A 56,218-nucleotide genomic window follows, 5' to 3' on the forward strand; every position below is an offset into this window, starting at 1 on the left:
TTCTCGGTGAGCGCGGCGAGGGCCGCGCTGGTGCGGCTGCTGCCCCGGCACGCGAGCCAGTTCGAACTGGTCCTGACCAGCCGGTCCGAGTCCGGCGACCGGTTCACGGTCTCGGGGTCGACGGGGCGGATCGTCGTCACCGGCAGCACGCCCGCGGTACTGCTGCGCGGGGTGCACTGGTACCTGAGCTACACGGTGGGCGTGGACCTCGGCGCGCCCGGGGACAGCGTCTCGGCGCTGCCGGCCCGGCTGCCCGGTCCCTCCGGCACGATCGCCAAGTCGGCGTCGGTGCCGCACCGCTTCGCGCTCAACGACACGGACGACGGCTACTCGGGCGCGTACCGGGACTGGGACTCCTACGAGCGGCAGATCGACCTCCTCGCCCTGCACGGGGTGAACGAGGTGTTCGTCCAGATGGGTGCCGAGGCGGCGTACCACGCGGCCTTCCAGGAGTTCGGCTACACGAGCGCCGAGCTGCGCGAGTGGATCCCGGGTCCCGCGCACCAGCCGTGGTGGCTGATGCAGAACATGGCGTCGTTCGGCGGCCCGGTCACCGAACAGCTGATCGCACGGCGGGCGGCGCTCGGCAAGCGGGTCGTGAACCGGCTGCGGGAGCTGGGCATGACACCGGTGCTGCCGGGGTACTTCGGCACGGTGCCGCCCGGCTTCACCGAGCGCAACCCGACGGGGCGGGTGGTGTCGCAGGGCCGGTGGATCGGCTTCGCGCGGCCCGACTGGCTCGATCCGCGCGGGCCGCTCTTCCCGCGCGTCGCCTCGGCGTTCTACCGGCATCAGGCGCGGCTGCTCGGCACCACCACCATGTACAAGATGGACCTGCTGCACGAGGGCGGCAACGCCGGTGACGTGCCGGTCGGCGAGGCCGCCGAGCGGGTCATGGAGACCCTGGACGACGCCCGGCAGGGCGCGACCTGGGTGCTGCTCGGCTGGCAGCGCAACCCCAAGGCCGAGCTGCTCGCGGGCGTCGACACCTCGCGGCTGCTCGTGGTGGACGGCCTCTCCGACCGGTACGACGGCCTGGACCGGGAGACGGCCTGGTCCGGAGCGCCGTACGCCTTCGGCACCATCCCCAACTTCGGCGGGCACACCACGATCGGCGCCAACACCTCGGTGTGGACGGACCGCTTCGAGGCGTGGCGCACGAAGCCGGGCAGCGCGCTGAAGGGGATCGCCTTCCTCCCCGAGGCCACCTCCGCCAACCCGGTGGCCTTCTCGCTCTTCACCGAACTGGCCTGGCGGGACGCCCCGGTGGACCACGCCGACTGGTTCGCGCAGTACGCGGCCCGCCGCTACGGCTCCCCCGACCCGCACGCGGCCAAGGCGTGGGAGTGGCTGCGGAAGGGCCCGTACGGCACCAAGTCGAACGGCTGGAGCGAGTCGCAGGACAGCCTGTTCACGGCCCGGCCGAGCCTGACCGTGCGGACCTCGGCGTCCTGGGGCCCGAAGTCGATGCGGTACGACGCGGCGACCGTGGAACGGGCGCTGACCGAGCTGTTGCAGGTGGCGCCGGCGCTGCGGACCACCGACGCGTACCGCTTCGACCTGGTCGACACCGCCCGGCAGGCGCTCACCAACCGCAGCCGGGTGCTGCTGCCGCAGATCAAGGCCGCGTACGAGGCGAAGGACCTGACCGCGTTCCGCGCGCGGGCGGCGGAGTGGCGGGGGTCCCTGACGCTGCTCGACGCGATCCTCGCCACCGACCGGCGGTTCCTGCTCGGGCCGTGGCTGGAGAACGCCCGCTCGTGGGCGCGTTCGGACCAGGAGCGGGCCACCCTGGAGTTCGACGCCCGCTCGCTGATCACGACCTGGGGACACCGGGAGGGCAGCGAGGCGGGGCTGCACGACTACGCCAACCGCGAGTGGTCGGGCCTCGTGTCGGGCTTCTACGCGCCCCGCTGGTCGGCCTATCTGGACACGCTGGAGACCTCGCTGCTCACCGGGCGGGCGCCGGCCGCGATCGACTGGTTCTCCTGGGAGAACGCCTGGAACCTGCGGCGGGACTCCTACCCGGTGACCCCGACGGGCGATCCGGTGGCGCTGGCGACCCGGGTGCGGGACAGCCTGCGCGCCTGACCGGACCGGGCGGCCGAGCCGACGGGTCAGCCGGCCGGCGGTTCGGCGCCCACCAGCCACATGGCGAAGAACTGGGCGCCGCCGCCGTAGGCGTGGCCGAGGGCCCGGCGGGCGCCGTCCACCTGGTGCTCGCCGGCCTCCCCCCGCACCTGGAGGGCGGCCTCGGCGAAACGGATCATCCCGGAGGCGCCGATCGGGTTGGTGGAGAGGACGCCTCCGGAGGGGTTCACGGGCAGGTCGCCGTCGAGTTCGGTGACGCCGGCCTCGGTGAGCTTCCACCCCTCGCCCTCGGCGGCGAAGCCGAGGTTCTCCAGCCACATCGGCTCGTACCAGGAGAACGGCACGTACATCTCGACGGCGTCGATCTGCCGGCGCGGGTCGGTGATCCCGGCCTGCCGGTAGACGTCGGCGGCGCAGTCGACGCCCGCCCTCGGCGAGACGAAGTCCTTGCCGGCGAAGAGGGTCGGCTCGCTGCGCATGGCGCCGCCGTGGACCCACGCGGCGGGGCGGGGCGCCCGGTCCGCGCCCGCCCGGTCGGTGAGGATCATCGCGCAGGCCCCGTCGGAGGACGGGCAGGTCTCCGAGTAGCGGATCGGGTCCCACAGCATGGGGGACGCCTGCACCTTCTCCAGGGTGAGGTCGTGCTCGTGGAGATGGGCGTAGGGGTTCTTCAGGGCGTTGCGGCGGTCCTTGTACGCGACGAGGGAGCCGATCGTGTCGGGGGCGCCGGTGCGCCGCATGTAGGCGCGGACGTGCGGGGCGAAGAAGCCGCCCGCGCCGGCCAGCAGCGGCTGCTGGAAGGGGACCGGGAGGGACAGGCCCCACATGGCGTTCGATTCGGACTGCTTCTCGAAGGCGAGGGTGAGGACGGTCCGGTGGACCCGGGCGGCGACCAGGTTGGCGGCGACCAGCGCGGTGGAGCCGCCGACGGAGCCGGCGGTGTGGACGCGGAGCATGGGCTTGCCGACGGCGCCGAGGGCGTCGGCGAGGTACAGCTCCGGCATCATGACGCCCTCGAAGAAGTCGGGCGCCTTCCCGATGACGACGGCGTCGACGTCCGCCCAGGTCAGCTCGGCGTCGGCGAGGGCCCGCACGGCGGCCTCGCGGACGAGTCCCGCGAGGGAGACGTCGTGGCGGGCGGCGACGTGCTTGGTCTGGCCGATGCCGACGATCGCGACGGGCTCTCTGCTCATCGGGGGTCCCCTTCCAGGACGGCGACCAGGTTCTGCTGGAGGCAGGGCCCGGAGGTGGCGTGGGCGAGAGCGCGGTCGGAGTCGCCCCGGTGGACGGCGGCGGCGGCCTCACCGAGCCGGATGAGCCCGGCGGCCATGACGGGGTTGGCGGCGAGCGGGCCGCCGGAGGGGTTGATCCGGACGTCGTCGCCGAGGCCGAGGGCCTTCGCGAGGACGACCTCCTGGGAGGTGAAGGGGGCGTGCAGCTCGGCGGTGTCCACGGGCCGTTCGAAGAGGCCGGCGCGCTCGGCGGCGAGCCGGGTGGACGGCGAGTCGGTGAGGTCGCGGACGCCCAGGGAGTGGGCCTCGATGCGGTGGTCCATGCCGCGGATCCAGGCGGGCCGCTCGCACAGCTCGCGGGCGCGGTCGCCGGCGGCGAGGATCACGGCGGCGACGCCGTCGCCGATCGGCGGGCAGTCGCCGGCGCGGAGGGGCCGGACGACGTAGTCGCCCTGCGGCCGGGCGCCGGTGACCTGGGCGTACGGGTTGGCGGCGGCGTCCGCGCGGCGGCGGGCCGCGAGCGCGGCGAGGGCCGCCTCGTCGGTGTCGCCGGCGTCGACGAGGGCCTGGGCCTGGAGGGCGGCGAGGGCGACGGAGTCGGGCCAGAGCGGGGCCAGGTAGTACGGGTCGAGCTGGCGGGTCAGCACGTCGCGGACGGAGCCGGGCGAGGACTTGCCGTAGGAGTAGACGAGGGCGGTGTCGGCCTCTCCGGTGAGGAGCTTCACCCAGGCCTCGTAGAGGGCCCAGGCGCCGTCCATCTCCACGTGGGACTCGGAGATCGGCGGCCAGGCGCCGACGCCGTCGAGCGCCATGGTGAAGGAGAAGGCGCGGCCGGCGAGGTAGTCGGAGGAGCCGGAGCAGGTGAAACCGATGTCGGAGGTCTTCAGGCCGGTCCGCCGGAGGACCTCGTGCAGGACGGGCATCACCATCTCGACCTCGGAGAGGTCGTCGGTGCGGCGGCGGTGGTCGCTCTGCGCGAAGGCGACGATGGCGACGTCCCGGGCGGGGGCGCTCATAGCAGCTCCTTGTACGTGTCGTAGTCCGCGTCCGGTTCGCCGGTGGGCCGGTAGTGGTCGGGGTATCGGCCGTCCTCGCTCCACACGGGTTCGACGCGCAGGCCCATGCGGACCCGGTCGTAGGGGATGCCGCCGATCCGGCCGTGCAGGGCGAGGCCGGCGCCGTCGAGGGCGATGTGGGCGTAGACGTAGGGGACTTCGATGTCCAGGTTCTTCGCCTTGATGTTGACGATGCAGAAGGTGGTGACGGTGCCGCGGGGCCCGACCTCCACCTGGTCCGTGGTGGCGACGCCGCAGGTGGGGCAGGCGCCGCGGGGCGGGACGTACACCTTGGCGCAGGAGGGGCAGCGCTCGCCGACCGTCCGGCGCTCGGAGAGCCCGTGGAGGTAGCGGGTCTGGGCGCGGCCGGGGCTGTAGGTGTAGTCGAGGCGGGCGGGAGCGGTGATGCCGGTGACCGGGGCGTCGAACGCGCCGGTGTGGGGGGCGGGTCCGGTGTCCGCGGGTTCGCCCTCGTACGGCTCGAAGCAGGCGATGTCCGTGATGGCGCCGACGCGTTCGGCGGCCCAGCGGATCCGGACGCGCATGCCGGTGCGGACGGCGTCGGGGCCGGGGGCGTCGAGGGCGTGCAGGAGGGCGGTGTCGGCGCCGTCGAGGCGGACGAGGGCCCAGGCGAAGGGGGTGGCGAGGGGCTGGCCGGGGCGGGGCCCGGGGTTCCAGGCCCAGGTGGTGACGGTGCCGGTGGGGGCGACCCGGACGAGTTCGGTGAGCTCGGCGGCGGTCTCGGGGTCGTACTCGACGGGCGGGACCAGTGTCCGGCCGTCCTCGGTACGCACGCCGAGGACCGTGCGCTCGCGCAGTCCGGTGAGGAAGGCGGACTGGACGGGGCCGAGGGAGCGGGTGAAGGGGAACTCGACGACGAGGGGGGCGCTGAGGCGTTCGGGGGGCGAGGGGGGTGAGGGGGTGAGGGTCATGGGCGGTGCCTTCCTGTGGGCGGGGTGGGTGGGGCCGTACGGAGCGGGACGGGGGACCGTACGGAGCGGGGCCGCCGCGCGGGGCTTCCCCGCCCGGTCCTTGCCGTGACCAGGGGCTCGGCCCCCCGGTCACGGGAAGGGCCGGGGCGGGAGAGGTCACTCCCGGCGGTAGACCGCCGGCCGCTTCTCCGCGAACGCCCTGGCCCCCTCCTTGGCGTCGGCCGTGTCGAAGATCGGCCACCCCCGCTTCAGCTCCGCGGCGAGCCCCTCCGTCTCCGTCAGTTCGGCCGTCTCGTAGACGGAGGCCTTCACCGCCTCGACGGCCAGCGGCCCGCACGCGTTGACGCGTTCGGCGAGGTCGAGCGCGGTGTCCAGGGCCCGGCCGTCGGGGACGACCCGGCCGATCAGGCCGATGCGGGCGGCCTCCTCGGCGGTGTACGGGCGGCCGGTGAGGAGCATTTCGAGGGCGTGGGTGCGCGGGATCTGGCGGGGCAGGCGGACGGTGGAGCCGCCGATGGGGAAGAGGCCCCGGCGGACCTCGAAGAGGCCGAACAGGGCGGAGGCGCCGGCGACCCGGATGTCGGTGCCCTGGAGGATCTCCGTGCCGCCGGCCACGCAGGCGCCCTCGACGGCGGCGATGACGGGCTTGCGGGGGCGGTGGTGGCGGAGCATCGCCTTCCAGTGCAGGTCGGGGTCGGCCTTGAGCCGGTCCCGGTAGGCGTCCCCGGCCATGCCCTTGCCGGCGAGGGCCTTGAGGTCCATGCCGGCGCAGAAGGCGCCGCCCGCGCCGGTGAGGACGATCGAGCGGACGGAGTCGTCGGCGTCGGCCTCGATCCAGCCGTCGTGGAGGCCGACGAGCATCGGCAGCGACAGGGCGTTCTTCGCCTCGGGGCGGTTCAGGGTGAGGACGAGCGTGGCGCCTTCGCGCCGCACGGTGAGGTGTTCGGTGCCGGCCATGGGCATCTCCCGTCTCCAGTTCTGGAACAGGTTGCAGGAGTGTCGGGGGCAGTTCAATAGTTTTCTGACACTCAGTCAGATTCTTTGACGCGCCCCCTTCCCACCTCGTCCCCACGGCGCTCTAATGACCGCCCGAGTCCGAACGCGCCGGGGTCAGGAGGAACGGTGGAGTACAACCTTGCCGACCTGTTCGAATCGGTCGTGGACGTGGTGCCGGAGCGCGAGGCGCTGGTCTACGTCGACCACCCGGGGACCGGCGCCGAGCGCCGGCTCACCTACGCCGAACTCGACGAGGCGGCCAACCGGCTGGCCCACCACCTGCTCGACGCGGGCATCCGCCCCGGCGAGCACCTGGGACTCCACCTGTACAACGGCGTCGAGTACCTCCAGACCGTCCTCGCCTGCCTGAAGGCCAGGATCGTGCCGGTGAACGTCAACTACCGTTACGTGGAAGAGGAGTTGGTCTACCTCTACCGGGACGCCGACCTCACCGCCCTCGTGTACGACGCCGAGTTCACGGACCGCGTGGCGGCGGCCCTGCCGCGGAGCGGGAAGCTGCGGCACCTCGTGCGGGTGGGGACCCCGCCCGAGGGGGCCGCCGCCCTGGACTCCGTACCCCTCGAAGAGGCGGAGGCCGCGGCGGCGCCCGGGCGCGGCTTCGCCCCCCGGTCGGGGGACGACCTCTTCGTCATCTACACCGGTGGCACCACCGGCATGCCCAAGGGCGTCCTCTGGCGCCAGGAGGACCTCTTCTTCGCCGGACTCTTCGGCGGCGACCCGTCCGGCGAGCCGGTGAAGCGCCCCGAGGAGCTGGCCGAGCGGGTGGCCGCCGGAGGCGCCGGCATCACCTTCTTCCCCGCGCCGCCGCTCATGCACGGCACCTCCACCCTCACCACCTTCATCGCCTTCAACTACGGCCAGCGGGTGGTGCTGCACCGCAAGTACGTGCCCGAGGAGGTGCTGCGGACCATCGAGAAGGAGAAGGTCTCCAGCATCTCCCTCGTCGGGGACGCGATGCTGCGCCCGCTGATCGACGCGCTCGCCGGACCGCTCCGCGCCACCGACCTGTCCGCGCTGTTCAGCCTCTCCTCCTCCGGCGCGATCATGTCGGAGACCGTACGGGCACAGCTGCGCGAGCTGATGCCGAACGTCATCCTGCTGAACAACTTCGGTTCCACGGAGTCCGGTTCGAACGGCCGGGCCACCGACGACTCGGGCCCGGAGAAGGGCTTCCGGCTGCACGTCAACGCACGCACGCAGGTCGTCGACCAGGCCACGCTCGAACCGGTCGCCGTCGGCGCGATCGGCCGCCTCGCCCAGCGCGGACACGTGCCGCTCGGCTACTACAACGACCCGGTGAAGACTGCGGAGACCTTCTTCGAGCGGGACGGGGTGCGCTGGGTCCTCCTCGGCGACATGGCCACGGTCGACGCGGACGGCGTGGTGACCGTCCTCGGCCGCGGCTCCCAGTGCATCAACACCGGCGGCGAGAAGGTCTACCCGGAGGAGGTCGAACAGGCCCTCAAGTCGCACCCCGACGTGTACGACGCGCTGGTCGCGGGCGTCCCGGACGCGAAGTGGGGCAACCACGTGGCCGCCGTCGTCCAGCAGCGCGAGGGCACGACGCCCCTGGACCTGACGGCCGTCCAGGAGCACTGCCGCCGCCACCTCGCCGGCTACAAGGTCCCCCGCCAACTGGTCCTCGCCGACCGCATCCAGCGTTCGCCGAGCGGCAAGGCGGACTACCGCTGGGCGAAGACGGTGGCGACGGAGGCGGACGCGGCGGGACGCGCGCGCTAGACGGTGCCGAACTCCCTGAGCGCGGCGAGGAATTCGGTGGGGCGGGTGCGGTGGATGAGGTGGCCCGCCTCGATGGTGACCAGACGGGCGCCCGGGATGGCGTCGGCGAGGCCGGTCAGCTGCTCCTGCGGGACGTGGCTGGACGGGCCGCCGGCCAGGATCAGGGTGGGGACCCCGATGGCCGGCAGTCCGGCCCGCCAGGCCGGGTCGGGGGCGTTCAGCTGGGCGTCGGTGGCGGCGACGATCCCCCAGTCGAAGGAGAGGAGGCCCTCGGGGCGCTCGGCCACCGGGCGCGGCGGGTCGAGCGGGAGGAAGGCCGGCGGCTCCTCCAGGACGAGACGGCCGACGAGGGCGGGCGCGCGCTGGGCGAGGAGGTACGCGGCGCCGGCGCCCATCGAGTGGGCGACGACGGTGGCACCGGTGAGACCGAGCGCCTCGATGAAGCCGCCGAGTTCGTCGCGGAAGGCGTCGAAGCCGTACCCGCCCGGCCGGTCGCTCAGTCCGTGGCCGCGCAGGTCCACGGCGTACACCCGGTGGTCGGCGGCCAGGTCCCCGGTGATCCCCTTCCAGGCCCCGGAGGACTCGCCGCGCCCGTGGACCAGGACGAGGGGCGGGGCGCCCTCGGGTCCCGCGACCCGGTAGGCGAGGCGTACCCCGTCGACGGTGACCGTGCGGACGTCGGGGTCGAGGAAGGCGGCGACCGCGCGGACGAAGGCGTCCGGGTCGTCGATCCACGGGTAGTGCCCGGCCCCCGGCTGCACGAACCGTTCGCCCGCCGGGAAGTGCGCCGCGGTCTCGGCGGCCATGGCGGGCGTCGGGCCCGCGTCGTACTCGCCCCCCACCACCAGGACCGGCGCGGTCAGCGCGCCGACCGCCCGGCGGGTGGCCGCCGGGTCGTAGGCGCCGTCGCCGTGGAAGGCCACGGCCGCCTCCCAGCGGGTCGCCCGGGCGCCGTCCGCCGCGTGCGCGCGGGCGGCCGCGTCCCAGCGGCCGTACGAGAAGGGCACGGCGATGTCGTACACCTGAGGCAGCGGCGTTTCCGGGCCGATCCCGTCGAGCGCGGCCCTGGCCTCCGGGTACCAGTCGCGGTCCGCGAAGACCCGGACCGCCCGGTCCCACTCCTCGTCCGTGATCGCGGCACCGAGGGCGCGGGTGACGGAGGCGACGAGGACGAGGGAGCGGATCCGCTCCGGATGCGCGGCGGCGTAGAGGACGGCGAGGTTCCCGGCCGCCGAGTGGCCCAGGAGGTCGACGCGCTCCAGGCCGAGATGGGCACGGAGGGCCTCGACGTCGCCGACCTGCCGGTCGCAGCGGTAGGTGCCGGGGTCGGCCGGGACGGCGCTCGCCCCGGTGCCCCGGGCGTCGAGGAGGACGAGCGCGCGGTGCGCGGCGAGCCCGCCGAGGTTCCCGAGGTAGGCGGCGTCCCGCATCGGCCCGCCCGCCAGGCAGACCAGCGGTTCCCCCTCCCCGTACACCCGGTAGGAGAGTTCGGTCCCGTCATACGTCGTGAACGTCGGCATGATCATGATCCTCTGATGCCGGGGCGCGTCGCGCAATGCGTTTGGCCGGAGACCGGGGCCGTGGCCGGGGGCGCGATACGGTGGGAAGCACCGTCTCCGAGCTGCGAAGGAACCGTTCCACCGTGCCCGACACCCGGGAATCCGCCCTGCGCGGCGACTGCGCGCAGTGCTTCGGTCTGTGCTGTGTGGCGCTGCCGTTCGCCAAGTCGGCCGACTTCGCCGTGACCAAGTCCGCCGGCGACCCCTGCCGCAACCTCCGGGACGACTTCCGGTGCGGGATCCACACCCGGCTGCGGCCGAGCGGCTTCCAGGGCTGCACGGTCTACGACTGCTTCGGCGCCGGTCAGCGGGTGTCCCAGGTGACCTTCGGCGGCGTGTCCTGGCGGGAGGCGCCGGAGACCGCCCGGCAGATGTACGAGGTCTTCCCGGTGATGCGGCACCTCCACGAGCTGCTGCGCTACCTCACGGAGGCCCTGGAGCGGCCCGCCGCCCGCCCTGTCCACGGAGAACTGCGCGCGGCCCTCGGCCGGGTCGAGTCGCTGACCGCGCTGCCGGCCGCCGACCTGGAGAAGCTGGACGTCGGCCCCGTGCGGGCCGAGGTCGGTCCGCTGCTGCTGCGGACCAGCGAGCTCGTCCGGGCCACGGCCGGGGGCAGGCCGCGCGGCCGGCGGGGCGCGGACCTCATCGGCAAGCGGCTGCGCGGAGCGAAGCTGCGGGGCACGGACCTGCGCGGCGCGCTGCTGATCGCCGCCGACCTGACGGGCGCGGACCTCACCCTGGCGGACCTGATCGGCGCCGACCTGCGTGACGCGGACCTCTCCGGGGCCGTCCTGACGGACGCCCTCTTCCTCACCCAGCCCCAGCTGAACTCGGCGCGCGGCGACGCGAGCACCGTCCTCCCCGAGGGCTTCGAGCGGCCCGCGCACTGGACGGCCTGAGCCACCGGACGCCGGCCGACCGGGGAGCGGTCCGGCCTCGACACGCAGGCCGCCCTGGGAGCGGCCCTGGGCATCGCGGTCCTCGGCAGTCTGGGCACGGCCGTCCACCGGGGGACGGTGTCGGTCCCCGAGGGGGTGCCGCCGCGGCCGTCGGAGGCGGTCCTGAGCGGCGCGGACACCGCGGTCGTCGCCGCGCGGGCGCTCCCGGAGGGGGCGGCGGAGCAGGGCGCCCGGGTGCCGGGCGCGGCCCGCGCGGCCTACACGAACGGTCTGCACACCGTCGGTGCCGGCTGCGCGGTGATCGCCGTCGCCTGCGCCGCCCTGGCCGTCACGACCCTCCGCAAGGCCTCCGCGTGACGTCCGGCCGGCCGTCCCCGGGCCTCAGGAGTGGACGTACGGGGTCGTCGTGGTGAGCGGGAGGAAGCCGAGGCGCTGGAGGATGGGGCGGCTGGTGGGAGCCGCGTCGACCTGGACCCAGCGATGACCCCGGGCGGCGGCGACGCGGGCGCGGTGCGCGACGAGGGCACGGTAGAGGCCCCGGCCGCGCCACTCTTCCACGGTGCCGCCACCCCACAGGCCGGCGAAGTCGGTGCCCGGGTAGAGCTCCATGCGGGCGGCGCTCACGGGGGCCTTGTCGGCGAGGGCGAGGACGGCGGTGACGGTGCCGGGGTCGGCGGCCAGCCGGTCCAGGAGGCGGCGGCCGAGGTCGGAACTGTCGGTGCCGAAGGCCCGCTCGTGGACCTCGACCACCTGGCGTACGCCCGCCTCGTCGGTGACCTCGCGGAGTTCGACGCCGTCCGGCAGCGCCACGGGGCCGCCCTGGGCGGACGCCTCCGCGACGAGCAGGGTCTCCGGCTCCTCGGCCTCGAAGCCGGCCGCCACCAGCCGGGCGCCGAGGTCGGCGGGGCCGTCGTGGCCGTACAGCTTCCACTCGAAGGGGACGCCCGCCGCGCGGTAGTGGGCGAGCTGTGCGGCGATGGCGGCGTCGGCGGTCCGCGCGTCGAGCCCGGACCAGAGGACGCCGTTCCAGGCGTGGGCGGGTCCGGTCTGGCGGACGACGGCGCCGGCGCGTTCGACGCGGCAGCCGGGCCCGTCGGGACGGGCCGCCCGCCGCAGCTGCTCGTCGTACAGGTCGAGGAGGTGGTGTGCGAGGTTCATCGGGGCCATTGAAGGCCGCCGTCCGGGCGCGGGCAACGCGTTTTCGCCGGTGGCGGGCAGGGCCCGCCGCTCCGGCGGCCCTCCCCCGCCTCCGCGAGAACCTCCCTCGGGTCCTCGAAGCACCGCCCGTGGTCCGGCGGCGGCTCCGCCGGTCCGGGCGCGGACCGCGGGGCTGCGGGGCTGCGGGGCTGCGAAACTGCGGGGCCCTGGGGGTACGGGGGCCCCGGGGGTGCGGAGGCCCCGGACGGCCCCACGGGTCCCCGGACCCTCGCCCGTGTGCGTACGCCTCCGGAAGCCACCCCTTGGGACGGCGGCGGCGCGCCCACGCGCCGAAGGGCGCCCGGCGGGGAAAAGTGGGGCCCGGCCCTTGCCAAGACCCTCCCCGGGAACGTTTTACTGTCCCCCACACGTATCTACCGAATGATCGGTCGTCCGTTTTCGCGAGGCGTTCGCGCGGCGGCGGCCGGGCGAACGCGGAGGAGTGGCGGAGCATGACGGAACTGCCGGACGGCGGCGAACGGCTCGGGCGCGAGGAGCTGGCGGCGCTCCAGCTGGAGCGGCTGCGGAGCACGCTGCGGCACGCGTACGCGCACGTGGACTTCCACCGGCGCGCCTTCGACGCGGCCGGGGTGCACCCGGACGACTGCCGCTCGCTCGCCGACCTGGCCCGCTTCCCCCTCACCACCAAGGCGGACCTGCGCGACCACTACCCCTTCGGGATGTTCGCGGTCGACCGGTCCCGGATCCGCCGGATCCACGCCTCCAGCGGCACCACCGGCCGGCCGACGGTCGTCGGCTACACGGAGGGCGACCTGGAGGTCTGGGCCGACGTGGTGGCGCGCTCGCTGCGCGCGGCCGGCGCCCGTCCGGGTCACCGGGTCCACGTGGCCTACGGCTACGGCCTGTTCACCGGCGGCCTCGGGGCGCACTACGGCGCCGAGCGGCTCGGCTGCACGGTGATCCCGGCCTCCGGCGGCATGACGGCCCGCCAGGTACAGCTGATCCAGGACTTCGAGCCCGAGATCATCATGGTGACGCCCAGTTACATGCTGACGCTGCTCGACGAGTTCGAACGCCAGGGCGTGGACCCGCGGTCGACCTCGCTCAAGGTGGGCGTCTTCGGGGCGGAGCCGTGGACGGAGGCGATGCGCCAGGAGATCGAGGAGCGGTTCGCCATCGACGCGGTCGACATATACGGCCTGTCGGAGGTGATGGGGCCGGGGGTGGCGCAGGAGTGCGTGGAGACCAAGGACGGCCTGCACATCTGGGAGGACCACTTCTACCCCGAGATCGTGGACCCGGTCACGGGCGAGGTCCTGCCGGACGGCGAGGAGGGGGAACTGGTCTTCACCTCGCTCACCAAGGAGGCCATGCCGGTGATCCGTTACCGCACCCGGGACCTGACCCGGCTGCTCCCCGGTACCGCGCGGCCCGCCTTCCGGCGGATGGAGAAGGTGACCGGCCGCAGCGACGACATGGTCATCCTGCGCGGCGTGAACCTCTTCCCGACCCAGGTCGAGGAGATCGTGCTGCGGACGCCCGCCGTGGCCCCGCACTTCCAGCTGCGCCTGACCCGTGAGGGCCGGCTCGACGCGCTCACGGTGCGGGCGGAGGCGCGCGCCGACGCCACGCCCGAGGAGCGGGCGGAGGCGGCGCGGGCGATCGGGCGGGCGGTCAAGGACGGCATCGGCGTCTCGGTCGCGGTCGAGGTGGTGGACCCGGAGACCCTGGAGCGGTCGGTGGGCAAGATCAAGCGGATCGTCGACCTGCGGAAGGACTGACCGTCCACCGCCCCGGACGGTGCCGAGTACCCACTTTTTTGTGGGTACTTGTCGCCGTCCGGGGCCCGGGAGAGAGTGAGGACGTCCACAGGAACGGCGCCTCACGGATCCGGAGGGAGTGAGTCAGGAGGCAGCGCGTCGCGCCTCGGCCAGACGGTCGAGGTGTCCGTGGCCCCAGTCGGAGAGCGGGGCCAGCACGAGCGAGAGCGCGAGACCCTGCTCGGTCAGCGAGTAGACGGTCTTGGGCGGCACGACGTCGTGCGTCTCACGGTGCACGAGTCCGTCCTCCTCCATCTCGCGCAGGGCCTGGGTCAGCACCTTCTCGCTGATCCCCGGCACCTTCCGGCGCAGTGCGCCGGGCCGGTGCGGCCCCGATTCGAGCAGCCACAGCAGCGTGGTCTTCCACTTGCCGTCGATCACCGAGACCGCGGCGGCCACGCCGCAGGTCCCGCCTTCGCCCTCGTCGAGGCGGATGCGTGCCATCTCGTCCCTCCCCCATCCGTGTGCGGCCGGTGTGCCGCGTCACGTCGCCGTACCCACCCTATTCCGCGTTCTCTGCACAGGAGTTCCCGCATGTCCGTCACCCCTTCGTCCGCCCAGGAACCCGCCCTCCGGCAGCCCGCCGTCACCGTCCTCGGGCTCGGCCCGATGGGCCGCGCCCTGGCCGGCGCCTTCCTCGCGGCCGGTGTCCGCACCACGGTGTGGAACCGTACGCCCGGCCGGGAGGGCGACCTGGCCGAGCGCGGCGCGTCCGTCGCGGCGAGCGCCGCCGAGGCGGTCGCGGCGAGCCCGCTGACCGTGATCTGCCTGGTCAACTACGACGCCACGGACGCGGTGCTGCGCCAGGCCGCGGTCGAGACCGCGCTCAAGGGCCGCGCCCTCGTCAACCTCTCCGCCGACACGCCCGAGCGGGCGCGGGACACCGGGCGGTGGGCCGGGGAGCACGGCGTCCGCTACGTCGACGGCGCCATCATGACGCCGGCCGGCACGATCGGCTCGCCGGACGGTGTCTTCCTCTACAGCGGCCCCGCCGCGACGTACGAGGAGCACCGGGCGGTACTCGACGCGCTCGGCGGCGTCCACACCCACCTCGGCGAGGACGTGGGCCGGGCGGCGGCCTTCGACATCGCGCTGCTCGACGTCTTCTGGACGTCGATGGCCGGCTTCGTGCACGCGCTGGCACTGGCCGGGGCCGAGGGCGTGTCGCCGCGTGAACTGGCGCCGTTCGCGGCCGGGATCGCGCGGATCCTGCCGCCGCTCTTCGACGAGTTCGCCGGGGACGTGGAGGACGGCACCTACTCCGGCGCGATCAACCCGCTGACGTCCGGGGTGTCGACGATGGCGCACGTGGTGCACGCCGCGGAGGCGCACGCCATCGACTCGGGCGTGATGCGGGCGATCGAGGGGCTGGCCCGCCGCACCGTGGCGCTCGGCCACGGCGCGGACGGGTTCTCCCGGGTCGCGGAGGTGCTGCGGCGGCGCTGAGCCGGCGGGTCAGGCGCCCGCGTACCGGTCCCGCAGCTCCCGCTTGAGGATCTTGCCGCTGGCGTTGCGGGGCAGGGCGTCGGCGAAGACGATCCGCTTCGGGGCCTTGAAGGAGGAGAGCGACTGCCGCGCGTGGGCGAGGAGTTCGTCCTCGGTGACCTCGCCGCGCGGGACGACGACCGCGGTGACCGCCTCGATCCAGTGGTCGTCGGGAAGGCCGATGACGGCCGTCTCGGCGACCGCGGGGTGGGTGTAGAGGGCGTCCTCGACCTGGCGGGAGGCGACCAGCACCCCGCCGGAGTTGATGACGTCCTTCACCCGGTCGACGATGGTCAGGTAGCCGTCGGCGTCGCGGACGGCGAGGTCGCCGGAGCGGAACCAGCCGTCGCGGAAGGCCGCGGCGGTCTCCTCCGGCTTGGCCCAGTACCCCTCGCAGAGCTGCGGGGAGCGGTAGACGATCTCGCCGGGGGTGCCGTCGGGGACGTCCGCGCCGTCCTCGTCGACGACCCGGGCCTCGACGTGCCGGACGGGCCGGCCGCAGGAGTCCATCCGGCCCTCGTGCTCGTCGGGGCCGAGGACGGTGGCGAGCGGACCGATCTCGGACTGGCCGAAGCAGTTGAAGAAGGCGAGCCCGGGAAGGTGTCCGCGCAGCCGCTCCAGGACGGGCACGGGCATGATCGAGGCGCCGTAGTACGCCTTGCGCAGCGCGGACAGGTCCCGCTTCTCGAAGCCCGGGTGGTTGGCGAGGGCGATCCACACGGTCGGCGGGGCGAAGAGGCTGTCCGCGCACCCCTCCTCGACGAGCCCGAACAGGGCCTCCGGGTCGGGCCCTTCGAGGAGGGTGCTCTCCGCGCCGACCGCCAGGTAGGGCAGCAGGAAGACGTGCGTCTGGGCGGAGTGGTAGAGCGGCAGCGCGTGCACGGGCAGGTCGTCCTCGGCGAGCCCGAGCGCCTCGATCGCGCTGGCGTACTCGTGGACGAGCGCCCGGTGGGTCATCATCGCGCCCTTGGGGAGGGCGGTGGTGCCCGAGGTGTACAGCAGCTGCACGAGATCGCGGGGATCGCTGTCGGAGTCGTACGGCTCCGGGTCCGCGAGCGCGTCGAGGAGCGAGCCGGGCGCGTCCCGCAGGGCCCGGACCCGTACGCCGGCGGGGATCCGGTCGGCCAGCCCGGGATCGGCGAGGACGAGGGAACTCCCCGACTGGTCCAGGAGGTAGGCGAGGTCGTCGCCGGTCAGGTGGTGGTTGACGGGGACGTGGACGAGCCCGGCGCGGGCGCAGGCCAGGAAGGCGATCAGATAGGCGTCGGAGTTGTGCCCGTAGGTGGCCACGCGGGCGCCGGGCACGAGTCCCGGCTCGCGGCGCAGCACGGCCGCGGCGGTGGAGACGGCGGCGTCCAGCTCGGCGTAGGTCCAGGCGCGGTCCGCGTACCGCAGCGCGGTCCGGCCGGGGACGCGGTCGGCGCTGGCGCGCAGCACGCCGTCGACGGTGCGGGTGAGGAGTCCTCGTTCCATGGCTGGATCCTCTGCGCGGTGGTGCGGCGGGTCAAGTACCGCGGCCCTGCGGCGAGCTGACCGGATCCCTCCCGGCCTCGGATACCGAACGGCATGTTGACAGAGCGAGCGCTTGCTGACTGGATGGCCCAACCGGCTCCGCCCGCAGGCTCGTTGGGAGGCACCTTGCGCATCCGCACCCTCATCCCCCGCCGTTCCCCGGGACGCCTGGCGCTGGCGGGCGCCGCGCTCGCCGCCGTCACCGCGGGCCTGCTGCCCGGATCGGCGGCGGCCGGGACCGGCGGCCCGGACCGGGCGCACCGGCCGTCCGACCGGGGGCTGAGCGCCGTCATCCGGTACACCGAGTACGGCGTGCCGCACATCCTCGCCCAGGACTACGCCGGCCTGGGCTTCGGCACGGGCTGGGCGCAGGCCGCCGACCAGGTGTGCGTGCTCGCCGACGGCTTCGTCACCGTGAACGGCGAGCGCTCGCGCCACTTCGGCGCCTCCGCGGCGCCGGACGGCTCGCTCTCCTCGGCGACCTCCAACCTCTCCAGCGACCTGTACTTCCGGGGCGTGAAGGAGGCGGGCACCGTCGAGGAGCTCCTGCGCGCCCCGGCCCCGGCGGGTCCGAGCCGTGACCTGAAGGAGCTGATGCGCGGGTGGGCGGCCGGGTACAACGCCTGGCTGCGGAGGAACGAGGTCACCGATCCGGCCTGCGCGGGCGCCGCGTGGGTCCGCCCGGTGACGACCCTGGACGTGGCCCGGCGCGGCTTCGCCGTCTCGGTGCTGGGCGGACAGGGCCGCGCGGTCGACGGCATCGCGGCCGCCCGCCCGCCGGCCGCGCCCGCCTCGCAGACCGGGGACGCCTCGCAGACCGGGGACATCGATCCGGAGCGTACGGCGGAGGCGGCGCGGGCGCTGTTCGCGGCGGAGAACGCCACCATGGGCTCCAACGCGGTCGCGTTCTCGGGCGCGACGACGGCGAACGGGCGGGGGCTGCTGCTCGGCAACCCGCACTACCCGTGGCAGGGCGGCCGCCGGTTCTGGCAGTCGCAGCAGACGATCCCCGGCGAGCTGAACGTCTCCGGCGCCTCGCTGCTGGGCACCACCGTCGTCAACATCGGCTTCAACGACAAGGTCGCCTGGAGCCACACGGTGGCCACCGGCGTGCCGATGAACCTGCACCAGCTCACGCTGGTCCCGGGCGACCCGACCGCGTACCTGGTGGACGGGAAGCCGGAGCGGATGACGGCGCGGACGGTCACGGTGGCGGACCGGGACGGCACGCCGGTGACCCGTACCCAGTGGTGGACGCGGTACGGCCCGGTCACCGGCGGGCTCGGCGCGAGCCTGCCGCTGCCGTGGACGGCGACCACCGCGTACGCGCTGAACGACCCGAACGCGGCCAACCTGCGCGGCTCCGACACGGCGCTCGGATTCGCCAAGGCCCGCTCCACCCGGGACGTCGCCGAGACGCTGCGCCGCACCCAGGGCCTTCCGTGGGTGAACACGGTCGCCGCGGACTCCGCCGGGCACACCTTCTTCGGCCAGTCCCAGGTGCTGCCCCGGATCACCGACGAGCTGGCGGAGCGCTGCTCCACCCCGCTCGGCCGGGTCGTCTACCCGGCCTCGGGCGTCGCCGTCCTCGACGGCTCACGGGCGGAGTGCGCGCTCGGCTCGGACCCGGACGCGGTGCAGCCCGGGGTCTTCGGGCCGTCGCGGATGCCGGTGCTCCAGGACGCGCCGTACGCCGTGAACTCCAACGACAGCGCCTGGCTGACCAACGCGGAACGGCCGCTGACCGGGTACGAGCGGGTCTTCGGGACCCTCGCGACCCCGCGTTCGCTGCGGACCCGGGGCGGGATCGAGGACGTGGCCGGGATGGCCGCGCGGGGCCGCCTGACGGTGGCCGACCTCCAGCGGCAGCAGTTCGCCAACCGGGTGCCGGCGGCGGACATGGCGGCGGCGGACGTGGCCGGGGCCTGCCCGGCGGCCCTGCCCGCCGACCCCGAGGCCTGCCGGGTGCTCGCGGGCTGGGACCGCACGATGGACTCGGACAGCCGGGGCGCGCTGCTCTTCGACCGGTTCTGGCGGAAGTTCACGGCCTCGGTGCCGGCGACGCAGCAGTGGAAGGTGCCGTTCTCGGCGGCGGACCCGGTCCGGACCCCGCGCGGGCTCGACACGGGCTCGGCCGGCTTCGCCAAGGCGCTGGCGGACGCGGTGGCGGAGCTGCGTACGGCGGGGATCGCGCTGGACGCGCCGCTGCGCGACCACCAGTTCGTGGTGCGCGGCGGGGAGCGGATCCCGGTGAGCGGAGGGACGGAGTCGCTGGGCGTCTGGAACAAGACGGAGGCGGTGTGGAACGCGGCGGGCGGCGGTTACGTCGAGGTCGCGCACGGCACGAGCCACGTCCAGGCGGTCGGCTGGGACGGCGGGCGCTGCCCGGTGGCGCGCACCCTGCTCACGTACTCCCAGTCCTCGAACCCGGCCTCGCCGCACTACGGCGACCAGACGAAGCTGTACGCGGGCGAGCGCTGGGTGACCTCCCGGTTCTGCGAGAGGGACATCCTGCGCTCGCCCGCGCTGAAGGTGGTGCGGATCAGGGACTGAGGGTCCCCGTCGTCCCGGTCAGGGACCGAACGATCAGGGACTGAACGAGAGGAAGACGAAGGCGGCGAAGATCGCGAGGTGGACGCCGCCCTGGAGGAGCGTAGCCCGTCCGGGCACCACGGTCAGGGCGCTCACCACACCGGTGAGGGCGAGCAGGACCATGTGGAGGGGGCCCAGGCCGAGCACCAGGGGTCCGGACAGCCAGACGGAGGCGAGCGCGATCGCCGGGATGGTGAGGCCGATGCTGGCGATCGCGGAGCCGTAGGCGAGGTTGAGGCTGGTCTGCACGCGGTTGCGGCGGGCTGCCCGCACGGCGGCGAGCGTCTCGGGCAGCAGGACCATCAGGGCGATGACGACACCGACGACGGCCTTGGGCAGACCGGCGGACTGCACGCCGTCCTCGATGGTCGGGGAGATCACCTTGGCGTTGCCGACGACGGCGACGAGCGCGACGAGGAGCAGGCCGAGGCTGGTCCACATGGCGGCCTTGGTCGGCGGGTCGGCGTGGTCGTCCTCCGAGCACTCCTGGCCCTCGGGGGTGACGGGGAGGAAGTAGTCGCGGTGGCGGACCGTCTGCACGGCGACGAAGACGCCGTACAGGCAGAGCGAGGCGACGGCGGCGAAGGCGAGCTGGGCGGTGGAGAACTCCGGGCCGGGGTGGCTGGTGGTGAAGGTGGGGAGCACCAGCGTCATGGTGGCGAGGGTGCAGACCGTGGCGAGCGCGCCGCCGGAGCCCTCGGCGTTGAAGACCGCGACCCGGTTGCGGAGCGCGGCGACGAGGAGCGAGAGGCCGACGATGCCGTTGCAGGTGATCATGACGGCGGCGAAGACGGTGTCGCGGGCGTAGGTCGCCGTCTTCTCGCCGCCTCCCGCCATGAGGCTGACGATGAGTCCGACCTCGATGACGGTGACGGCGACGGCCAGGACGAGCGAGCCGAAGGGTTCGCCGACCCGGTGGGCGATCACCTCCGCGTGGTGGACGGCGGCGAGCACCGCGGCGACGAGGCAGAGCGCGACGAGGACCACGGCGAGGCCCGGTAGGTCACGCCCCCAGGCGAAGACCAGCGCAAGCAGAGCCACCACCGGCCCCCACGTGGTCCACTCCCGGGTCAACGCCTTGGTGCTCGAACTCATCATCTTCTTCCTGCCCTGAGGGGCCTCGGCTCCCGCCGTGGGAGGCCGCGGCCCGTTTCCGTCATTCTTCTGCGTCGGCCAGACCGTGCTCGTACGCGGCGAGGGTGTCGATGAACATCCGCCGTTCGGCCGGTCCCAGGGGGGCCAGGGCCGCTCGCCAGGCGCCGGCGCTGCGGCCGAGCCAGCCGTCGATGGCGCTCCGGCGCTCCTCCGCGATCGACACGATCTTCCGCCGGCGGTCGGCGGGGTCCTCGTGCCGTTCCAGGACCCCCTTCTTCGCGAGGTCCCCCACCATCAGGCTGACGGTGGTGGGCGCGACCCCCAGCAGCGCGGCCAGTTCGTTGACGCTCTGGGGGCCGTCGAAGAGGAGATAGGCGAGCAGGGAGAGGTGACGGGGCGCCAGCGTCAGCGACGCCAGCTCCTCCGGCACCTTGATGCGCTTGACCCGCCCCACCATCCGGGGCATGAGCAGCAGCAGCGTACGGACGGCGTCGTCGACGTCCGGTCCGGCGGCCCCGCTCCCCTCGCGCTCGGTTGACACCCTGAACCCTCCGATTTAGCTTTGCTTTCAAAGCAAATAGATCTGTCGTGATCGATGCTACCGGAGGGCACAGCCATGTCCGCGTTCAATCAGCAGGTCATCGAGGAGTTCCGGGGCAACGGCGGCCGGGTCGGCGGCATGTTCGAGGGCGCCGACCTCCTCCTGCTCACCACCCGGGGAGCCCGCAGCGGCCGGGAGCACACCACCCCGGTGGTGTACGTACGGGACGGGGCGCGGCTGCTGGTCTTCGCGTCGAACGGCGGGGCACCCCGGCACCCCGCCTGGTTCCACAACGTGCGCGCCGAACCGCGCGTGACCGTCGAGCTCGGCACGCCGGACGGGACGGTCGACCGCTTCGAGGCGGAGGCGGTGGCCGCCGAGGGCGTGGAACGCGACCGCCTCTACGCCGAACAGGCCCGCCGCGACCCGGCGTTCGCCGCCTACCAGGCCGGCACCACGCGACCGATCCCGGTCGTCGCCCTGCGCCGCACCACCGGCATCGCCGACCCGTCACGGCACGCCGCGATAGCCGCCCACCTGGTGAAGGTCCACGACGAACTGCGCGCCGAACTGGCCGCGCTCCGCCGGCACGCGCGCACCGGCACCCCCCGGCTCGAAGGGGAACTCGCCCGCCACTGCCTCGCCTTCTGCGGCGCCCTGCACACCCACCACACCGGCGAGGACGGCGTCTTCGACCTCCTCCAGGAGCAGTTCCCGCACCTGGCCGAGGAGCTGGAGCGGATGCGGGAGGAGCACCGGACGGTCGCCCGCACGCTGACCACGCTGGAGGCCCTGCTCACCTCGGACACGCCCTCGGACACACCCCCGGACCGCCTGCGCGCCGAGCTCGACCGGCTGGCGGACGACCTGGAGGCCCACTTCGCGCGCGAGGAGGCCGCCCTGCTGCCCGCCCTCACGGGCGCGCGGGCGACCCGTGCGTGACCGGCCGGATCCGGGGTAGACGCAGTAATCGCGGAGTACCGGCGCGACCCGAACACAGGTTCCGAGGTGAGCGGACATGGCCGGCGGCAAGAAAGCCAAGAACATGGCGAAGAACGCCAAGGGCAAGGCCAAGGAGGCCACGGGCAAGGCCGTGGGCAACACGTCCATGGAGATGAAGGGCAAGGCCGAGCAGGCTGCGGCCGACGCGAGGCAGGCCGGTGAGAAGGGGAAGGACGCCATGAAGCACTGACCCCCTCATCGGGACCGGGCCGGCGGCGAAACCGCCGGCCCGGAGGTGTGACGGGGGCGCGCCTGGGGAGGGGGCGGGGTGCTCCAGGGGTGGATGGCGGCGAGAAGCGGGCGGCGCCGGTCGGTCGTCCAGGGAGCCGGGGGGACGGGCCCTGGAGAACCGTGCCGTCAGCCTCGGCGTAGTCGGCGGCCACTTCCAGGCCGTCGGCACGGACACGGCGGACCGCCCGGGCCCTCCCCCGGCTGCGCCGCGCCGTCGCACGCGACCTGACCCTGTGCGGACCATGCCGGGACCGGGTGCTCGGCCGGGCGACACGCTTCATCGACCTCGGCTTCTTCCACGCGGGCGGCGACCGCCACGCACGGGAGAACGCCGCCGGGCCGGGAAGCCACCCGGGGCACGGTCGAAGGCGGTGCGGCGGGCGGTGCGCGAGGTCGGCGACCGTCTCCCCGGCGCTGAAGCGGCTCGGCGAGGAGGCGGGCGGGGCCATCCGGGGCACGGTGGAGCGGCTGCCGGAGCCCTGAGGCGGGCGTCAGTCGTCCGGCCCGTCCTCGGCGCCGTCCACCGCCGTGTCGACGTGCATCGCCGCCTCCTCGGCCGGGGCGGCGCCGTCGTCGGGCCCGACGTCGCGGGCCACCGCCCTGTCGATGTGGCCCGGTCCCGCGGCGTACGGGGCCAGCCGGCCCGCCCGGGTGGCCCCGGCCTCGTCGTCTACGGGCTCTCCGGCTCCTTCCGGCAGGTCTCCGATGCCGTCGCCCGCGGGCGGCCGGCCCTCCGGCTCCTCCTGGCGCAGCCGGGCGTCGAGCGGTTCGCCCTCCTGCTGCTCCCGCTGCGTGGTGCCATGGCGGGTGACGCCCAGGGGGCGTTCGGGCGGGGAGTATCCGGGGGCGCTCATGTCGTCCAGGGGGTCGGTCGCGAGCGCGTTCTCCGGATCGAACTCGCCGGAGGGGCGGTCGGCCACGTCGGAGTGGGCGGGCTGGTAGACGTCGTCGGCGCGGCTTCCGTCCTGGTCGCCGGGCGTGGTCGGCTGGTCGGCGCGGGCCATGGCGGGGCTCCCTTGGTCAGTCAGTCGGTCGCGAGGATGATCGCGTACGCGAGGAAGAACAGGGCGCAGAGGACGACCACCACCCACATCACCAGGAGGGGGCCCTTCGTCCAGCCACGGCTGAGCGGCCGGTACGGTCCGGTCGCCGTTCCCGTACCGGACTCCGCCGGGGGCGTCTCGCCCGGGTGGACGCCTCCGGCGGCACCGTCGCCGGTGGCGTGCCAGGGGCTCTGGCGGGGGTTCGGGTCGGGGTTGCTCGGGCCGGGATTGCTCGGTGTGCTGGTCATGACGTCCGCCTCCCTGTGACGCGGGGTCCGTGGGGGCTCGGGGTGCGGGTGGGGCACGGCCGGGAACGCCGTCAACGGGCCGCACGGGCCTTGATGAAGGTCATGTCCCGCGACTTGCCGCCACCGTCGCACCCGAAACGCGGCTCGGCCGACGAGCCGGGTGCCGGCCGTCGGGCCGGTCGCGCGCGGCGTCGGCCCCGGCCGCGGATCATGGATCCAGAATCATGGATCCGGGATCCGGGATCCGGGATCCGGGATCCGGGATCCGGGATCCGGGATCACTCGTCGGCGCTCGGGACATCCAGTGGGCTCTCCGGCGCGCTCGAACTCCTCGAAGAGCTTCTCCACGGCTTGTGGTCCTCGCGCAGCAGCACGATCCCGTCCATCACGGGCCCCTTCCGTCGCGGTCGGCCGCCTGCCGGTCACCCGGGCGGTCCGCCTCCGCGTCTGCCCCGCCCGGGACCCTCCAACCGGCCTCGCGTCCGTACCGCCCGGGGGCGCGCCGTCACAGGGGCCGCTCGTGCCCCTCCCAGTACGGGTCGCGCAGCCGGCGCTTGTAGAGCTTGCCGTTGGGGTCGCGGGGCATCACGGCGATGAAGTCGAGCGACTTCGGGCGCTTGAAGCCCGCCAGGTGGTCGGCGCAGCGGGCCAGGATCTCCTCGGCGAGCGCCGGGCCCTCCTCGTACCCCTCGGCGGTCTCGACGACCGCCTTCACCTCCTCGCCCCAGTCGGCGTGCGGGACGCCGAAGGCGGCGGCGTCGGCGACGGCGGGGTGGGCGAGGAGCGCGGCCTCGATCTCGGCGGGGTAGATGTTCACGCCGCCGGAGATGATCATGTCGATCTTGCGGTCGCGGAGGTAGAGGTAGCCGTCCTCGTCGAGATGGCCGAGGTCGCCGACGGTGAAGAAGTCGCCGACGCGGCTCTTCGCCGTCTTGGCCTCGTCCTTGTGGTACTGGAAGCCGCCGGTGTTCATCTTCAGGTAGACGGTGCCGAGTTCGCCGGGCGGGAGCGGGGCGCCGTCGTCGTCGAGGATCGCGAGCTCGCTGATCGGCCAGGCGCGGCCGACCGTGCCGGGCCGTTTCAGCCACTCCTCGGCGGTGGCGAAGGCTCCGCCGCCCTCGCTGGCCGCGTAGTACTCCTCCACGCACCCGCCCCACCAGGCGATCATCGCCCGCTTGACGTGTTCGGGGCAGGGCGCGGCGCCGTGGATGGCGTGCCGCATCGAGCTCACGTCGTACCGCTCGCGGGTCTCCTCGGGGAGGGCGAGGAGCCGGTGGAACTGGGTGGGGACCATGTGGGTGTGGGTGCAGGCGTACGCGTCGATCAGCCGCAGCATCTCCTCCGGGGCCCACTTGTCCATGAGGACCAGCGGGTGCCCGATGTGGAGCGAGGCGGCCGCGAACTGGAGGACGGCCGTGTGGTAGAGCGGCGAGCAGACGAGGTGCACGTTCGCGTCGAAGGGCCGGATGCCGAAGATGCCGAGGAAGCCGCCGAGATGGGACTCCTCGGGGAGCCGGCCGGACAGCGGGCGCCGGATGCCGCGGGGGCGTCCCGTGGTGCCCGAGGTGTAGTTCATGACCCAGCCGAGCGTCCGGTCGCCGGGTGCCGACTCCGGCCGGCCGTCGAGGAGTTCGGCGTACGGGCGGAAGCCGGGGACCGTACCGACGGCGTACCGGTGGCTCGTCGCGAGCCCGGCCTCGTCGGCGGCGGTGCCGGCCGCCTCGGCGAAGCGCTCGTGGGCGATGAGGACCTTGGCGCCGGAGTCGGCGACGATCCAGGCGATCTCCGCGCCGACGAAGTGGTGGTTGACCGGGACGAGGTAGAACCCGGCCTGGGTGGCGGCGAGATGGGCGGTGAAGAACTCGACGCCGTTGGGCAGGACGACGGCGAAGGAGTCACCGCGTTCGAGACCGGCCGCGCGCAGCCCGTGCACCATGCGGTTGGCGGCGGCCAGCAGCCGGCCCGCGGACCACTCCTCGCCGTCCGGCGCCACCAGCGCCGTACGGTCCGGGTCGGCGGCCGCCTGGGCCCAGAAGCCGTTGGGGGCACCCGTGTCGCTCACGACTCGCTCCTTCCGGCGATCCGGTTGATCCGGTCGACTGCCTTCTCGAACCCCCGGGTCAGCTCGTCGACGACCTGCTGGACGCTGCGCTCGGAGTTCATCCGGCCGACGATCTGCCCGACGGGGGTGCCGAGCAGCGGATCGACCTCGTACTTCTGGATCCTGGACACGGCCTCCGCGACCAGCAGGCCCTGGAGCGGCATCGGCAGCGGGCCCGGCCCGGCCGGATCCTCCCAGGCGTCGGTCCACTCGGTGCGGAGCTGCCGGGCCGGCTTGCCGGTGAGCGCCCGGGAGCGGACGGTGTCGCCGGAACCGGCGGCGAGCAGCTTCGCGGTGAGGGCGCGCGAGTGGAGCTCGGCCTCGGTGGTGGTGAGCCAGATCGAGCCCAGCCACACGCCCTGGGCGCCGAGCGCGAGTCCGGCGGCGATCTGCTCGCCGCCGCCGATGCCGCCGGCGGCGAGCACGGGGAGCGGCGAGACGGCGTCCACGACCTCCGGGGTGAGCACCATGGAGGCGATCTCTCCGGTGTGGCCGCCGGCCTCGTACCCCTGGGCGACGACGATGTCGATGCCCGCCTCGGCGTGCCGGCGGGCGTGCCGGGCGCTGCCGGCGAGCGCGGCGACGAGCACGCCGTGCTCGTGCGCGCGGGCGACGACGTCCGGCGGCGGGGAGCCGAGGGCGTTGGCGAGCAGCTTGACGGGGTAGTCGAAGGCCACGTCGAGCTGGCCGCGGGCGACCTCCTCCATCCAGCCGGTGATCCGCCAGCCCGAGGCCTCGCCCTCGGCGAGTTCGGGCACGCCGTGCTTGGCGAGGACCGACCGGACGTACTCCCGGTGCCCCGCGGGGATCATGGCCTCGACGTCGGCCTCGCTGACGCCCTCGACCTTCTTGGCGGGCATCACGACGTCGAGCCCGTAGGGCCGCCCGTCGGTGTGCTCCTGCATCCAGTCGAGGTCGCGGGCGAGGTCGTCGGGGGCGGTGTAGCGGACCGCGCCCAGGACTCCGAAACAGCCGGCCCGACTGAGGGCGGCGGCGACCGCGGGGAAGGGCGTGAAGCCGAAGATGGCGTGCTCGATCCCCAGTGTGCGACTCAGCTCCGTCTCCATGGGCGGCAGGATGCCGCAGCGGGGCGGTGGAGGGAAGAGGTTTTCTGATGGATCGTCAGATTCTTTGACGAGGGGACGGCGAGGAGACGACGGGGGGACGACGGGGGACGACGGAGGACGACGGGGGTTCGGTGCGGGCGCGGAGGGGCCGGGTCGGGGAGGGTGGGGGTGTACGTGCGGGCCGTGCGTGGGCGGCGGTGTGCGTGCGGCGTGTGCGGGTGCGTGTGCGGGTGCGTGTGCGTGTGCGTGTGCGGGCGGGACCGAGTACCGGGAGGCGGACGGATGGGCGGGGCGGGACGTGGGGCCACCGAGAGGGCCGGAGCGCTGCGGTGGGGCACGGCGGAGGAGGCCGGGCTGCTGGGCCGGGAGCTGGACGCGATGACCGGGGAGCTGGGCCGCTTCCTCGGCCCGTCCCCCGTGCATCCGTGGTGCGCGGGGGCCGTCCTGCTCGCCGGGCGGGGCGGGACGGTGGCGCTGCACCGGGCGGTCGGGTGGGCGGCGCGCTGGGCCGCGTACGACGAGGAGAACGACACGGCCGTCGGGCTCGCCCCGCGGGCGCGGATCCCGATGACCCCGGACACGGTCTTCGACGTGGCGTCGCTGACCAAGCTCTTCACCGCGATCCTCGCCGTGCGCCAGGTGGAGCGGGGCGCGCTGGAGCTCGGGGAGCGGGTCGCCGCGTACCTGCCGGAGTTCGGCCGGGCGGGGAAGGCGGGGATCACGGTCCGGCAGCTGCTCGGCCACACCTCGGGGCTGCGGGCGGAGCTGCCGCTGTACGACGCGCCGGACCGGGAGGGGCGGCTGCGGATGCTGTGGGAGGAGGCGCCGGTCGCGCCACCGGGGACGGCGTACCGCTACTCGGACCTCAACCTCGTCGCGCTGCACCTGCTCCTGGAACGGATCACCGGTCACGGCCTGGAGACACTGCTCCACGACGAGATCACCGCTCCACTCGGGATGCACCGCACGCGTTTCGTCCCCCCGCTCTCCTGGCGGGCGGAGACCGCCGCCACCGAGGACGCCCGCCGGCCGTGGGCGCGCCTCGACCGGGGCATGGTGTGGGGCGAGGTCCACGACGAGAACGCGTACGCCATGGGTGGCGTCGCCGGTCACGCCGGCGTCTTCTCCCGCGCCCGCGACCTCGCCGTCCTGGCCCGCACCCTCCTCGACGGCGGCGCGTACGGCTCCGCCCGCATCCTCTCCCCCGCCTCCGTGGACCTCCTCCTCACCGACGTCAACCAGGACTTCCCCGGCCACGCGCACGGCCTCGGCTTCGAACTGGACCAGCGCTGGTACATGGGCGCCCTCTCCGGTCCGCGCACCGCCGGACACACCGGCTTCACCGGCACCAGCCTCGTCCTCGACCCGGAGACCGACGCGTTCCTCGTCCTCCTCGCCAACTCGGTGCACCCCGTCCGCACCTGGCGCGCCGGCTCGGCGCCCCGGGTGGCCGCCGCCAACCGCCTCGCCCGGGCGATCCCCGTACGCCCCCCGGCCGGCACGGGCCCCACGGCCTGGTTCTCCGGCATGGACGCGCCCGCCGACGCGACCCTCACCCTCCCCGCGACGGGACCGGGCACGGCCCGCCTCACCTGCCTCCTCTGGTGGGACACCGCGCCGGCCACCGACCCCCTGGTCCTGGAGGCGGCGCCCGACGGCCTCGCGGACTGGCGCCCCGTCCCCTTCCGCACCGCCCCGCTCGACCGGCCGGCGGAGGAACGCGACCACCCGGACGGCACGGCGTCCGGCTGGTCCGGCCGCCGCTGGCACCGGCTCACCGCCGTCCTCCCGCCCTCCGCGCCGCCCCTCCTCCGTCTCCGCTTCCGTTACGCCACCGCCGCCCGCCCCGTCGGACGCGGGGTGTACGCGACCCGCATCCGGGTCCTGGACGACGAGGGCCGGACCCTCTTCGACGAGGCCGTCCCCCCGGACGCCTCCCGCGTCACCCCCGTCGGCTGGCACCGCTCGGCGGACTGAGGCGGCCCGGGCCGCCTGGACGGGCCCACGGCCCGGGCGGGCGGCCCGCGACGCCGCGACGCGCACCTCGCCGCCCTCGGGAGCGGCGAGGACCACGTTCGAGGGGGCGGCGGCGCCGCTCACGATCCGGCCGCCGGCGGCGAGGGCCGCCGCAGGTAGAGTCGACGGCTCGGTCGGGGCGGAGAGGGCGGGCGGGACGAGGATGGCGGCGCGGAGGGCACTGGGGCGGCGGTTCGGACGCCTGTGGGCCGCGTACGCGGTGAGCACGTACGGCACCTGGCTCGGCTTCGGTGCCTTTCCACTGCTCGCGGTGGTCGTGCTGGACTCGGGCCCGGCCCAGGTGGCCGCGCTGGCGGCGACGGGACGGGCGGTCGGGGCGGTGCTCGCGGTGCCGCTCGGGCCGTGGGTGGAGTTCCGGCGGAAACGGCCCGTCATGATGGCGATGGACCTGGTGCGGTTCGGGGCGCTGGCCAGCGTTCCCGTCGCGTACCTCCTCGGGTGGCTGGGCTTCGCCCAGCTGATGGTGGTCTCGGTGGTCGTCGCGACGGCGGACATCGCGTTCCGGGCGGCGAGCGGCGCCTTCCTCAAGGGACTCCTGCCGCCGGAGGACCTCCTCGTCGCCAACAGCCGCTTCGAGGCGACGAACTGGACGGCCTCGATGGCCGGGCCGCCGCTCGGCGGCGCCGCGATCGGACTCCTCGGACCGGTGACGACGATCTTCGCCGACGCCTGCAGCTACCTCCTCTCCGCCCTGGGCATCCGCTCCGTCGGCGGCACGGAACCGGAACCCGCCCGGCGCCCGGAGGGACGGCTGCGCGCCGGAGACCTGCTGGAGGGCTGGCGCCACATCCTGCGCCACCCGGTGCTGCGGCCGCTCTTCCTCAACGCGATCGCGGTCAACGGCCTGATCATGGCCTCGGAGCCGCTCCTCGCCGTCCTCCTCCTGCGCGACCTCGGCCTCTCCCCCTGGCAGTACGGGCTCGTCTTCGCGGCCCCGTGCGTCGGCGGGCTCGTCGGCGCACGCCTGGCGCCCCGGCTGGCGGCCCGGTACGGCGACGCCCGCGTGCTCCGTACCGCCGGAGTACTGCGCTCCTGCTGGTCGCTGGGGCTCGCGTTCGTACCGTCCGGCGCCGCCGGCATGGTGGTGGTGATGGTCGTGCAGCTCGGCCTGGTGGCGTCCTGCGGCGTCTTCAACCCCCTGCTCGCCACCCGTCGTCTCCGCCACACGGACCCCACCCGCCTCGCCCGCACCCTCGCCGCCTGGTCGGTCAGCGCGAGCCTCTCCATCGCCGCCATCACGGCCCTGGGCGGCCTTCTCGGCGCCGTCGCCGGCCCCCGCACCGCCCTCGCCGTCGCGGGCGCCCTCCTGCTGGCCACCCCCCTGCTGCTCCGGGGCACCGGGACCCGCGTGGCGGCGACCGTCTAGGCCGACGAGGGCGCGGAGCTCGGCGGTCAGCTCCCCCACGACGGCGCGAAGCGCCGGTCGGGGGCGGCACCGCCCTTCCGGATGCCGATGTCGTGGTCCCCGTCCCGGTCGACCACGTCACCGTGACAAGCCGTGTGACGCGTCGACTCGGTCACGGCTTCTTCCCCATGGTGAACTTGCCGTGCTGGTGGATGACGTCCCCGTTGTGGTTGTTCAACTGGTGGACGTCCGCCGTGAACTCGGCCTCCGGATGGTCGATCGCGTGGACGATCTGCCCGGCGACGACCCGCAGCTCGTCCAGGGTGGGCAGGGTCACGACCACCAGGGAACCGCCGGCCGTCTCCACGGCCAGCACCGGCCTCTTCGGTCGGAACAGTTCGGTGAGGAGGAAGACGGCCAGCCCGATCGCGGCGGCGAGGATGACCGGACTGCCGCTCTCCCCGATCCGCGCGTCTCCGACGTCCGCCTCGTCGAGCAGCACGTAGGCGAGGACCGTGATCGCCAGCCACTTCAGGAAGCGGACGAAGAACGTGCCCCGGAAGGGCTTGAGCCTCAGTGCCTCGACCCGGGTGATGTTCCGCAGCGGCAGGGCCGCCGCGCCCACCCAGAGCATCCGGCCCCTGACCCCGATCTTCAGGACCTCCTTCGGACGCGGCGGCGACGGGAACAGCGGCGGTGCCGAGCTTGCCGGCGGCGTCGGCGGAAGGATGAGCGACGGCGTCGGCGGAGGAGCCGGCGGCATCTGCGGAGGGGCCGGCGGCGTCGGCGGCGGTACGGCCTGCGGCCCTGCCGGCGGCGTGGGCGGATTGCCGGGCGGCGGCGCCCCGGGGCTCCCGGCGGTGGTCATGCGCTCCCCCTGCACTCGTCCCTCACCCCGCGCCTCGCGGGAGCCCCATTAAGCGCCGCCCCCGCCCCACACGGCAGAGGAGAACCGGCCAATCCCCGGCCGTACGGCTCTCGGAGACGCTGCCGCGCCGGCGGGCCGGTACCGGGCCCCTCACGGCTCTCCGGCGCCGAGGGCGGCGGCCGTGTGAAGGGCGGTCAGGACGGGTGCGATGAGGGGGTGTTCCTCCGCGCCCCGGCGCACGGCCGCGAAGACGCGGCGCGTGGGGGCGACACCGTCGACGGGACGGATGGCGACGTCCCTGAGGTCCATGCCGCGCAGTGCCGAACGGGGCACGAGCGCCACGCCCGCGCCGACGGCGGCGAGCGCGACGACGGCGCGGAAGTCGTCCGAGACGTGCTCGAAACGGGGGGCGAACCCGGCGTACTCGCAGGCCAGGACGGTCACGTCATGGCAGGGGTTGCCCGTGGACTGGCCGACCCAGGCGTCCTTGGCGAGGTCGCCGAGCGCGATGCGTTCGGTGCCGACGAAGGAGTGGCCGGGCGGCAGGACCACGTCGAAGGGCTCCGCGTAGAGCGGGACCCGGGTGAGCCGGTCGTCGTCCTCGCCCGGCGCTCCCCGGTACTCGACGGCCACGGCCACGTCGACCTGCCGGTCCAGCACCATCAGGAGGCTCGCGTCCCCCTCCGCGTCCCGCACCCTGACCCGGATGCCGGGTGCCGTGGTGGCGAGGTCCGCGATGGCGGGGGCGACGACGAGGCCGATGCCGGTGGCGAACGCGGCCACCGTGACGGTGCCCGCCTCGCCGGAGCCGTACGCCGCCAGCTCCGCCTCCGCCCGTTCCAGCTGCGCCAGGACGGCGTTGGCGTGGCCGAGGAGGATCTCCCCGGCAGGAGTGAGCCGCGCGCCTCGGGCACTGCGGTCGACGAGCCGGTGGCCCGTCTCCTGTTCCAGGGCGGCGAGCTGCTGGGAGACGGCGGAGGGGGTGAGGTACAGCGCGGCGGCCGCCGCAGTGACCGTACGGTGGTCGGCCACCGCGCGGAGGATGTGCAACCGCCTTGCTTCGATCATGCGCCCAGTGTCCCAGGCCGGGGGCGGCGCTTACGCCTGCGGCCTGGGATTTTGGATCCACGATCCGTGATCTTGGATCCACGATCCACGATCCGTGATCTTGGATCCGTGATCTTGGATCCGTGATCTTGGATCCGTGATCTTGGATCCTGGAATCAGGAGCCGAGCTCCGCCCGGGCCGCCACGAAGGCGTCCACCGCGCGGTTCACGTCCTCCGTGGAGTGGGCGGCCGAGAGCTGGACGCGGATGCGGGCCTGGCCCTGCGGGACGACCGGGTAGGAGAAGCCGATCACGTAGACGCCGCGCTCCAGGAGCAGCTCGGCCATCTTTCCGGCGACCGCGGCGTCGCCGATCATCACGGGGGCGATGGCGTGGTCGCCGGGGAGGATGTCGAAGCCCTCCGCCGTCATCCTGCTGCGGAAGAGCGCCGTGTTGGCGTTGAGCTTGTCGCGCAGGTCGCCGGCGGACTCCAGGAGGTCGAGGACCTTGAGGGAGGCGGCGGCGATGACCGGGGCGAGGGTGTTGGAGAAGAGGTACGGGCGGGAGCGCTGGCGCAGCAGGGCGACGATCTCGGCGCGGGCGGCGACGTAGCCGCCGGAGGCGCCGCCGAGGGCCTTGCCGAGGGTGCCGGTGATGATGTCGACGCGGTCCATGACCCCGTGCAGTTCGGGGGTGCCGCGGCCGCCGGCGCCGACGAAGCCGACGGCGTGCGAGTCGTCGACCATGACCATGGCGTCGTAGCGCTCGGCCAGGTCGCAGATGTCGGCGAGCGGGGCGACGTACCCGTCCATGGAGAAGACGCCGTCGGTGACGATCAGCTTGCGCCGGGCGCCGGCCTCGGTGGCCTCCTTGAGCTGCTGCTCCAGGTCGGCCATGTCGCGGTTGGCGTAGCGGAAGCGGCGGGCCTTGGAGAGGCGGATGCCGTCGATGATCGAGGCGTGGTTGAGGGCGTCGGAGATGACCGCGTCCTCGGCGCCGAGGAGGGTCTCGAAGACGCCGCCGTTGGCGTCGAAGCAGGAGGAGTAGAGGATCGTGTCCTCCTGGCCGAGGAAGGCCGAGAGGCGGGCCTCCAGCTCCTTGTGCACCTCCTGCGTGCCGCAGATGAAGCGGACCGACGCCATGCCGTAGCCCCAGCGGTCGAGCGCCTCGTGGGCGGCGGCGACGACGTCCGGGTGGTCGGCGAGGCCGAGGTAGTTGTTGGCGCAGAAGTTGAGGACCTCGCCGGGGCGGCCGCCGGCAGTGACCTCGACGGTCGCGGACTGGGGGGTGCCGATGACCCGCTCGGGCTTGTGCAGGCCGGCCGCGCGGATCTCTTCGAGGGTGGCGCGGACGTCGTCGCGTACGGAATCGAACATGGGTCAGGCTCCCGCAGTCCAGTCGAGGATGATCTTGCCGCTCTTGCCGGAGGCCGCGTCGTCGAAGGCGGCCTCGAAGTCGGTGTAGTGGTACCGGCCGGTGATGACCGGGGAGAGGTCGAGCCCGCCCTCCAGGAGGACGGTCATGGCGTACCACGTCTCGAACATCTCGCGGCCGTAGATGCCCTTGACGGTGATCATCGAGGTGACGATCTTCGCCCAGTCGACGGCGAAGTCCTCGCTCGGCAGGCCGAGCATGGCGATCTTTCCGCCGTTGGTCATGTTGGCGATCATGTCGCGCATGGCGTGCGGGTTGCCGGACATCTCCAGGCCGACGTCGAAGCCCTCCTTGAGCCCGAGGGTGCGCTGGCCGTCGGCGATGCTCCGCTCGGCGACGTTGAGGGCGAGGGTGACGCCGACCTTGCGGGCCAGGTCCAGGCGCTCCTCGCTGACGTCGGTGATGACGATCTTGCGGGCGCCGGCGTGCTTGGCGACGGCGGCGGCCATGATGCCGATCGGGCCGGCGCCGGTGACGAGGACGTCCTCGCCGACGAGCGGGAAGGAGAGCGCGGTGTGGACGGCGTTGCCGAAGGGGTCGAAGATCGCGGCGACGTCGAGGTCGACCGGGACGCGGTGCACCCACACGTTGGAGGCCGGCAGCGCCACGTACTCGGCGAAGGCGCCCTCGCGGCCGACGCCGAGACCGACGGTGGCGCGGCAGAGGTGGCGGCGGCCGGCGAGACAGTTGCGGCACTTGCCGCAGACGAGGTGACCCTCGCCGCTGACCAGGTCGCCGACGGCGATGTCGGAGACGTCACGCCCGACGGAGACGACCTCGCCGACGAACTCGTGACCGATGGTCATCGGGGTCGCGATGGTCTTCTGCGCCCAGCCGTCCCAGGAACGGATGTGCAGGTCGGTACCGCAGATCCCGGTCCGCTTGACCTTGATCAGTACGTCCCCCGGGCCGGTCTCCGGCTCGGGCACGTCCGTGAGCCAGAGTCCCGGCTCCGCCTTCAGCTTGACCAACGCCTTCAATGCCACGGCTCCCGACGTGCGTGTCCTGTGATGTACGGGTCAGGGCACGCGCGCGTGCCCAAGATCCTCGGAGACGAATCTTCCGTACCGGGGGCTCGCGGTCCATCGAGGTTTTCTTAAGCGCGCTCACAGCTCAGCTTCACGCCGGGACGTCGCCGCTGCTCAGGAGGGTTCCCCCGGAGTTCCGCCCGGGTTTCCGGTGGTGACGAAGGACGCCGGAAGCCAACTCGAACGGACGATTCCCAGGGTTCCCTCGACGGCGACGGCCGCCGCGTGCGCGTCGGCGGTGGCCACTCCCCGGACGTCCCAGCCCTCGGGGAGGGCGGAGGGGTCGCACTCGCCCAGGTAGTCCTGGTCGAGGGGGCGGGCCACGCCGATGCCGAGGCCCTTGAGGTAGGCCTCCTTGCGGCACCAGACGCGGGCGAACGCCTCGGGCGCGTGTCCGGCCTGGGCGATCTCGGCCCGTTCCAGCGGGTGGAGGACCGAGGTGACCTCGCGGACGGTGCCGGCCGCGGGGAAGGTCTCGACGTCGACGCCGACGGGCCGGGCGGCGATGCCGACGAGGACGACGTCGCCGCTGTGGGACAGGGAGAAGTGCGGGGCGCCGGGAGGCCCTTCGACGGCCGGGCGGCCGTGGAGGGCGCCGCATCCGGGGCAGGGCTCGCGGCGGTACGTGACCGCGGCGGGGGCGACGCCCAGGCGCGGGGCCAGGAGGCGGCGCAGGGCGATGTGCCCGACGCCGTACCGGAGCCGGTCCACCGCCCGGCGGGGTGTGGTGAGCCGGACGCGCTCCTCGTCGTCGAGTTCGGAGAGGTCCAGATCCTCCTCGGCGAGGTGGTCCACCCGGAGCTGCCACAGGTCGACGTCGACCCGGGCGGGGCCCGGGCCCGGGTCGGGGACGGGCGGGCGGGACTCGTCCGGGCGGGACTCGGCGGTGGGCTCGTCGCGGCGGTCGATGATCACATGGTCATTCAACCAGCCCCGACCCTACTCAGTTCGCTCCGGCCGCAGTTGGCCCGCCCGGCCCGTGGCCGTCGGGCGTCGGCGTGCCGCCCCGGCGTACGGCGTCGGCCTCGGTGTGCCGGCCGAGCCGGTCGAGGCAGTGGGTGAGGTCGGCGAGGGCGGACAGGGTGTCGGGGTGCAGGGGGCCGAGGGTCCGCGCACGGGCCTCGGCGAGGGACCTCAGCGGGGCGAGGGCCTCGTCCCAGCGCCCGAGCCGGCCGAGGACGACGGCGGCCTCGCGGCGGCTGCGCAGGGTGTCGGGGTGGTCGGGGCCCAGGACGCGGCGGCGGGCCGCGTGCACCGCCTGGGCGGTGTCGAGCGACTCCTGCCAGCGGCCCAGCCGGGCGAGGTGGAGGGCGAGGGCGTGCCGGACGCGCAGGGTCTCGGGGGCGTCGGCGCCCTGGGTGCGGGTGCGGACGGCGACCAGGTCCCGGCAGACGGCGAGCGCGTCGGCGGCCCGGCCGAGCCGGCCGAGGCAGGCGCTGGTCTCGTAGCGGGCGGCGAGGGTGTCCGGGTGGTCCGGGCCGAGCGAGGCGGCCCGCCCCTCGGCCACCGCGCGGTACTGGTCGAGGGCCTCCTCGGCGCGGCCGAGCCGGCCGAGGGTGTGGGCGAGTTCGTGGCGGGTGACGAGGGTGTCGGGGTGGTCGGCGCCGAGCAGCCGGGTCCGGGTGTCGGCGACCGCCAGGGCCGTGCGGTACGACTCCTCCAGGCGCCCGAGCCGGGCGAGGGTGTACGCGAGGTTGTGACGGCAGCGCAGCGTGTCGGGGTGGTCGGCGCCGGCGGTGCGCTCGCGGACGGCGAGGACCTCGGCGTAGAGCGTGTGCGCCTCCGCGTGGCGACCGAGCCGGCCGAGGGTGAAGGCGCTCTCCTGGCGGGCGGCGAGGGTGTCGGGGTGGTCGGGGCCGAGGACCCGGGCGCGGGCGTCGGCGACGCGTGCGAACGCCTCCAGGGCCTCGGCGGTGCGGCCGAGCCGGCCGAGCGCGAAGGCGACCTCGTAGGCGCTGGCGAGGGTGTCGGGGTGGTCGGGGCCGAGGACCCGGGTGCGGTCCCCGGCGACGGAGCGGTGCAGGTCCTCGGCCTCGGCCCAGCGGCCCAGCCGGCCGAGGCCGAGGCCGGCCCGGTGGCGGGCGGCCAGCACGGCGAGCAGCTCGGGAGTGGCGTCCGTCGTGGGGCGGGCGGGACCGTCGGCGCCGGCTCCGGCGGTCGTCCACTCGGTGGTGAGGACGGCGGCGGCGGGGTCGTGGCCGGTGCGGGGCGCTCCCGGTGCGGCGGGGCGGGGCCCGCCGGTGACGGTCCGGGCCCACGCGGGCGTGGAGCCGGATTCCGGTACGGGGAGGGTGAGGGCTCCGTCGGTGGGGTGCGGCGGGTCGGAGGGAAGGGGCGGCAGGAGGCGGGTGTCACCGCCGATGGTGCGGCCGCTGACGATCCGGCGGCGCAGGTCGGAGGCGTCGCGGGGGCGCTGGTCGGGCACCTTGGCGAGGAGGTCGACGACGAGCCGGTCGAAGTAGTCGGGCAGCTCGGAGCGGAGGGCGCGCGGCGGGCTCGGCACGGTGTCCCGGTGGCCGACGAGCACGGCCCAGGAGTCGTCGAGGTCGAACGGCGGTGCTCCGGTGGCGAGTTCGTACAGCACGCAGCCGAGCGAGTAGAGGTCGCTGCGGTGGTCGATGTCGCCGCCGCCGATCTGCTCCGGGGACATGTAGTGGGGGGTGCCCATGGCGATGCCGGTGCCGGTGAGGCGTGAGGTGAAGCCCATGTCGGCGCCGAGGCGCGCTATCCCGAAGTCGCAGATCTTCACCGTGCCGTCGCGCAGCCGCATGATGTTGGCGGGCTTGAGGTCGCGGTGCACGATGCCCATGCGGTGGGTGTACTCGAGGGCGTCGGCGACCTGGTCGGCGATGTCGACGACCTCGTGCACCGGCAGCGGGTTCCGGGCGTTGGCGGCGAGGAGCTGGCTGAGGTTCTGGCCTTCCAGCAGCTCCATGACGAGGAAGAGGACGCCTTCGTACTCTCCGAAGTCGTGGACGACGGTGATGCCCCGGTGCTGGAGCGCCGCCGCGACGCGCGCCTCGCGGCGGAACCGCTCGCGGACCACGGTCTGGACGCCCGCGTCCTGGTGCGGGCCGAGCGGTTTGAGGCACTTGACCGCGACCCCGCGGCCCAGCGCCTCGTCCGTGGAGCGCCACACCTCGCCCATGCCGCCGCGGCCGATGACCTCGTGCAGGCGGTAGCGCCCCTGGATCAGTCTGATGTCCCCCATCGTGTGCCGTCGCCCCCGTCGTCTTCGTGCACGCTCTCCGGCCCGTCCAGTATGGCCGCAGGCACGGACAGTGTGTACGGGTCGGGTCGGGTGTCCGGCCCGAGGCGGTCCATGGCGCGCAGGATGTGGCGGGGCGGGAGCCGCCAGCGGAGCGTCGCGGGGACGCGGCGCAGCAGGCGGGCGGTGGAGGCGAGGCGCCGGGTGACGACGGCTTCGGGCGGTACGGGCCGGTCGTAGAGGGCGTGGGCCCAGTCCGGCAGCGTGTCGTACGCCAGTGAGCTGATCCGCCGCCACACCAGCGCCCGTCCCGCGAGGAGCGCCGGCGGCACGGGCGGCTTGCGCAGGAAGTCGAGGACGGCGAACGCGTCCTCCCCGGCGGTGAGTTCGCCCCGTACGGAGTCGAAGTACGCGGCGAGGCCGGCCTCGGTGGCCGGTACGGTCGCCGGGTCGAGCCCCACAAGGCGCGCGGAGGTGCGCTGCTCGTCCACGTACCGGTCGGCCGGCTCCCCGGTGAGCGGCAGCCCGGAGCGGCGGGCGACGGAGACGTACGAGTCGATCTCGGCGCAGTGGACCCAGAGCAGCAGGGCGGGGTCGTCCACCTTGAGCAGCCGGTGGATCCGGCGTACCCGGGCGCCGGCCTCCTCGGCGGCCTCCCGCGTCCCGTAGCTGAGCGTCCCGACGAAGCTCGCCGTCCGCATCAGCCGCCCCCAGGGGTCCTCCCGGAAGCTGCTGTTGATCATGACTCCGCGCACGGCGACGGGGTGCAGGGCCTGGAGGTACAGGGCCCTCACCCCGGCGATCCACATCACCGGGTCGCCGTGCAGCTGCCAGGTCACGGAGCGGGGCCCGAAGAGCCCGGGGTCGGCGTCCTGCCTCATGGGGTTCAGGCTACGCGCGCGGATCCGACATGTTGGATGTTGGATCCAGCCGTCTCGTCGCCTCATCCGATCTCCACCGCCCTCGCCCACCCCGGCGGCCGCAGGAGAGGGTCGTCGTCCTCCTCCTCGTCCTCGCCCTCCGGCCCCGAGGCGGGCGGCCGGGGGAAGAGACCGACGACGGTGCGGCAGGGAGGGGCGGTTTCCGGCCATGGGGTCTGTCCGTCGGTGAAGACGACGAGGACGTCGGGGCGGGGGCTGAGGCGCAGGGCGCGGGCGAACCCGGCGCGGAGGTCGGTGCCGCCGCCTCCGACGAGGGGGACGTCGGCGCCGGCGCAGAGGCGTTGGGCGGTGTGGGCGGCGGCGTCGCAGGCGACGACCGTGACGAGGTCGCGGCGGCCGTCGACGGCTCGGGTGAGGGCGGCCACCTCCAGGAGGGCGCTGCCGAGTTCGGCGTCGGAGACGGAGCCCGAGGTGTCGATGACGACGCCGATGTGGGGAGGGACGCGGCGCAGGCTGGGCAGGACGACGCCGGGGAGGGAGGCGGAGCGGCGGGAGGGACGGCGGTAGGTGTAGTCGTCGCCGGCGCCGGCCGCGGAGACGGCGGCGGCGAGGGCCGCGCCGAGGAGTTCGCGCCAGGGCTGGGGCGGGTGGCAGACCTGTTCGGCCCAGCGCTGCCAGGCCTCGGGGGCGGTGCCGGGCCTGCCCTTGATGCCCTGGGCCACGCGGTACACGACGGCCGCGCGTTCCTGGGGGGTGAGACCGTCGGCGCCGTCGGGGCCGAGTTCCCACGCGCGGTCGTGCCCGTCGGCGCCGCTGCCGCAGTCGAGCCAGGCCATCGCGGAGGTGCGCGGGGTGATGCGTACCGCCCGGAGGTAGTCCTCCATGAGCAGCCCGGCCTTCAGGTCGAGCATCCCGGGGTGGACGGCGCCCGCCGGACGCGGGAGGCCGTCGCCGTAGACGTCGTCGTTGATCTCGAAGTCGCCGGCGATGTTCATCCGGAGCCGTTCGGCCGGGCCGTCGAGGCCGAGGTCCCGGGCGAGGCGGTCGCCCCGGCCGTGGTGGTCGCGGAGCAGGTGGGCGACCTCGTGGACCCAGACGCCGGCGAGGTCCCGCATCGGCGTCGCGTCGACGAAGGCCGGGGAGACGTACATCCGCCAGTGCCGGTCGACGGCCATGGTGGGGACGGCCCGGGAGGGCACGACGCGGAGGGCGAAGAGGGCGGTGGCGAGGTACGGGCGGACGCGGACGGCGTAGAGCCGGGCGGCGTACAGCTTGTCGTGGTCCAGGGCCTCCTCGGCCGAGGCCGCGGGAGTGGGAGTGAGAGTGGGAGTGGGGCCGGGGCCGGGGCCGGGGGTGGGGCCGGGGACCGTGGCGGGGATGGGGGCGGGGGTGGTCATCGGCGCCCCTGGGCCGCGACGGGGCGGACCGCGCGCCGGGAGAGGTCGACGGCTCCGGCGAGGCGTTCGATGGCGGCGGGGACGTCCCAGTCGTCGCGGCGGAGGGCGGCGAGCGTGGTGGCGGGCACGACGACGAGGTCCGGCGGGCCGGTCTCGGCGGCGCGGGCGAGGAGGGTCCAGGCGGCGTCCCAGCGGTCGCGGGCGGGGCGTTCCCGGACGGCGGTCACGACGGCTTCGAGGGCGGCCTGGCGGCGGTCGCCGCGCTCGGGGAGCGCGGCGCCGGCCGGGTCGGCGAGCAGGTCCTCGGGATCGGGGAGGTCCATCCGGTCGAGCCAGGCGAGGAGTTCGAAGCCCGGGCCGTCGCCGACGGTGCCGCGGACCAGGAGGGACAGGACGTCGCGGGAGGAGCCGGCGACGGTGGCGAAGGCGAGCAGACGCAGCGTCATGTCCCAGCTGCGGGGCGAGGGCCAGGGGCCGCCCCTGCGGGTCTCCTCCCCCGGCAGCCGGTGGACGAGGGTCGGCCGGGTGCCGAGGAGTCCGCAGACCGCCCGGCGGGCGCGGTCGACGGCCTCGGGCAGCCGCTCCGGGGCGAGGCGGGGCAGGGTGGCGCGGGGCCAGGTGCCGCCGAGGCCCCGGACGACGACCTCGTGTTCGTGCGTCCACCTGAGGTGGACGAAGCGGTTGGCGAGCGGGGCGCTCAGCTCCCAGCCGTCGGCGGCCGACGCGCGCGGGTTGGCGGCGGCCACGATGCGCACCCCGGGCGGCAGGGTGAGGGCGCCGACCCTGCGTTCCAGGACGAGGCGGAGCAGGGCGGCCTGGACGGCGGGCGGGGCGGTGGAGAGCTCGTCGAGGAAGAGCAGGCCGCGGCCTTCGCGGACGAGGCGGACGGCCCAGTCGGGCGGTGCCATCGCCACGCCGCGCACCGCCGGGTCGTCGCCGAGGACGGGCAGCCCGGAGAAGTCGGTGGGTTCGTGGACGCTGGCGATGACGGTGGTGAGCGGCAGGTCGAGTTCCTCGGCGAGCCGGGTGAGGGAGGCGGTCTTGCCGATGCCGGGCTCGCCCCACAGGAGGACGGGCAGGTCGGCGGCGACCGCCAGGGTCAGCGCCTCCAGCTGGTCGTCGGCGCGGGGTTCGGTGCGGGTGGCACCGAGGAGGGCGAGGAGGTCGGCCGCGACGTCGAGCGGGGCGGGGTCGGGGGCGGTGGAGGTGGAGGTGGAGGTGGTGCGGCCGGGGGCGGGGGCGCTGCGGGTGGGGGTGCTCATGGGTGACATCACCTGGGTGGGTGCGGGCGTGCCGGGGCACGGCGGCGGCAAGGGAGAGGAACCGTCGGTGGACGGCGGAGGGTGGAACGGACAGGCGGTGGACGGCGGAGGCTGGGACGGACAGGCGGAGGGTGGGACGGACAGGCGGTGTGCGGCGGAGGGAAGGGCGGGGCCGCCGGTCGACGGCGGAGGGAGGGGCGGAGGGCCGCCGGTCGACGGCGGAGGGAAGGGCGCAGGGCCGTCGCTCGGCGGCGGCGGCCGGACGGGCGTGCGCCGTCGGTGGGGACGGGTGGGTCGGGTCAGCGGCCGAGGGCGTGGCGGGGGTGGTCGCGGTGGGCGAGGGCCCGGCGGGTGTCCTGGGCGCCGAGCCTGGCGCCGCGGGGGCGCCGGAGCGGGCCCCGGTCCGGGTCGGGTACGGGCGCGGGCGGGGGTTCGGCGACGTGTTCGGGGCCGGTGGCGCGTAGGCCCGCGCGGTAGAGGCCGTGCAGGACCTTCCGTTCGGCGGCGCGTTCGAGGGCGTCGCGCAGGGGGCCGTCGCGCAGGGCGGCGCCGGGTCCGAGCAGGGCCTCGACGACGGCGAGCGCGCCGGCCGTGTCGCCGTGGGCGAGCCGTTCGCGGACGCCTGTCAGGCAGTCGGGCCTGCGGTGGGCCTCGTCGATCGCCCGCAGGCAGGGCAGCGGCGGGCCGGAGAGGGCGACGAGGAGTTCCTCGCGGCGGAGTTCGGCCGGGTCGTGGTCGAGCGGCACGAGGACGCCGTCGACGAGCCCGACGCGGTGCCGGCTTCCCTGGCACTCCACGAACCGCGGCCCGTCCTCCGGGGCCCCGGGGCGGATTCCGGTGCCCGTCCGCCGGCCCGGGGCCAGCGCCTCGGCGACGAGCGGGTGCAGTCGGTCGGGGGTGATCAGGCCGGCGCGGAGCAGCGCGAGGTCGGGCGGGGTCCAGGTCGCCGCGTCGGGCAGCACCGCCGGGACCTCCCGGTCGCCCGGGGTGCCGTGCCGTCCCCGCCCCGTCGGCGCGGGTTCGGTCCTGGCCCGCCCGTCCGGCTGCGGGGTGAGGAGGAGCCGGTGCCGGGCTCCGAGGCGTACGAGGACGGGGCCGGCGGTCCGGCCTTCGGCGGCGAGCAGGAGGCGGGCCTCCGCGGCCCACCGGTCCACGGCCCAGCCGGGCCCCGGCGGATCGTCGGGCGAGGCCGGGAGGGCGGGCAGCCGGTCGGCGCCCGACCGGCCGCGGAGCTCCCCGGCGCGGGTGGCGTCCCACAGATGGCGGTGGAGGTCGAGCCGGAAGCGGTGGCCGGGGTGCGGGTGGGGGTGCGCGGCGGCGGGGTCGTACGCGCTCCACCTGCGCGGGGGCGGGCCGGCGGGCGGCCCGTCCCAGAGGGCGAGGGAGATCCGCTGTCCGGCGTCGGCCCAGGCGGGCGCGGTGCGGGCGACGAGGTGGACCGGGCGCGGTGCCCGCGCGCCGGGTTCCTCGTGGCCCGGGTAGACGGCCAGGGTGACGGTGGTTCCGGGGCGGAGCAGGCCGTCGGGGGCCGTCCTGGGCAGGTGCCAGCGGAGCAGGTCGGGGGCGAGGCGGCGGAGGTCGGCGCGTACGCGTGCGGCGAGTTCGGTGCCGTGGGTCCGGGCCAGGGTCCGGGGTGTCAGGTCGAGGTCGACTCCCGCGGCGGCGCAGGCACCGGCCCAGTCGCCGGCGAGGCGGCGGGCGGTGGCGGTCTCGATCGTGGCGGGCGGCACGGCGTAGGCACGCACGCGTCGCCAGAGGGAAAGGCGGGTGTCCTCCCGCACGAGCGTGCCCATCAGGACGCTCCGTGCGCGGTGAGGACCCCCCATCGGCGTGAGGAATCGGTGATCATCGCGGTCACGCTAACGCGCCCGGCTCCGGGGGTGCCAGGGGTTTTCCGGGCCCCTCCGGCGACCACACGGATGTTTCATGCGATTTGACGGGCTTTTCCGGTGATGTCGGAATGGGAGACGTCGTCCTTCGTCCCCGCCACCGCACGACGGGAGCTGTCATGACCGCTGGACCGGAGCCCATCAGCGAGGCCGCCCGCGCGGCACTGAGCCGCGAACTGTCCGAGCTGCGCGCCGAGCGGGCGAAGGTCGCCGGCACGCTCGACGACGCCGACGAGCCGGGCGACCGGGCCGATCAGGCCGACGAGTTGCAGCGGGCCACGGAGGCGGACCGGCTGGACACGCGGATCGAGGAGATCGAGGGACGGCTGCGGGAGGCGTCGGCCGCCGGGGCGCCGTCGACCGGGACGATCGGCGTGGGCAGCACGGTGGGCGTGCGCTTCGGCGACGGCTCGGAGTCGACGCTGCACCTCGGCGAACTGGCGGACGCGGACGATCCGGCCCTGGTCACCGTCGACAGTCCGCTCGGCCGGGCGCTCCTCGGTCACGCGGCCGGTGACAGCATCGCGTACGCGACCCCCCTGGGCCGGACCACCGCCGTCGTCCTCTCGGTCGGCGCGCCGGGCGGCGGCTCCTGACCGGCTCGGCCGACCCCCGCGCCGACCCCCGCGCCGACCAGGACCTGGCGGAGGAACGCCGGGCCGACCGCAAGGGCGGCCCGGGGCACACCGTGCTCCTCGCGCTGGCGCTCGCCGTGCCCGTGGCCAAGGTCGCGTACACGGTGGGCGGCGGGGACGCGGTGCGGGACGTGTTCGTCGGCATGGAGCCGGCGAACTGGCCGGACGTCCTGCTCGGCATGGTGATCACCGATCCGCTGCTCGGCTCCGTCCTCGCGGTGGTGGTCTCGCGGACCGTCTTCGCCGTCTTCGCGGCACGCGGCGCCGTACCGGCCGGCCGGGGACGGTTCGCCCGCCTGCGCCGGGTCGGGCTCACCCTCCTGAACCCGCTGGCGGTCGGCATCGTCGACGCCTGCCTGTTCGGGCCGTGGTGGGGCCTCGGCACGGCGTTCGCGGCGTACGCGCTCCGCGAGGGCGTGGTGGTGGAGTACCGCACGGGGCGGCGGCGTACGCATCACCCGCGCGGCGGCTCACCGGGCACCTCGCACGATCCGGACTACCGGCCGCCGGCGTGGCTGGGCCGGGCGGCGGCCGCGGAGCAGGGGGCGGCCCTGCTCCTCACGGCCGTGGCGCTGCCCCTGCTGTTCTTCGCCTCCGCGCTCGACGGGCAGGCCTGGACCTCGATCGTGGCGTGCCGGGTGACCGACGGCACCCGCACCGCCGACGCCCGGCTGATCGAGCTGGGCCGCAAGGGCGACGGGGTGGTGGGCTGGAACCTGGAGGCCGAGGAGATCTCCAACGGCGTCGGCTGCACCGGCACGGAGAGCCGTTTCGTACGGGAGCCCTGGTGGCGCACATGACCCGCTACGCGCGCGTGACCGCCCCGCGTGCGGTGACCGCCCTGCGCGCATGACCGCCCCGCGCGCGTGCGCCCCGCGCGCGTGCGCCCGGCGCGCCCGGCCCAGCGGCTCAGGGGGACGGCGGCTCAGGGGGACGGCGGGACGAACTCCGGCTGGTCGAGGATCCTGAGCCAGCTTCCGTCGGGCTGGCGCCGGACGACCTGGGCCCGCGCGCCGGCACCGTCCTTCGGCGGGGTCGAGGTGAGGGCGACGTCGCCGTTCACCAGCGTCGGCAGCGGCTCCTCCCGCTCGAAGCGGGGCCGGTGGGCGAGGACCTTCTCCCACAGGACGCGGATCGCCTCCCGCCCCACCGTCAGCTCGCCGGGCGGGTACGCCAGCACGGCGTCCTCGGCGTAGAGCGCGGCGACCCCGGCGGCGTCGCCCTCGTTGGACCGCTCGACGAAGAGGCGGGTGATGTCCTCGGGGCGCATGGCCTTGGCGTACTCCTGCACGGCTTCCTCCTGGGGTGGCTCGCTGTCGTTCCCGCTGCGGTGTCTCCAGCCTCGCCGTCGGCCGATCAGAAGTCCAACAGATGGTTCTGCTGCCTACTAGAATCGACAGTCATGGAACTGAGGCAGCTGGAGTACTTCGTCGCGGTCGCCGAGGAGCGGAACTTCACCCGGGCCGCCGAGCGGGTGCACATCAGCCAGTCGGGCGTCAGCGCGCAGGTCCGGCGGCTCGAACACGAGCTGGGCGCCGAGCTGTTCGACCGCTCGGCCCGGTCCGTCGCCCTCACCGCCGCCGGGGAGGCCGCGCTCGCGCACGCCCGCGCGGCGCTCGCCTCCGCGGCGGCGGTCGGCCGGGCGGTGGACGAGGTGACGGGCCTGGTGCGGGGCCGGCTGACGGTCGGCATGGTCGTCGGCTGCACCGTCACCCCGCTGTTCGACGCCCTGGCCTCGTTCCACGCGGCCCATCCCGGGGTGGAGGTGCGGCTCCAGGAGGGCGACTCCGACCGGCTGGCCGACGGCGTCCGCGGCGGCACCGTCGACCTGGCGCTCATCGGCGCCGCCGCCTCGACCCCCGACGGCCTGGACGCGCTGACGATCATCGACGAGCGGCTCGTCGCCGCCGTCCCGCCCGGCCACCCCCTGGCGGGCCTCCGCCACGTCACCCTCGACGAGCTGACGGCCCACCCGCTCGTCTGCATGCCACCGGGCACCGGCCTGCGCGCGGTCCTCGACCAGGCGTGCGCCGCGCGGGACCTCCGCCCGTCGATCGCCCTGGAGGCGGGTGCCTCCGACGCGATCGCCGACCTCGCCGCCCGGGGCCTCGGCGTCGCGGTCCTCAGCGAGTCGATGGCCTCGGCCTACGCCGACCGCCTCACCGCGCTCCCGCTCGCCGACGTCGACATCCCGGCCCTCCTCGCCCTGGTGTGGAAGCCCGCGCACAACCCGGCCGTACGCGCCCTGCTCGACCACGCCCGCCGCGCGTTCGGGACCGCCGGCACGCCCTGACGGAACCCGCGCGACCGGTGGCCCGGGCGTCGTCCCCGAAGGGGTCGCGAAGGGCCGGAACGGGGCCGCGCGCGGGCGACGGGCCGCTGTCGGACCGGAGGGGCCGACGGTTCGGCGCGAGGCCCGCGCGGAGGCGTACAGCCATCTGCCACACCCCATCCGACCTGGCGTTTTCCGCCAACTCCCGTAGCGTGGAGAGCTGTTGTCCGGCTGCTACGGCAAGGGGTTGCGCCATGGGCGAGCAGGTACGGTACGAGGCCGCGCGCATCGAGGTGATCGAGGGGCTGGGGGCCGTGCGGAGACGGCCCGGGCTGTACGTCGGGTCGACGGGCCCGCGCGGGTTGCACCACATGGTCCTCGGGGTCTTCGAGCACGCCGTGAACGAGACGGCGGCCGGGGACCGGCGCGTCGTCGAGGTCACGCTCACCGCGGACGGCGGCGTGCGGATCGCGGACGACGGGCCGGGGGTCCCCTTCGGCGCACCGGCGGACGACGGGGGCCCCGGCCTGGAGGAACGGCTCTGCCACTTCCACGCCGGGCGGAGCGCCGTCGGCCGGGACCGGATCGACCTGGGGTCCGGCGGCATCCGGCTCACCGCCGCCAACGCGCTGTCGACCCGCATGACCGCCGAGTCGCACCGGGGCGGCGGCCGCCGGGTCCAGGAGTTCGCGCGCGGCACCGCCCTCGCGCCGCCGGCCGTCGCCGGGCCCACCGACCGCACGGGCACCACGCTCACCTTCCACCCCGATCCCGGGATCTTCGAGACGGTCGACTGCTCCTTCGGGTTCCTCGGCGAGCGGTTCAGGGAACTGGCCTACCTCTGCCCGGGCCTGGACGTCACGCTGACCGACGAGCGGCCCGCCGGGGGCCCCGCCGTGCAGCGGTACCGCTTCCCGGACGGCGTGCGCGACTTCGTCGTCTCCCTCGCCTCCGCACACCACCCGGCGCCACCCACGGACGTCCTCGCCTTCGGGGCGGAGGACCCGCGCATGGCGGGCGTCCTGGACGTCGCGCTCGTGTGGGGCGCGGAGGGGCGGGGGCAGGTGCTGGGGTACGCCAACGGGCGGGCCACGCCCCACGGCGGAACGCATCTGGAGGGCTTCCGCCGGGGGCTGGCGAACGCGCTGGCCTCGTACACGCGCGCGTGCGGGCCGGATTCCGGAGCGGACGAGGCGGCGGGGGCCGGTGTCACGGCGGTGGTGTCGGTGCGGCTGGACGAACCCGAGTTCGTGGGCTGCGCCTTGACGGAGCTGGGCGGTGACGCCGTCCGTCCCTGGGTCGAGGAAGCCGTGCGGGAGCGGGTGCTCGGGTGGCTGGAGGAGGACGCGGAGCGCGCCGCGCGGGTGGTCGGCGCCGCGCTGAACGACGCCGGGCCGGACGGCGCCGAGCCGGACGATGCCGGACCGGACGGCGCCTAGCGCCAGGTCGGGCGGATGCCCAGGTGGCGGAGGGCCGAGGCCGCCGCGCCCGCGCCGGACATGCCGTGGGCGCCGGGGCCGGGCGGGGTGGCGGCCGAACAGAGGTAGACGCCGGGGAGGCCGGTGGCGTACGGGTCGAGGGCGGGGCGGGCGCCCAGGACCAGTTGGGGGACGGTCTTGGCGCCGGTGAGGATGTCGCCGCCGGCGAAGTTGGGGTTGGCGGTGGCGAAGTCGGCGGGGCGGGTGACCCGCATGCCGACCACGCGGTCGCGGACGCCGGGGGCGAACTGCTCCAGGCGGGCCAGGATCGCCTCGGTCGCGTCGCCTTCGTAGCCGTGCGGCACGTGCGCGTACGTCCACACCGGGTGGACGTCGCCGGCGGACCGGGTGGGGTCGGCGAGGTACTGCTGGCCGACGAGGACGAAGGGGCGCTCCGGCATCCGGCCCTCCGTCACGTCCCGTTCGGCGCGGACGACCTCGGCGAGCGGGCCGCCGAGGTGGACCGTGCCGGCACGGCGGGCGACCTCGGCGCGCCACGGCACTCCGCCCTCCACCGCGAAGTCGACCTTGAAGGCGCCGGGGCCGCGCCGGAAGCGGCGGTACGCGGCGGCCGTACGCGACGGCAGCACGTCGCCGTACACGCCCGCGACCTGCGCCGGGTCGAGGTCGAGGAGCGTGAGGTCCGCGGGCGGCAGCTGCTTGCGGTCGGTGATCCTGACGCCCGTCTCGATCCGGCCGCCGTGGGCGCGGAGCGCGGCCGCGAGGGCGTCGGTGACGGAGCGGGAGCCGCCCTCCGCGACGGCCCAGCCCGCCGCGTGCCCGGCGGTCAGGATGCCGAGCCCGATGGCGGAGCTGAAGGGCTCGGTGAGCGGGCGGTAGGCGTGGGCCGCGACGCCCGCCCACAGCGCGCGGGCGCCCGGGGTGCGGAAGAGGCGGGCGAGGGCGGCGGCGGGCAGGACGGTCGGCAGGCCGAAGCGGGCCAGCAGCAGCGGGTGGCGGGGCACCCGGAGGAGGGGGCCCATGACGTCCCCGGAGAGCTCCTCCCAGCGGCGTACGGAAGGGGCGAGCAGGGCCCGGTAGCGGGCCGCGTCGGCACCCAGTCCGGCGGCGGTCTCGGTGACCGAGCGGTGGAGGGCGGGGGCGGTGCCGTCGTCGAGGGGGTGGGCGCAGTCGACCTCGGGCAGCCGCCAGTTCAGCCCGTACCGGTCGAGGCGGAGGTGACGGAGGGCGGGCGAGGCGACGGCGAGGGGGTGGACGGCCGAGCAGTGGTCGTGGAGCAGTCCGGGCAGGATCGCCTCGTCGGTGCGGGTGCCGCCGCCGATCGTCTCCGCGGCCTCCAGGACGGTGACCTCGACGCCCGCTTCGGCGAGCAGGGCGCCGGCCGCGAGGCCGTTGGGGCCTGCGCCGACGACGACGGCCTTCGGGGTGGAACCGGCGGGGCGGGCGGGGCGCGGGCGCGTGCTGCTCATGGGGCGAGTCTGCCGGGACGGGTGCGGCGCGCGCACACCGGGTCAGCCGGTGACGATCCCGGCCACCAGGTTGATGGCGGTGGCGAGGATGCTGGCGCCGAAGACGTACGAGAGGAGGCAGTGGCGGAGGACGACCGCCCGGATCCCGGCGTCCGAGACGTTGGTGTCCGAGACCTGGTACGTCATGCCGAGGTTGTAGGAGAAGTAGAGGAAGTCGGTGTAGCGGGGGCGGTCGTCGGAGTTGAAGTCGATGCCGCCCTCGGGCGTCGCGTAGTAGAGGTACGCGTACCGGGTCGCGTACATGAGGTGGAGCGCCGCCCAGGCCATGAAGACGCCCCAGAGGGCGACTCCGGCGGCGGCGCGGCCGTAGCCGGAGTCGACGAGGAGCAGGGCGACGATGGCGACCAGCCCGCAGAGGGTCGCCGTGACCACCGCCGACTCCTCGACGACCGGCCGGAACTCCTCGCGCCGCAGGTTGTGGCGGGTGGTGGTGGCGTCCATCGGCCAGAGCACGATCCAGCCGGTGACGACGAAGACGGTCTCGGCGACGGCGATCCCGGCGAGGATGCCGAGCGCCGTGTCGGCGAGGAGGCCGGTGACGGCCCCGGCGGCGGCGCCGGTGGTTCCGGCACCGGCCAGCCGGGGGACCGCGTACCGCCACGACCAGGCGTGCGGGCCGGTCACACGCCGCCGAGGACGACCACGGCCTCGTCCGTGTACGTGAGGCAGGTCAGGGTCTCGTGGAGGTACAGCTCCACGGTGTGGGTGTCGTGCCGGGTGTAGCCGATGGAGACGTCCTGGCCGAGGCGGAGCTCGAAGTCGCCGCCGCGCGTGGAGAGCACGAGGCCGCCGGTGAGGGCGGGGGCCCAGATCGGCGGGCCGTCGAGCATCCGGCCGAGGTGGGCGGCGATCGGATAGCCGTGGTCGGAGGTCTCGCTGACGGCCCGGTACTCGTCGGCGCCGAGGAGCAGCGCGTACGGGCCGTCCACGCCGGCGAGCCGCAGGGCGGTCAGGGCGCGGCTGACGGCGTCGGGGTAGTCGCGGGGCTCGGCGGGGAGCGCGACGACCGGGTTGGAGGAGGAGGCGCGCAGGCCGCGGACGCCGGCGGCCTCGTAGCCGTCGAAGACGGCGTGGTCCTCGGCGAGGGCGAGGGTGCGGGCCGCGTCCTTGACGGGCTGCCAGTCGGAGTCCCTGGCGCCGCGTTCGACGTCGTCGACGGCGGAGCGGTCGACGGTGAAGGGGACGCGGAGCTCGACCAGCGGGCGGGCCTCGCGGAGCCGGGCGCGGACGCCGTCGGCGGGCGCGGCGAGCTCGGTGAGGTGGCCGGTGCCGACGGCGGCGAGGGTGGCGCCGCCGGGGTCGGGCACGTCCACGACGCGGCGGCCCGCGACGGTGCGGCGGAAGGTGCGGCGGGCCTCCTCCTCGATCTCGGCCCAGGCGGCGGGGGTGATGGGGGCGAGTTCGCGGTGCAGGTTGCCGGTGGGGGCGGGCGGGCCGGGAGGGCTGGTCATGACGCCGGTACTCCTTTCAGGCTCCCGATGCCCAGGTCCGGGGAGGCACCGGGGCTGACGGCTTCGGCGGGCACGGGCTGCGGAGCCGACCCGGGGGCGGGCTCCGGGACGGGTTCCGGGACGGGTTCCGGGACGGGTTCCGGGGTGTTCTCCGGCGCGGGCTCCGCGATGGCCTCCGCCGCCACGCCCGGGGCGGGGAGGTCGTCGAGCAGGTCGGCGCTCGGGGCGAAGAAGAGGCCGCCGGTGACGGCGGTGGAGAAGTCGAGGATGCGGTCGGTGTTGCCCGGCGGGTCGCCGAGGAACATGTTGCGGAGCATCCGTTCGGTGACGGCGGGGGTGCGGGCGTATCCGATGAAGTAGGTGCCGAACTCGCCGGTGCCGAGCCGTCCGAACGGCATGTTCTGGCGGACGATCCGCCTCTCCTCGCCGTCCTCGTCCTCGACGGTGTTGAGGGCGACGTGCGCGTCGGACGGCTTGACGTCGTCGGCGAGTTCGACGTTGTCGGCCTTGGTGCGGCCGATGACCCGCTCCTGTTCCTCGGTGGAGAGCGCGTTCCAGGCGGTGAGGTCGTGGAGGTACTTCTGGACGACGACGTAGCTGCCGCCGCGGAAGCCGGGGTCCTCGTCGGCGACGAGGACGGCGTCGGCGGCGGGCGGGCCGGTGGGGTTCTCGCTGCCGTCGACGAAGCCGAGGAGGTCCCGCTCGTCGAAGTAGGTGAAGCCGTGGACCTCGTCGACGACGGCGACGGCGTCCCCGAAGCGGTCCAGCACGATCCGGGCCAGCTCGAAGCAGAGGTCGGAGCGGCGGGCCCGCAGATGGAGCAGCAGGTCGCCGGGGGTGGCCGGGGCGCGGTGCCGGGGGCCCTGGAGGGGGGTGAAGGGGTGCAGCTCGCGGGGGCGGGGGCCGCCGACGAGCCGGTCCCAGGCGTCGGAGGCGAGCCCCGCGACACAGGCGAGGGCGTCGTCGCGGGAGCGGAAGGCGACGGAGCGGCTGAGCCCGGACAGGTCCCCGAGCCCTTCGCGTACGTCGGCCTCCCGGCCGGGCGCGACGGTGAGGGTGAGGAAGAGGGCGGCCTTGGTGGGCGGGCCGAGGACGGGCTGGGGGACGGCCATGCGACTCCCGTCGGGCGGCAGGGATACGCGTCACGAGAACAGGGACACGCGTCACGAGACAGGGACAAATCGGCGCCAGCGTATCCAGGGCCGGGCCCGCGCGCAGCCCGTCGCCCGGCCCGCGCGCCGCCGCACCCCCACGTCCCCACGTCCCCGTGCCGCCGCACCTCACATCCCCGTGCCGCCGTGCCCCGTGCCGCCGCGCCCCCGAATGGCGACGCCCCCCGGCCCGACTTAGCCTGCCGGGAGGGGGGCCGTACGCGTTCCCTCGCGCCCCGGGCGCCGGAAGGGTGGCAGGCCCATGAGCCTCGACCGAGCCAAGCATCAGGACGGCGTGGAGCCCCGGGTGGGCCCCGTCCCCGACGGGGAGCCGGAGATCCGGCCGTACCACCATCCCGCCGCCGGCTGGGGCGCCGCCAAGAGCGTGACCCGCTTCATGGCCAGGGAGGGCGCGCTGCCCGTGGACGGGCCCCGGGCGATCATGAAGATGAACCACGAGCGCACCGGTTTCGACTGCCCGGGCTGCGCCTGGCCGGACGACACCAAGGGCCTCCATCTGGACATCTGCGAGAACGGCATCAAACACGTCACCTGGGAGATGACCCGGAAGCGGGTCGGGCGGGAGTTCTTCGCCGCGCACCCGGTGACGGAGCTGGCCGGATGGACGGACCACGCGCTGGAGAACGAGGGCCGGCTCACCGAGCCGATGGTGTACGACCCCGCCACCGACCACTACGTGCCGATCGGCTGGAAGGACGCCTTCGAACTGGTGGGAAGCGCCCTGCGCGGACTGGACGACCCGAACCAGGCGTCGTTCTACACCTCGGGCAGGCTCGGCAACGAGGCGACCTTCCTCTACCAGCTGCTCGCCCGCGAACTGGGCACCAACAACCTCCCCGACTGCTCCAACATGTGCCACGAGGCGAGCGGGCGGGCGCTGAAGGCCTCGCTGGGCACCGGCAAGGGCACGGTGGACCTCGCCGACTGGGAGACCGCCGACGCGCTCTTCATCCTCGGGGTCAACGCGGCGTCCAACGCGCCCCGCATGCTCACCGCCCTCACCGAGGCGTACGACCGGGGTGCGCGGATCGTGCACGTCAACCCGCTGGTGGAGGCGGCCGCGACCCGCGCGATCATCCCGCACGACTTCAAGGACATGGCGACCTTCCGGGCGACGAGGACGTCGACGCTCAACCTCCAGCCGCGGATCGGCGGCGACATGGCCTTCGTACGGGGGGTGGCCAAGGCGGTGCTCGAACAGGCGGCGTCCGATCCGAAGGCGCTGGACCGGGAGTTCGTCGAGCGCCACACGGCCGGCTTCGAGGAGTACCGGGCGGTGTGCGAGGCCACGCCGTGGGAGGAGATCGAGCACCAGTCGGGGCTCCCCCGCGAGGAGATCCTCGAGGCGGCCCGGGTGTACCGGGAGGCGGACCGCTCGATCATCAGCTGGTGCCTCGGCGTCACCCAGCACGAGCACGGCGTCGACACGGTCCGCGAGATCGTCAACCTCCTGCTGCTGCGCGGCAATCTGGGCCGCGAGGGCGCCGGCCCCTCCCCCGTCCGCGGCCACAGCAACGTCCAGGGCAACCGCACCTGCGGCATCGACCACCGCCCCGCCGACGCCTTCCTCGACCGGCTCGCCGAGGTCTGCGGGATCGACCCGCCGCGCGCCCACGGCCTCGACACCGTCCGCACCATCGAGGCGATGGGCCGCGGCGACGTGAAGGTCTTCGTCGGCATGGGCGGCAACTTCGCGCTGGCCGCGCCCGACACCCCGGTCACGTACGAGGCGCTGCGCAACTGCGAGCTGACCGTCCAGGTGAGCACCAAGCTCAACCGCAGCCATGTGGTGCACGGCCGGCGGGCGCTGATCCTGCCGTGCCTGGGCCGCACCGAGAAGGACCACCAGCGCAAGGGCGACCAGGCCACCTCGGTCGAGGACTCGATGAGCATGGTCCACCTGTCGCGCGGGATGAAGAAGCCCGCGTCGCCGCACCTGCTCTCCGAGCCGGCCATCGTCGCGGGCATGGCGCGGGCCGCGCTCCCGGAGAGCACGACGCCGTGGGCCTGGTACGTGGAGGACTACGACCGGATCCGGGACACCATGGCCCGCGTCCTGGACGGCTTCGAGGACTTCAACCGGCGGGTGCGGCTGCCGCTCGGCTTCCGCATCAAGCAGCCCGCGCGCGAACTGGTCTTCCTCACCCCCTCGGGGAAGGCCGAGTTCTCCGCGGCGCCGCTGCCGGACGTCGTCCCGGAACCGGGCACGCTCGCCCTGGGCACGATGCGCTCGCACGACCAGTGGAACACCACGATCTACTCCGACGACGACCGCTACCGGGGCGTGAGCGGGCTGCGCACCCTGGTCTTCATGAACCGCGCCGACATGCGCGAGCGGGGCATCGCGGAGCTCGCCCCGGTGGACGTCACGGCCACCGCCCGCGACGGCAGCCGGCGCTCGCTCCACGGCTATCTGGCGGTCCCGTACGACATCCCGCGCGGCTGCGCCGCGGGGTACATGCCGGAGATGAACGTGCTGTGCGCCCTGGGCGACTACAGCACCCAGAGCGACCAGCCGATCATGAAGCACCTCAAGGTCGTGATCGAGCCGACGGGCTGAGCGCGGAAGGCACCCGAAGAGCCGCCGCCGGAAGCGGTACGGGCGCGGGCACGGGCACCGGTATCGGCACGGGGCCCGGGCCCGGGGGCGTACCCGCCTCCCGGCCGGCGGACGCCAGCAGGCCCAGGAGGCGGTAGGCGCGGCGTTCGGCGCGGGCGAGTTCGGCCGGTGCGGTGCCGGCCGGCCAGAGTTCGCCCGCGGCGGCGGCCTCGGCCTCGCGCAGCTCCACGACGGCCGCCGCGAGGCGGGCCTGGAGCACCACCGGGGCTCCCGCCGCCCGCCCGGCCGCGAGCGCCTCGCGGGCCTGGGCGCACGCCAGGACGCAGGCGTCGAGCGCCCGGTGGAGCCGGACCGCCGCCCGGTCGTGCACGACGGCCAGGGCACACAGCAGCGCGAGGAGGACGCCGAGGAGGCTGCCGAGGGCCCGGTCGAGGACGAGCTCCCCGGCCTGTTCGGCCGGCGCGGCCAGTTCGGTGAGGAACAGGGCCAGCGGGGTGAGGAAGACGACGCCGAGGCCGTAGTTGCGGGCGACGGCGTACTCCAGGAGGAGCTCCAGGACGACGGCCGTCCCGGCGAGGGCGAGCGGTCCGGGGCCCAGCCCCAGGACGGCGGCGGCGAGGACGAGCCCGGCGGCGGTGCCCAGGGTCCGCTGCGCGGCCCGGCGGCTGGCGGTGCGGACGTCGACGGAGTGCAGCACGGCGGCGGCGGAGACCGCCGCCCAGTAGCCGTGCCCGAGGCCGAGCCCGAGCGCGACGGCACCGGCCAGCCCGGTGCCGAGCACCATCCGCAGCGCGGGCACGAGCGGCGCGGGCGCGAGGCGGGGCGTTCCGTGCGGGCGGCGGACGGAGGACGGCGGCGGGAGCGGCGGCCCGCCCCCCGGCCGCCGGCGCGTGAGGGCGCGGGCATGGGCCCGCAGCGCCCGGGCGGTCCGGGCCGGGTCCTCGTGCGACGGACGGCGGCGGGCGGCCCCGACAAGGAGCTCCCAGCAGAGGTCGGTGAGGCGCTGGGCGCGATCCGGCCCCCCGGCCGTGCCCGGCGTCGCCGACGACGCCTCGGGCGGGCCCGACGGTCCGAGGGTGCGGTACGCCTCCAGGACGGCGGCCGTCGCGCGGTGGCGGGCGGGCGCCCGGTCGGTGCCGGTCGCCTCGGCGTCCAGCAGGGCGGCGACCGCGTGGAGGGCGGTGGCGGCCGCGTGCCGCCGGGGGCCGTCGCGGTGGGTGAGGCGGCCGGCCAGGGCGGCGAGCCAGGCCGCGGTGGCGCCTCCGAGGGCGAGCAGGGTGCGCGGGAGCACCTCGGCGGGCGTGGGCGCGCCGTGCGCGGCGACGGCGAAGGCGAAGAGCGGCATCACCGCGCCGAGTCCCCCGAGCCCGGCCCGGTCGCAGGCGAGTTTGGCCGCGCCGGCGACCAGGGCCATGGCCGCGACCACGAGGAGCGCGCCCGCTCCCCCGTCCTGGGGGCGCAGGCCGGCGCCGAGGGCGGAACCGGCCGCCACGCAGAGCGTCATGGCGACGGCGACGGCCGCGAGGACGCGGGCCCGGCGGGCGTACGGCATGCCGCGGCCGAAGGTGGTGGTGAAGGAGCCGAGCACGGCGAAGACGGCGTCGCCGGGGCGGCCGGAGAGGACCGGCGGCAGGGCGGCGAGGGCCGTGACGAGGGCGGCGCGCAGCGCGAACGGCAGGGCGTCGTCCGCCCGCTGGAACGCGAGCGCGCCCCGTGGCGACAGGACGCCGCGCAGGGAGCCCGCGGGGGTCGCGCGGTGGAGGGGCGGGTGCCGCACCGCTCGACCTCCGGTTCCGTCTCGGTCCGGCCGTCCCCGATCGGCGGCCGCTTTCCCGAAGACTGTCCCCGCATTTCACCGAGCGGTCAAACAGGCATTTCAGATAACCTGATCGGTCCCGCCTATCAGACCGTCCCGTCATTAGAAATCCGCAGGTCAGCAGCGTGGATGATGGGCGCCGAGAAGGACTTTCCGATAGGACCGTGAAATGCTGTTGCGTCAACTCGAATATCTCGTCGCCCTTTCCCGCGAGCGTCATTTCGCCCGGGCCGCGCGGTCCTGCCACGTCTCCCAGCCCGCGCTCTCGGAGGGGGTGCGGAAGCTGGAGGAGGAGCTGGGCGTGCCCCTGGTACGACGCGGGCGGGCCTACCAGGGGCTGACGCCCGAGGGCGAGCGGATCGTGGTGCGGGCGCGGCGGATCCTGGCCGACCGGGACGCCCTCGAACACGAGGCGGGGGCGCTGCGCACCGGTCTCGCCGGGCGGCTGCGGATCGGCGCGGTGCCGACGGCCTCGGGCGCGGTCGCCCGGCTCACGGGGCCGTTCTGCGCGGCGCACCCGCTGGTGAC

At 74.9% G+C, this 56,218-nt stretch carries 47 protein-coding genes (1 of these 47 cut by a window edge); 17 read left to right on the forward strand and 30 right to left on the reverse strand.

The genetic code is table 11. The features are described 5' to 3' along the window. Nucleotides 1-2,091 (forward strand): alpha-N-acetylglucosaminidase (locus ACFQ8C_RS12580; RefSeq protein ID WP_383455510.1); only part of this gene is annotated, 2,091 nt, incomplete at its 5' end. Between the two features lie 26 nt (nt 2,092-2,117). Here the strand turns inward: ACFQ8C_RS12580 and ACFQ8C_RS12585 are convergent. The 4 genes from ACFQ8C_RS12585 to ACFQ8C_RS12600 form a co-directional block, all read right to left on the reverse strand. Next, nucleotides 2,118-3,284: a thiolase domain-containing protein gene (locus ACFQ8C_RS12585; protein ID WP_383455512.1), complete on the reverse strand. Its 1,167-nt coding sequence runs from the start codon at nt 3,282-3,284 to the stop codon at nt 2,118-2,120. After that, a complete protein-coding gene (locus ACFQ8C_RS12590) occupies nt 3,281-4,339 on the reverse strand; it encodes a thiolase domain-containing protein (RefSeq protein WP_383455514.1) in 1,059 nt (352 codons plus the stop codon). Before ACFQ8C_RS12590 ends, ACFQ8C_RS12585 begins: the two co-directional genes overlap by 4 nt. Then, a complete protein-coding gene (locus tag ACFQ8C_RS12595) occupies nt 4,336-5,310 on the reverse strand; it encodes a Zn-ribbon domain-containing OB-fold protein (protein ID WP_383455517.1) in 975 nt (324 codons plus the stop codon). Before ACFQ8C_RS12595 ends, ACFQ8C_RS12590 begins: the two co-directional genes overlap by 4 nt. 156 nt (nt 5,311-5,466) lie before the next feature. Then, a complete protein-coding gene (locus ACFQ8C_RS12600; RefSeq protein ID WP_383455520.1) occupies nt 5,467-6,267 on the reverse strand; it encodes a crotonase/enoyl-CoA hydratase family protein in 801 nt (266 codons plus the stop codon). 165 nt (nt 6,268-6,432) lie between these two features. Here ACFQ8C_RS12600 and ACFQ8C_RS12605 point away from each other — a divergent pair, with 165 nt between their 5' ends. Next, a complete protein-coding gene (locus ACFQ8C_RS12605; protein ID WP_383455523.1) occupies nt 6,433-8,067 on the forward strand; it encodes an acyl-CoA synthetase in 1,635 nt (544 codons plus the stop codon). On the opposite strand, the gene ACFQ8C_RS12610 is transcribed toward ACFQ8C_RS12605, so the two are convergent. Next, on the reverse strand, nt 8,064-9,587 hold the full coding sequence (locus tag ACFQ8C_RS12610) for an alpha/beta fold hydrolase (protein WP_383455526.1): 1,524 nt from the start codon (nt 9,585-9,587) through the stop codon (nt 8,064-8,066). The genes ACFQ8C_RS12605 and ACFQ8C_RS12610 overlap by 4 nt on opposite strands. 122 nt (nt 9,588-9,709) lie before the next feature. On the opposite strand from ACFQ8C_RS12610, the gene ACFQ8C_RS12615 reads away from it, so the two are divergent. Together ACFQ8C_RS12615 and ACFQ8C_RS12620 are read left to right on the forward strand one after the other, a co-directional pair. Beyond that, nucleotides 9,710-10,525 (forward strand): pentapeptide repeat-containing protein, encoded by an 816-nt coding sequence (locus tag ACFQ8C_RS12615; protein ID WP_383455529.1) that lies wholly within the window; start codon nt 9,710-9,712, stop codon nt 10,523-10,525. Nucleotides 10,526-10,642: 117 nt separating this feature from the next. After that, nucleotides 10,643-10,882, forward strand: a complete 240-nt coding sequence (locus tag ACFQ8C_RS12620) for a hypothetical protein (protein ID WP_383455532.1) — start codon at nt 10,643-10,645, stop codon at nt 10,880-10,882. Between the two features lie 24 nt (nt 10,883-10,906). On the opposite strand, the gene ACFQ8C_RS12625 is transcribed toward ACFQ8C_RS12620, so the two are convergent. Continuing rightward, a complete protein-coding gene (locus ACFQ8C_RS12625) occupies nt 10,907-11,683 on the reverse strand; it encodes a GNAT family N-acetyltransferase (RefSeq protein WP_383455534.1) in 777 nt (258 codons plus the stop codon). Between the two features lie 491 nt (nt 11,684-12,174). Between ACFQ8C_RS12625 and paaK the strand changes: the two genes are divergently transcribed. Then, nucleotides 12,175-13,464 carry a phenylacetate--CoA ligase PaaK gene (gene paaK / locus ACFQ8C_RS12630; protein ID WP_383455536.1) on the forward strand — a complete coding sequence of 430 codons (1,290 nt, stop codon included), beginning with the start codon at nt 12,175-12,177 and terminating at the stop codon, nt 13,462-13,464. Between the two features lie 123 nt (nt 13,465-13,587). On the opposite strand, the gene ACFQ8C_RS12635 is transcribed toward paaK, so the two are convergent. Further along, nucleotides 13,588-13,947 carry a winged helix-turn-helix transcriptional regulator gene (locus ACFQ8C_RS12635; protein WP_383455539.1) on the reverse strand — a complete coding sequence of 120 codons (360 nt, stop codon included), beginning with the start codon at nt 13,945-13,947 and terminating at the stop codon, nt 13,588-13,590. 18 nt (nt 13,948-13,965) lie between these two features. On the opposite strand from ACFQ8C_RS12635, the gene ACFQ8C_RS12640 reads away from it, so the two are divergent. Continuing rightward, complete coding sequence (locus ACFQ8C_RS12640; protein WP_383455541.1) at nt 13,966-14,949, forward strand: NAD(P)-dependent oxidoreductase; 984 nt, start codon at nt 13,966-13,968, stop codon at nt 14,947-14,949. 9 nt (nt 14,950-14,958) lie between these two features. On the opposite strand, the gene ACFQ8C_RS12645 is transcribed toward ACFQ8C_RS12640, so the two are convergent. Then, on the reverse strand, nt 14,959-16,461 hold the full coding sequence (locus ACFQ8C_RS12645) for a fatty acyl-CoA synthetase (RefSeq protein WP_383455544.1): 1,503 nt from the start codon (nt 16,459-16,461) through the stop codon (nt 14,959-14,961). 165 nt (nt 16,462-16,626) lie between these two features. Here ACFQ8C_RS12645 and ACFQ8C_RS12650 point away from each other — a divergent pair, with 165 nt between their 5' ends. Next, the gene (locus ACFQ8C_RS12650; protein ID WP_383455545.1) at nt 16,627-19,053 is read left to right on the forward strand and encodes a penicillin acylase family protein; all 2,427 of its coding nucleotides are present in this window, start codon (nt 16,627-16,629) and stop codon (nt 19,051-19,053) included. Between the two features lie 33 nt (nt 19,054-19,086). Here the strand turns inward: ACFQ8C_RS12650 and ACFQ8C_RS12655 are convergent, their stop codons facing one another. Next, nucleotides 19,087-20,187, reverse strand: coding sequence for a calcium:proton antiporter (locus tag ACFQ8C_RS12655; RefSeq protein WP_383455548.1), 1,101 nt, complete (start codon nt 20,185-20,187; stop codon nt 19,087-19,089). A gap of 61 nt (nt 20,188-20,248) precedes the next feature. Next, a complete protein-coding gene (locus ACFQ8C_RS12660) occupies nt 20,249-20,653 on the reverse strand; it encodes a MarR family winged helix-turn-helix transcriptional regulator (RefSeq protein ID WP_383455634.1) in 405 nt (134 codons plus the stop codon). A gap of 150 nt (nt 20,654-20,803) precedes the next feature. Here ACFQ8C_RS12660 and ACFQ8C_RS12665 point away from each other — a divergent pair, with 150 nt between their 5' ends. Both ACFQ8C_RS12665 and ACFQ8C_RS12670 read left to right on the forward strand, forming a co-directional pair. Further along, nucleotides 20,804-21,670 (forward strand): nitroreductase/quinone reductase family protein, encoded by an 867-nt coding sequence (locus tag ACFQ8C_RS12665; RefSeq protein WP_383455551.1) that lies wholly within the window; start codon nt 20,804-20,806, stop codon nt 21,668-21,670. A gap of 76 nt (nt 21,671-21,746) precedes the next feature. Next, nucleotides 21,747-21,920, forward strand: coding sequence for a CsbD family protein (locus tag ACFQ8C_RS12670; RefSeq protein WP_383455554.1), 174 nt, complete (start codon nt 21,747-21,749; stop codon nt 21,918-21,920). Between the two features lie 532 nt (nt 21,921-22,452). Here ACFQ8C_RS12670 and ACFQ8C_RS12675 read toward each other — a convergent pair. The 4 genes from ACFQ8C_RS12675 to ACFQ8C_RS12690 form a co-directional block, all read right to left on the reverse strand. After that, nucleotides 22,453-22,965: a DUF5709 domain-containing protein gene (locus tag ACFQ8C_RS12675; protein WP_383455557.1), complete on the reverse strand. Its 513-nt coding sequence runs from the start codon at nt 22,963-22,965 to the stop codon at nt 22,453-22,455. A 20-nt stretch (nt 22,966-22,985) separates the two neighbouring features. Further along, nucleotides 22,986-23,252, reverse strand: a complete 267-nt coding sequence (locus tag ACFQ8C_RS12680; RefSeq protein WP_383455560.1) for a DUF6480 family protein — start codon at nt 23,250-23,252, stop codon at nt 22,986-22,988. A gap of 505 nt (nt 23,253-23,757) precedes the next feature. Further along, nucleotides 23,758-25,314, reverse strand: coding sequence for an acyl-CoA synthetase (locus ACFQ8C_RS12685; RefSeq protein WP_383455563.1), 1,557 nt, complete (start codon nt 25,312-25,314; stop codon nt 23,758-23,760). After that, the gene (locus ACFQ8C_RS12690) at nt 25,311-26,420 is read right to left on the reverse strand and encodes an NAD(P)H-dependent flavin oxidoreductase (RefSeq protein WP_383455566.1); all 1,110 of its coding nucleotides are present in this window, start codon (nt 26,418-26,420) and stop codon (nt 25,311-25,313) included. The genes ACFQ8C_RS12685 and ACFQ8C_RS12690 overlap by 4 nt, the downstream gene beginning before the upstream one ends. Nucleotides 26,421-26,702: 282 nt before the next feature. Between ACFQ8C_RS12690 and ACFQ8C_RS12695 the strand changes: the two genes are divergently transcribed. Both ACFQ8C_RS12695 and ACFQ8C_RS12700 read left to right on the forward strand, forming a co-directional pair. Next, nucleotides 26,703-28,397, forward strand: coding sequence for a serine hydrolase (locus tag ACFQ8C_RS12695; RefSeq protein WP_383455568.1), 1,695 nt, complete (start codon nt 26,703-26,705; stop codon nt 28,395-28,397). A 202-nt stretch (nt 28,398-28,599) separates the two neighbouring features. After that, nucleotides 28,600-29,823, forward strand: a complete 1,224-nt coding sequence (locus tag ACFQ8C_RS12700; RefSeq protein WP_383455570.1) for an MFS transporter — start codon at nt 28,600-28,602, stop codon at nt 29,821-29,823. A 151-nt stretch (nt 29,824-29,974) separates the two neighbouring features. Here ACFQ8C_RS12700 and ACFQ8C_RS12705 read toward each other — a convergent pair whose 3' ends face one another. From ACFQ8C_RS12705 to ACFQ8C_RS12750, 10 genes are all read right to left on the reverse strand, one after another. Further along, on the reverse strand, nt 29,975-30,436 hold the full coding sequence (locus ACFQ8C_RS12705; protein WP_383455573.1) for a DUF6232 family protein: 462 nt from the start codon (nt 30,434-30,436) through the stop codon (nt 29,975-29,977). A gap of 384 nt (nt 30,437-30,820) precedes the next feature. Further along, complete coding sequence (locus tag ACFQ8C_RS12710) at nt 30,821-31,738, reverse strand: LysR family transcriptional regulator (protein ID WP_383455577.1); 918 nt, start codon at nt 31,736-31,738, stop codon at nt 30,821-30,823. 155 nt (nt 31,739-31,893) lie between these two features. Continuing rightward, nucleotides 31,894-33,093, reverse strand: coding sequence for a glycine C-acetyltransferase (locus tag ACFQ8C_RS12715; protein WP_383455578.1), 1,200 nt, complete (start codon nt 33,091-33,093; stop codon nt 31,894-31,896). 3 nt (nt 33,094-33,096) lie between these two features. Then, on the reverse strand, nt 33,097-34,131 hold the full coding sequence (gene tdh / locus ACFQ8C_RS12720) for an L-threonine 3-dehydrogenase (RefSeq protein ID WP_383455581.1): 1,035 nt from the start codon (nt 34,129-34,131) through the stop codon (nt 33,097-33,099). Between the two features lie 162 nt (nt 34,132-34,293). Further along, nucleotides 34,294-35,094 carry a 4'-phosphopantetheinyl transferase family protein gene (locus ACFQ8C_RS12725; protein ID WP_383455583.1) on the reverse strand — a complete coding sequence of 267 codons (801 nt, stop codon included), beginning with the start codon at nt 35,092-35,094 and terminating at the stop codon, nt 34,294-34,296. 28 nt (nt 35,095-35,122) lie between these two features. Continuing rightward, nucleotides 35,123-37,390, reverse strand: coding sequence for a tetratricopeptide repeat protein (locus ACFQ8C_RS12730; RefSeq protein WP_383455585.1), 2,268 nt, complete (start codon nt 37,388-37,390; stop codon nt 35,123-35,125). Further along, nucleotides 37,372-38,268 (reverse strand): oxygenase MpaB family protein, encoded by an 897-nt coding sequence (locus tag ACFQ8C_RS12735; RefSeq protein WP_383455587.1) that lies wholly within the window; start codon nt 38,266-38,268, stop codon nt 37,372-37,374. Before ACFQ8C_RS12735 ends, ACFQ8C_RS12730 begins: the two co-directional genes overlap by 19 nt. A gap of 62 nt (nt 38,269-38,330) precedes the next feature. Next, on the reverse strand, nt 38,331-39,665 hold the full coding sequence (locus ACFQ8C_RS12740; protein ID WP_383455590.1) for a VWA-like domain-containing protein: 1,335 nt from the start codon (nt 39,663-39,665) through the stop codon (nt 38,331-38,333). After that, nucleotides 39,662-40,927, reverse strand: a complete 1,266-nt coding sequence (locus ACFQ8C_RS12745) for an AAA family ATPase (protein WP_383455591.1) — start codon at nt 40,925-40,927, stop codon at nt 39,662-39,664. Before ACFQ8C_RS12745 ends, ACFQ8C_RS12740 begins: the two co-directional genes overlap by 4 nt. A 299-nt stretch (nt 40,928-41,226) precedes the next feature. Beyond that, a complete protein-coding gene (locus ACFQ8C_RS12750; RefSeq protein WP_383455593.1) occupies nt 41,227-42,720 on the reverse strand; it encodes a hypothetical protein in 1,494 nt (497 codons plus the stop codon). 215 nt (nt 42,721-42,935) lie between these two features. Between ACFQ8C_RS12750 and ACFQ8C_RS12755 the strand changes: the two genes are divergently transcribed. Together ACFQ8C_RS12755 and ACFQ8C_RS12760 are read left to right on the forward strand one after the other, a co-directional pair. Beyond that, nucleotides 42,936-43,412: a GreA/GreB family elongation factor gene (locus ACFQ8C_RS12755; RefSeq protein WP_383455595.1), complete on the forward strand. Its 477-nt coding sequence runs from the start codon at nt 42,936-42,938 to the stop codon at nt 43,410-43,412. A gap of 44 nt (nt 43,413-43,456) precedes the next feature. Next, nucleotides 43,457-44,251: a hypothetical protein gene (locus ACFQ8C_RS12760; RefSeq protein WP_383455637.1), complete on the forward strand. Its 795-nt coding sequence runs from the start codon at nt 43,457-43,459 to the stop codon at nt 44,249-44,251. Between the two features lie 125 nt (nt 44,252-44,376). Here ACFQ8C_RS12760 and ACFQ8C_RS12765 read toward each other — a convergent pair whose 3' ends face one another. Beyond that, entirely contained in the window at nt 44,377-44,742 is a 366-nt protein-coding gene (locus ACFQ8C_RS12765; protein WP_383455597.1) for a YybH family protein, read from the reverse strand. Between the two features lie 111 nt (nt 44,743-44,853). Between ACFQ8C_RS12765 and ACFQ8C_RS12770 the strand changes: the two genes are divergently transcribed. Both ACFQ8C_RS12770 and ACFQ8C_RS12775 read left to right on the forward strand, forming a co-directional pair. Next, a complete protein-coding gene (locus tag ACFQ8C_RS12770) occupies nt 44,854-45,744 on the forward strand; it encodes a LysR family transcriptional regulator (RefSeq protein WP_383455599.1) in 891 nt (296 codons plus the stop codon). Nucleotides 45,745-45,977: 233 nt separating this feature from the next. Beyond that, nucleotides 45,978-47,162, forward strand: coding sequence for a DNA gyrase subunit B (locus ACFQ8C_RS12775; protein ID WP_383455601.1), 1,185 nt, complete (start codon nt 45,978-45,980; stop codon nt 47,160-47,162). On the opposite strand, the gene ACFQ8C_RS12780 is transcribed toward ACFQ8C_RS12775, so the two are convergent. From ACFQ8C_RS12780 to ACFQ8C_RS12795, 4 genes are read right to left on the reverse strand one after another with little or no spacing between them, the layout of a single operon-like run. Further along, nucleotides 47,159-48,631: a phytoene desaturase family protein gene (locus ACFQ8C_RS12780; RefSeq protein ID WP_383455604.1), complete on the reverse strand. Its 1,473-nt coding sequence runs from the start codon at nt 48,629-48,631 to the stop codon at nt 47,159-47,161. The genes ACFQ8C_RS12775 and ACFQ8C_RS12780 overlap by 4 nt on opposite strands. 42 nt (nt 48,632-48,673) lie before the next feature. Next, nucleotides 48,674-49,315: a DUF1345 domain-containing protein gene (locus ACFQ8C_RS12785; RefSeq protein WP_383455606.1), complete on the reverse strand. Its 642-nt coding sequence runs from the start codon at nt 49,313-49,315 to the stop codon at nt 48,674-48,676. Next, nucleotides 49,312-50,142 carry a family 1 encapsulin nanocompartment shell protein gene (locus ACFQ8C_RS12790; protein ID WP_383455609.1) on the reverse strand — a complete coding sequence of 277 codons (831 nt, stop codon included), beginning with the start codon at nt 50,140-50,142 and terminating at the stop codon, nt 49,312-49,314. Before ACFQ8C_RS12790 ends, ACFQ8C_RS12785 begins: the two co-directional genes overlap by 4 nt. Beyond that, nucleotides 50,139-51,254: a Dyp-type peroxidase gene (locus ACFQ8C_RS12795; RefSeq protein WP_383455612.1), complete on the reverse strand. Its 1,116-nt coding sequence runs from the start codon at nt 51,252-51,254 to the stop codon at nt 50,139-50,141. Before ACFQ8C_RS12795 ends, ACFQ8C_RS12790 begins: the two co-directional genes overlap by 4 nt. 301 nt (nt 51,255-51,555) lie before the next feature. On the opposite strand from ACFQ8C_RS12795, the gene ACFQ8C_RS12800 reads away from it, so the two are divergent. After that, nucleotides 51,556-53,874 carry an FdhF/YdeP family oxidoreductase gene (locus tag ACFQ8C_RS12800; protein ID WP_383455615.1) on the forward strand — a complete coding sequence of 773 codons (2,319 nt, stop codon included), beginning with the start codon at nt 51,556-51,558 and terminating at the stop codon, nt 53,872-53,874. On the opposite strand, the gene ACFQ8C_RS12805 is transcribed toward ACFQ8C_RS12800, so the two are convergent. Next, complete coding sequence (locus tag ACFQ8C_RS12805) at nt 53,846-55,651, reverse strand: FUSC family protein (RefSeq protein ID WP_383455616.1); 1,806 nt, start codon at nt 55,649-55,651, stop codon at nt 53,846-53,848. The two genes, ACFQ8C_RS12800 and ACFQ8C_RS12805, sit on opposite strands and share 29 nt — an antisense overlap. Nucleotides 55,652-55,859: 208 nt before the next feature. Between ACFQ8C_RS12805 and ACFQ8C_RS12810 the strand changes: the two genes are divergently transcribed. Further along, a protein-coding gene (locus ACFQ8C_RS12810) for a LysR family transcriptional regulator (RefSeq protein ID WP_383455619.1) crosses the window boundary here: on the forward strand, nt 55,860-56,218 show its 5' portion. 562 nt of this gene lie beyond the right edge of the window; only the first 359 of its 921 coding nucleotides appear in the window; its start codon is at nt 55,860-55,862; its stop codon lies beyond the right edge, outside the window.

The sequence above is a fragment of the Streptomyces sp. NPDC056503 genome, assembly GCF_042794995.1.
Lineage (GTDB): Bacteria > Actinomycetota > Actinomycetes > Streptomycetales > Streptomycetaceae > Streptomyces.

Excerpts from the sequence above, each read along its gene's own strand:
- ACFQ8C_RS12700 (WP_383455570.1), top strand. The coding sequence starts at position 28,600 with ATGGCGGCGCGGAGGGCACTGGGGCGGCGGTTCGGACGCCTGTGGGCC.
- ACFQ8C_RS12585 (WP_383455512.1), bottom strand. The coding sequence starts at position 3,284 with ATGAGCAGAGAGCCCGTCGCGATCGTCGGCATCGGCCAGACCAAGCAC.
- ACFQ8C_RS12735 (WP_383455587.1), bottom strand. The coding sequence starts at position 38,268 with ATGAGGCAGGACGCCGACCCCGGGCTCTTCGGGCCCCGCTCCGTGACC.
- paaK (WP_383455536.1), top strand. The coding sequence starts at position 12,175 with ATGACGGAACTGCCGGACGGCGGCGAACGGCTCGGGCGCGAGGAGCTG.
- ACFQ8C_RS12795 (WP_383455612.1), bottom strand. The coding sequence starts at position 51,254 with ATGGCCGTCCCCCAGCCCGTCCTCGGCCCGCCCACCAAGGCCGCCCTC.
- ACFQ8C_RS12800 (WP_383455615.1), top strand. The coding sequence starts at position 51,556 with ATGAGCCTCGACCGAGCCAAGCATCAGGACGGCGTGGAGCCCCGGGTG.
- ACFQ8C_RS12750 (WP_383455593.1), bottom strand. The coding sequence starts at position 42,720 with ATGGGCACGCTCGTGCGGGAGGACACCCGCCTTTCCCTCTGGCGACGC.
- ACFQ8C_RS12745 (WP_383455591.1), bottom strand. The coding sequence starts at position 40,927 with ATGAGCACCCCCACCCGCAGCGCCCCCGCCCCCGGCCGCACCACCTCC.
- ACFQ8C_RS12645 (WP_383455544.1), bottom strand. The coding sequence starts at position 16,461 with ATGGAACGAGGACTCCTCACCCGCACCGTCGACGGCGTGCTGCGCGCC.
- ACFQ8C_RS12715 (WP_383455578.1), bottom strand. The coding sequence starts at position 33,093 with ATGTTCGATTCCGTACGCGACGACGTCCGCGCCACCCTCGAAGAGATC.
- ACFQ8C_RS12695 (WP_383455568.1), top strand. The coding sequence starts at position 26,703 with ATGGGCGGGGCGGGACGTGGGGCCACCGAGAGGGCCGGAGCGCTGCGG.
- ACFQ8C_RS12680 (WP_383455560.1), bottom strand. The coding sequence starts at position 23,252 with ATGACCAGCACACCGAGCAATCCCGGCCCGAGCAACCCCGACCCGAAC.
- ACFQ8C_RS12740 (WP_383455590.1), bottom strand. The coding sequence starts at position 39,665 with ATGACCACCCCCGCCCCCATCCCCGCCACGGTCCCCGGCCCCACCCCC.
- ACFQ8C_RS12710 (WP_383455577.1), bottom strand. The coding sequence starts at position 31,738 with ATGATCGAAGCAAGGCGGTTGCACATCCTCCGCGCGGTGGCCGACCAC.
- ACFQ8C_RS12665 (WP_383455551.1), top strand. The coding sequence starts at position 20,804 with ATGTCCGCGTTCAATCAGCAGGTCATCGAGGAGTTCCGGGGCAACGGC.
- ACFQ8C_RS12755 (WP_383455595.1), top strand. The coding sequence starts at position 42,936 with ATGACCGCTGGACCGGAGCCCATCAGCGAGGCCGCCCGCGCGGCACTG.
- ACFQ8C_RS12675 (WP_383455557.1), bottom strand. The coding sequence starts at position 22,965 with ATGGCCCGCGCCGACCAGCCGACCACGCCCGGCGACCAGGACGGAAGC.
- ACFQ8C_RS12635 (WP_383455539.1), bottom strand. The coding sequence starts at position 13,947 with ATGGCACGCATCCGCCTCGACGAGGGCGAAGGCGGGACCTGCGGCGTG.
- ACFQ8C_RS12670 (WP_383455554.1), top strand. The coding sequence starts at position 21,747 with ATGGCCGGCGGCAAGAAAGCCAAGAACATGGCGAAGAACGCCAAGGGC.
- ACFQ8C_RS12690 (WP_383455566.1), bottom strand. The coding sequence starts at position 26,420 with ATGGAGACGGAGCTGAGTCGCACACTGGGGATCGAGCACGCCATCTTC.
- ACFQ8C_RS12770 (WP_383455599.1), top strand. The coding sequence starts at position 44,854 with ATGGAACTGAGGCAGCTGGAGTACTTCGTCGCGGTCGCCGAGGAGCGG.
- ACFQ8C_RS12590 (WP_383455514.1), bottom strand. The coding sequence starts at position 4,339 with ATGAGCGCCCCCGCCCGGGACGTCGCCATCGTCGCCTTCGCGCAGAGC.
- ACFQ8C_RS12660 (WP_383455634.1), bottom strand. The coding sequence starts at position 20,653 with ATGCCCCGGATGGTGGGGCGGGTCAAGCGCATCAAGGTGCCGGAGGAG.
- ACFQ8C_RS12655 (WP_383455548.1), bottom strand. The coding sequence starts at position 20,187 with ATGAGTTCGAGCACCAAGGCGTTGACCCGGGAGTGGACCACGTGGGGG.
- ACFQ8C_RS12775 (WP_383455601.1), top strand. The coding sequence starts at position 45,978 with ATGGGCGAGCAGGTACGGTACGAGGCCGCGCGCATCGAGGTGATCGAG.
- ACFQ8C_RS12705 (WP_383455573.1), bottom strand. The coding sequence starts at position 30,436 with ATGCTCTGGGTGGGCGCGGCGGCCCTGCCGCTGCGGAACATCACCCGG.
- ACFQ8C_RS12790 (WP_383455609.1), bottom strand. The coding sequence starts at position 50,142 with ATGACCAGCCCTCCCGGCCCGCCCGCCCCCACCGGCAACCTGCACCGC.
- ACFQ8C_RS12625 (WP_383455534.1), bottom strand. The coding sequence starts at position 11,683 with ATGAACCTCGCACACCACCTCCTCGACCTGTACGACGAGCAGCTGCGG.
- ACFQ8C_RS12595 (WP_383455517.1), bottom strand. The coding sequence starts at position 5,310 with ATGACCCTCACCCCCTCACCCCCCTCGCCCCCCGAACGCCTCAGCGCC.
- ACFQ8C_RS12610 (WP_383455526.1), bottom strand. The coding sequence starts at position 9,587 with ATGCCGACGTTCACGACGTATGACGGGACCGAACTCTCCTACCGGGTG.
- ACFQ8C_RS12780 (WP_383455604.1), bottom strand. The coding sequence starts at position 48,631 with ATGAGCAGCACGCGCCCGCGCCCCGCCCGCCCCGCCGGTTCCACCCCG.
- ACFQ8C_RS12600 (WP_383455520.1), bottom strand. The coding sequence starts at position 6,267 with ATGGCCGGCACCGAACACCTCACCGTGCGGCGCGAAGGCGCCACGCTC.
- ACFQ8C_RS12730 (WP_383455585.1), bottom strand. The coding sequence starts at position 37,390 with ATGGGGGACATCAGACTGATCCAGGGGCGCTACCGCCTGCACGAGGTC.